This is a genomic window from Halomonas dongshanensis (genome assembly GCF_024790395.1).
GTDB lineage: Bacteria > Pseudomonadota > Gammaproteobacteria > Pseudomonadales > Halomonadaceae > Vreelandella > Vreelandella dongshanensis.
Window position 1 is genome coordinate 57,672 of the sequence record NZ_JAJISC010000002.1, and the last position, 56,570, is coordinate 114,241.

52 protein-coding genes and 1 pseudogene (2 of these 53 cut by a window edge) are annotated in these 56,570 nt (G+C 57.2%); 27 read left to right on the top strand and 26 right to left on the bottom strand.

The features are described 5' to 3' along the window. The 6 genes in view from ccmE to smc are tightly spaced (at most 13 nt apart) and all read left to right on the top strand, a layout consistent with a single transcriptional unit that may run on beyond the window. Nucleotides 1-170, top strand: the final stretch of a protein-coding gene (gene ccmE, locus LLY24_RS03790; RefSeq protein ID WP_259034950.1) for a cytochrome c maturation protein CcmE. Its footprint begins 310 nt before the window's first position; the window shows 170 of its 480 coding nt (coding positions 311-480); its start codon lies off the left edge, out of view; its stop codon occupies nucleotides 168-170. Between the two features lie 13 nt (nucleotides 171-183). Continuing rightward, nucleotides 184-2,166 (top strand): heme lyase CcmF/NrfE family subunit, encoded by a 1,983-nt coding sequence (locus LLY24_RS03795; protein WP_259034951.1) that lies wholly within the window; start codon nucleotides 184-186, stop codon nucleotides 2,164-2,166. Next, a complete protein-coding gene (locus LLY24_RS03800) occupies nucleotides 2,163-2,690 on the top strand; it encodes a DsbE family thiol:disulfide interchange protein (protein WP_259034952.1) in 528 nt (175 codons plus the stop codon). The genes LLY24_RS03795 and LLY24_RS03800 overlap by 4 nt, the downstream gene beginning before the upstream one ends. Then, entirely contained in the window at nucleotides 2,681-3,160 is a 480-nt protein-coding gene (locus tag LLY24_RS03805; protein WP_259034953.1) for a cytochrome c-type biogenesis protein, read from the top strand. The genes LLY24_RS03800 and LLY24_RS03805 overlap by 10 nt, the downstream gene beginning before the upstream one ends. Continuing rightward, nucleotides 3,157-4,074, top strand: coding sequence for a c-type cytochrome biogenesis protein CcmI (gene ccmI / locus LLY24_RS03810; protein WP_259034954.1), 918 nt, complete (start codon nucleotides 3,157-3,159; stop codon nucleotides 4,072-4,074). Before LLY24_RS03805 ends, ccmI begins: the two co-directional genes overlap by 4 nt. A gap of 12 nt (nucleotides 4,075-4,086) precedes the next feature. Further along, entirely contained in the window at nucleotides 4,087-7,578 is a 3,492-nt protein-coding gene (smc, locus tag LLY24_RS03815) for a chromosome segregation protein SMC (RefSeq protein WP_259034955.1), read from the top strand. A gap of 96 nt (nucleotides 7,579-7,674) precedes the next feature. Here the strand turns inward: smc and LLY24_RS03820 are convergent, their stop codons facing one another. After that, nucleotides 7,675-8,841, bottom strand: a complete 1,167-nt coding sequence (locus tag LLY24_RS03820) for a mandelate racemase/muconate lactonizing enzyme family protein (protein ID WP_282563378.1) — start codon at nucleotides 8,839-8,841, stop codon at nucleotides 7,675-7,677. A 130-nt stretch (nucleotides 8,842-8,971) separates the two neighbouring features. Between LLY24_RS03820 and LLY24_RS03825 the strand changes: the two genes are divergently transcribed. From LLY24_RS03825 to LLY24_RS03840, 4 genes are all read left to right on the top strand, one after another. Further along, a complete protein-coding gene (locus LLY24_RS03825; RefSeq protein WP_259034957.1) occupies nucleotides 8,972-9,916 on the top strand; it encodes a LysR family transcriptional regulator in 945 nt (314 codons plus the stop codon). A 251-nt stretch (nucleotides 9,917-10,167) separates the two neighbouring features. After that, nucleotides 10,168-12,336: a cell division protein ZipA C-terminal FtsZ-binding domain-containing protein gene (locus LLY24_RS03830; protein WP_259034958.1), complete on the top strand. Its 2,169-nt coding sequence runs from the start codon at nucleotides 10,168-10,170 to the stop codon at nucleotides 12,334-12,336. A 145-nt stretch (nucleotides 12,337-12,481) separates the two neighbouring features. Beyond that, nucleotides 12,482-14,518, top strand: a complete 2,037-nt coding sequence (gene ligA / locus LLY24_RS03835; RefSeq protein WP_259034959.1) for an NAD-dependent DNA ligase LigA — start codon at nucleotides 12,482-12,484, stop codon at nucleotides 14,516-14,518. Further along, a complete protein-coding gene (locus LLY24_RS03840; protein WP_259034960.1) occupies nucleotides 14,515-14,787 on the top strand; it encodes a YheU family protein in 273 nt (90 codons plus the stop codon). The genes ligA and LLY24_RS03840 overlap by 4 nt, the downstream gene beginning before the upstream one ends. Here the strand turns inward: LLY24_RS03840 and mnmC are convergent. Together mnmC and LLY24_RS03850 are read right to left on the bottom strand one after the other, a co-directional pair. Next, on the bottom strand, nucleotides 14,781-16,745 hold the full coding sequence (gene mnmC / locus LLY24_RS03845) for a bifunctional tRNA (5-methylaminomethyl-2-thiouridine)(34)-methyltransferase MnmC2/FAD-dependent 5-carboxymethylaminomethyl-2-thiouridine(34) oxidoreductase MnmC1 (protein ID WP_259034961.1): 1,965 nt from the start codon (nucleotides 16,743-16,745) through the stop codon (nucleotides 14,781-14,783). The two genes, LLY24_RS03840 and mnmC, sit on opposite strands and share 7 nt — an antisense overlap. Before the next feature lie 160 nt (nucleotides 16,746-16,905). Then, a complete protein-coding gene (locus LLY24_RS03850) occupies nucleotides 16,906-17,205 on the bottom strand; it encodes a YciI family protein (protein ID WP_259034962.1) in 300 nt (99 codons plus the stop codon). A gap of 222 nt (nucleotides 17,206-17,427) precedes the next feature. Between LLY24_RS03850 and LLY24_RS03855 the strand changes: the two genes are divergently transcribed. After that, entirely contained in the window at nucleotides 17,428-18,342 is a 915-nt protein-coding gene (locus tag LLY24_RS03855; protein ID WP_259034963.1) for a PHP domain-containing protein, read from the top strand. Nucleotides 18,343-18,443: 101 nt separating this feature from the next. Beyond that, entirely contained in the window at nucleotides 18,444-19,067 is a 624-nt protein-coding gene (locus LLY24_RS03860) for an L-threonylcarbamoyladenylate synthase (protein WP_259034964.1), read from the top strand. A 24-nt stretch (nucleotides 19,068-19,091) separates the two neighbouring features. On the opposite strand, the gene LLY24_RS03865 is transcribed toward LLY24_RS03860, so the two are convergent. From LLY24_RS03865 to LLY24_RS03880, 4 genes are all read right to left on the bottom strand, one after another. Next, the gene (locus LLY24_RS03865) at nucleotides 19,092-20,111 is read right to left on the bottom strand and encodes an ion transporter (RefSeq protein WP_259034965.1); all 1,020 of its coding nucleotides are present in this window, start codon (nucleotides 20,109-20,111) and stop codon (nucleotides 19,092-19,094) included. A 167-nt stretch (nucleotides 20,112-20,278) separates the two neighbouring features. Then, nucleotides 20,279-20,797 carry an RES family NAD+ phosphorylase gene (locus tag LLY24_RS03870; RefSeq protein WP_259034966.1) on the bottom strand — a complete coding sequence of 173 codons (519 nt, stop codon included), beginning with the start codon at nucleotides 20,795-20,797 and terminating at the stop codon, nucleotides 20,279-20,281. Then, nucleotides 20,794-21,222, bottom strand: coding sequence for a DUF2384 domain-containing protein (locus LLY24_RS03875; protein WP_259034967.1), 429 nt, complete (start codon nucleotides 21,220-21,222; stop codon nucleotides 20,794-20,796). The genes LLY24_RS03870 and LLY24_RS03875 overlap by 4 nt, the downstream gene beginning before the upstream one ends. Nucleotides 21,223-21,303: 81 nt before the next feature. Beyond that, on the bottom strand, nucleotides 21,304-22,182 hold the full coding sequence (locus tag LLY24_RS03880) for a CYTH domain-containing protein (protein WP_259034968.1): 879 nt from the start codon (nucleotides 22,180-22,182) through the stop codon (nucleotides 21,304-21,306). A gap of 137 nt (nucleotides 22,183-22,319) precedes the next feature. Between LLY24_RS03880 and LLY24_RS03885 the strand changes: the two genes are divergently transcribed. From LLY24_RS03885 to argA, 3 genes are all read left to right on the top strand, one after another. Further along, nucleotides 22,320-23,000, top strand: a complete 681-nt coding sequence (locus LLY24_RS03885; protein WP_259034969.1) for a TIGR00153 family protein — start codon at nucleotides 22,320-22,322, stop codon at nucleotides 22,998-23,000. A 10-nt stretch (nucleotides 23,001-23,010) separates the two neighbouring features. Continuing rightward, entirely contained in the window at nucleotides 23,011-24,276 is a 1,266-nt protein-coding gene (locus LLY24_RS03890; protein ID WP_259034970.1) for an inorganic phosphate transporter, read from the top strand. Between the two features lie 182 nt (nucleotides 24,277-24,458). Continuing rightward, nucleotides 24,459-25,775 carry an amino-acid N-acetyltransferase gene (gene argA, locus LLY24_RS03895; protein WP_259034971.1) on the top strand — a complete coding sequence of 439 codons (1,317 nt, stop codon included), beginning with the start codon at nucleotides 24,459-24,461 and terminating at the stop codon, nucleotides 25,773-25,775. A 10-nt stretch (nucleotides 25,776-25,785) separates the two neighbouring features. Here the strand turns inward: argA and fabF are convergent, their stop codons facing one another. Beyond that, entirely contained in the window at nucleotides 25,786-27,054 is a 1,269-nt protein-coding gene (gene fabF / locus LLY24_RS03900; RefSeq protein WP_259035521.1) for a beta-ketoacyl-ACP synthase II, read from the bottom strand. A gap of 195 nt (nucleotides 27,055-27,249) precedes the next feature. Between fabF and LLY24_RS03905 the strand changes: the two genes are divergently transcribed. Continuing rightward, nucleotides 27,250-27,888, top strand: a complete 639-nt coding sequence (locus LLY24_RS03905) for a TetR/AcrR family transcriptional regulator (protein WP_259034972.1) — start codon at nucleotides 27,250-27,252, stop codon at nucleotides 27,886-27,888. Here LLY24_RS03905 and LLY24_RS03910 read toward each other — a convergent pair. Next, the gene (locus LLY24_RS03910) at nucleotides 27,878-28,732 is read right to left on the bottom strand and encodes an SDR family oxidoreductase (protein WP_259034973.1); all 855 of its coding nucleotides are present in this window, start codon (nucleotides 28,730-28,732) and stop codon (nucleotides 27,878-27,880) included. The two genes, LLY24_RS03905 and LLY24_RS03910, sit on opposite strands and share 11 nt — an antisense overlap. Nucleotides 28,733-29,411: 679 nt before the next feature. Here LLY24_RS03910 and LLY24_RS03915 point away from each other — a divergent pair. From LLY24_RS03915 to LLY24_RS03925, 3 genes are read left to right on the top strand one after another with little or no spacing between them, the layout of a single operon-like run. Next, nucleotides 29,412-29,975 (top strand): hypothetical protein, encoded by a 564-nt coding sequence (locus tag LLY24_RS03915; RefSeq protein WP_259034974.1) that lies wholly within the window; start codon nucleotides 29,412-29,414, stop codon nucleotides 29,973-29,975. Between the two features lie 46 nt (nucleotides 29,976-30,021). After that, on the top strand, nucleotides 30,022-30,459 hold the full coding sequence (locus tag LLY24_RS03920) for a phage holin family protein (protein ID WP_259034975.1): 438 nt from the start codon (nucleotides 30,022-30,024) through the stop codon (nucleotides 30,457-30,459). After that, a complete protein-coding gene (locus LLY24_RS03925) occupies nucleotides 30,456-31,661 on the top strand; it encodes a DUF3618 domain-containing protein (RefSeq protein ID WP_259034976.1) in 1,206 nt (401 codons plus the stop codon). The genes LLY24_RS03920 and LLY24_RS03925 overlap by 4 nt, the downstream gene beginning before the upstream one ends. 124 nt (nucleotides 31,662-31,785) lie before the next feature. Here the strand turns inward: LLY24_RS03925 and LLY24_RS03930 are convergent, their stop codons facing one another. Beyond that, on the bottom strand, nucleotides 31,786-32,673 hold the full coding sequence (locus LLY24_RS03930; RefSeq protein WP_259034977.1) for a MurR/RpiR family transcriptional regulator: 888 nt from the start codon (nucleotides 32,671-32,673) through the stop codon (nucleotides 31,786-31,788). A gap of 196 nt (nucleotides 32,674-32,869) precedes the next feature. Here LLY24_RS03930 and LLY24_RS03935 point away from each other — a divergent pair, with 196 nt between their 5' ends. Continuing rightward, complete coding sequence (locus LLY24_RS03935; RefSeq protein WP_259034978.1) at nucleotides 32,870-34,195, top strand: aspartate aminotransferase family protein; 1,326 nt, start codon at nucleotides 32,870-32,872, stop codon at nucleotides 34,193-34,195. Nucleotides 34,196-34,199: 4 nt separating this feature from the next. After that, a complete protein-coding gene (locus LLY24_RS03940; RefSeq protein WP_259034979.1) occupies nucleotides 34,200-34,763 on the top strand; it encodes a carboxymuconolactone decarboxylase family protein in 564 nt (187 codons plus the stop codon). Nucleotides 34,764-34,908: 145 nt separating this feature from the next. Here LLY24_RS03940 and xseA read toward each other — a convergent pair whose 3' ends face one another. The 6 genes from xseA to LLY24_RS03970 all read right to left on the bottom strand — a co-directional run bounded on the left by xseA (nucleotide 34,909) and on the right by LLY24_RS03970 (nucleotide 41,051). Further along, nucleotides 34,909-36,249 (bottom strand): exodeoxyribonuclease VII large subunit, encoded by a 1,341-nt coding sequence (gene xseA / locus LLY24_RS03945; RefSeq protein WP_259034980.1) that lies wholly within the window; start codon nucleotides 36,247-36,249, stop codon nucleotides 34,909-34,911. A gap of 53 nt (nucleotides 36,250-36,302) precedes the next feature. Further along, nucleotides 36,303-36,941, bottom strand: coding sequence for an aspartate/glutamate racemase family protein (locus LLY24_RS03950; protein WP_259034981.1), 639 nt, complete (start codon nucleotides 36,939-36,941; stop codon nucleotides 36,303-36,305). Next, nucleotides 36,938-37,666 (bottom strand): dipeptidase PepE, encoded by a 729-nt coding sequence (gene pepE / locus LLY24_RS03955; RefSeq protein WP_259034982.1) that lies wholly within the window; start codon nucleotides 37,664-37,666, stop codon nucleotides 36,938-36,940. The genes LLY24_RS03950 and pepE overlap by 4 nt, the downstream gene beginning before the upstream one ends. An 88-nt stretch (nucleotides 37,667-37,754) precedes the next feature. Continuing rightward, nucleotides 37,755-39,377, bottom strand: a complete 1,623-nt coding sequence (locus LLY24_RS03960; protein ID WP_259034983.1) for an OPT/YSL family transporter — start codon at nucleotides 39,375-39,377, stop codon at nucleotides 37,755-37,757. A gap of 46 nt (nucleotides 39,378-39,423) precedes the next feature. Then, entirely contained in the window at nucleotides 39,424-40,113 is a 690-nt protein-coding gene (locus LLY24_RS03965) for an AroM family protein (protein ID WP_259034984.1), read from the bottom strand. Further along, nucleotides 40,110-41,051 carry a DUF1177 domain-containing protein gene (locus tag LLY24_RS03970; RefSeq protein WP_259034985.1) on the bottom strand — a complete coding sequence of 314 codons (942 nt, stop codon included), beginning with the start codon at nucleotides 41,049-41,051 and terminating at the stop codon, nucleotides 40,110-40,112. The genes LLY24_RS03965 and LLY24_RS03970 overlap by 4 nt, the downstream gene beginning before the upstream one ends. A 94-nt stretch (nucleotides 41,052-41,145) precedes the next feature. Here LLY24_RS03970 and LLY24_RS03975 point away from each other — a divergent pair, with 94 nt between their 5' ends. The 5 genes from LLY24_RS03975 (at nucleotide 41,146) to LLY24_RS03995 (ending at nucleotide 48,567) form a co-directional block, all read left to right on the top strand. Beyond that, on the top strand, nucleotides 41,146-42,063 hold the full coding sequence (locus tag LLY24_RS03975) for a LysR family transcriptional regulator (protein ID WP_259034986.1): 918 nt from the start codon (nucleotides 41,146-41,148) through the stop codon (nucleotides 42,061-42,063). A 139-nt stretch (nucleotides 42,064-42,202) separates the two neighbouring features. Continuing rightward, nucleotides 42,203-43,672: an IMP dehydrogenase gene (guaB, locus tag LLY24_RS03980; RefSeq protein WP_259034987.1), complete on the top strand. Its 1,470-nt coding sequence runs from the start codon at nucleotides 42,203-42,205 to the stop codon at nucleotides 43,670-43,672. A gap of 91 nt (nucleotides 43,673-43,763) precedes the next feature. Then, on the top strand, nucleotides 43,764-45,341 hold the full coding sequence (gene guaA / locus LLY24_RS03985; RefSeq protein WP_259034988.1) for a glutamine-hydrolyzing GMP synthase: 1,578 nt from the start codon (nucleotides 43,764-43,766) through the stop codon (nucleotides 45,339-45,341). Nucleotides 45,342-45,521: 180 nt separating this feature from the next. Continuing rightward, entirely contained in the window at nucleotides 45,522-46,271 is a 750-nt protein-coding gene (locus tag LLY24_RS03990) for a hypothetical protein (protein WP_259034989.1), read from the top strand. Continuing rightward, entirely contained in the window at nucleotides 46,264-48,567 is a 2,304-nt protein-coding gene (locus tag LLY24_RS03995; protein WP_259034990.1) for a DEAD/DEAH box helicase, read from the top strand. Before LLY24_RS03990 ends, LLY24_RS03995 begins: the two co-directional genes overlap by 8 nt. Before the next feature lie 134 nt (nucleotides 48,568-48,701). Here LLY24_RS03995 and LLY24_RS04000 read toward each other — a convergent pair whose 3' ends face one another. The 5 genes from LLY24_RS04000 to LLY24_RS04020 form a co-directional block, all read right to left on the bottom strand. Further along, on the bottom strand, nucleotides 48,702-49,034 hold the full coding sequence (locus LLY24_RS04000) for a DUF952 domain-containing protein (RefSeq protein WP_259034991.1): 333 nt from the start codon (nucleotides 49,032-49,034) through the stop codon (nucleotides 48,702-48,704). A gap of 194 nt (nucleotides 49,035-49,228) precedes the next feature. Beyond that, nucleotides 49,229-50,824, bottom strand: a complete 1,596-nt coding sequence (gene tnpC / locus LLY24_RS04005) for an IS66 family transposase (protein WP_259034992.1) — start codon at nucleotides 50,822-50,824, stop codon at nucleotides 49,229-49,231. Between the two features lie 45 nt (nucleotides 50,825-50,869). Further along, nucleotides 50,870-51,067 (bottom strand): IS66 family insertion sequence element accessory protein TnpB, encoded by a 198-nt coding sequence (tnpB, locus tag LLY24_RS04010; RefSeq protein WP_259034993.1) that lies wholly within the window; start codon nucleotides 51,065-51,067, stop codon nucleotides 50,870-50,872. Further along, nucleotides 51,042-51,227: an IS66 family insertion sequence element accessory protein TnpB gene (tnpB, locus tag LLY24_RS04015; RefSeq protein WP_259034994.1), complete on the bottom strand. Its 186-nt coding sequence runs from the start codon at nucleotides 51,225-51,227 to the stop codon at nucleotides 51,042-51,044. The genes tnpB (LLY24_RS04010) and tnpB (LLY24_RS04015) overlap by 26 nt, the downstream gene beginning before the upstream one ends. Continuing rightward, complete coding sequence (locus tag LLY24_RS04020; RefSeq protein ID WP_259034995.1) at nucleotides 51,224-51,436, bottom strand: hypothetical protein; 213 nt, start codon at nucleotides 51,434-51,436, stop codon at nucleotides 51,224-51,226. The genes tnpB (LLY24_RS04015) and LLY24_RS04020 overlap by 4 nt, the downstream gene beginning before the upstream one ends. A gap of 83 nt (nucleotides 51,437-51,519) precedes the next feature. Between LLY24_RS04020 and LLY24_RS04025 the strand changes: the two are divergent. Continuing rightward, nucleotides 51,520-51,726: pseudogene (locus tag LLY24_RS04025) on the top strand (integrase core domain-containing protein); the annotation flags it as partial. 72 nt (nucleotides 51,727-51,798) lie between these two features. Here LLY24_RS04025 and LLY24_RS04030 read toward each other — a convergent pair. The 5 genes in view from LLY24_RS04030 to LLY24_RS04050 are tightly spaced (at most 14 nt apart) and all read right to left on the bottom strand, a layout consistent with a single transcriptional unit that may run on beyond the window. Further along, nucleotides 51,799-52,701, bottom strand: a complete 903-nt coding sequence (locus LLY24_RS04030; RefSeq protein ID WP_259034996.1) for an ROK family protein — start codon at nucleotides 52,699-52,701, stop codon at nucleotides 51,799-51,801. 8 nt (nucleotides 52,702-52,709) lie between these two features. Then, a complete protein-coding gene (locus LLY24_RS04035; RefSeq protein WP_259034997.1) occupies nucleotides 52,710-53,714 on the bottom strand; it encodes a carbohydrate kinase family protein in 1,005 nt (334 codons plus the stop codon). Continuing rightward, nucleotides 53,704-54,624, bottom strand: coding sequence for a DMT family transporter (locus LLY24_RS04040; protein WP_259034998.1), 921 nt, complete (start codon nucleotides 54,622-54,624; stop codon nucleotides 53,704-53,706). The genes LLY24_RS04035 and LLY24_RS04040 overlap by 11 nt, the downstream gene beginning before the upstream one ends. A 14-nt stretch (nucleotides 54,625-54,638) precedes the next feature. Next, on the bottom strand, nucleotides 54,639-55,391 hold the full coding sequence (locus LLY24_RS04045) for an SDR family NAD(P)-dependent oxidoreductase (RefSeq protein WP_259034999.1): 753 nt from the start codon (nucleotides 55,389-55,391) through the stop codon (nucleotides 54,639-54,641). Beyond that, a protein-coding gene (locus LLY24_RS04050; RefSeq protein ID WP_259035000.1) for a sedoheptulose 7-phosphate cyclase crosses the window boundary here: on the bottom strand, nucleotides 55,391-56,570 show its 3' portion. 8 nt of this gene lie beyond the right edge of the window; 1,180 of the gene's 1,188 nt are visible here — the last part of the coding sequence; its start codon lies beyond the right edge, outside the window; the stop codon is at nucleotides 55,391-55,393. Before LLY24_RS04050 ends, LLY24_RS04045 begins: the two co-directional genes overlap by 1 nt.

Below are 56,570 nucleotides of genomic sequence, written 5' to 3' on the forward strand. Positions count from 1 at the left end.
TGGTGGTGGGGGAGCTTCAGGCCGATGGCCGTTTTCGCGCCGATCAGGTACTCGCTCGCCACGACGAAAACTATATGCCGCCAGAAGTGGCGCAGGCATTAGAAGAGGCCGGTTACAGCCCTGCCGACTTCCAGACTCAACGCGGCCAAAGCGACGCGGCCGACGAGTGAACCCGGAGTTCCCATGTTGATCGAATTCATCCCCGAGGTCGGCCACTTTGCCCTGATCGTGGCGCTGTTCATGGCTCTCGTACAGGCTACGCTGCCGCTGGCCGGCGCCACCCTGCGAAAGCCACTGTGGATGGCCTTCGACCGCCCGATGGCGGCCGGGCAGTTTGGCTTTTTGCTCTTGGCGTATCTTGCCTTGACCCTGAGCTACCTGCTGGATGATTTCAGCGTGGCCAACGTCGCGCATAACTCCAACTCCATGCTGCCCTGGTACTACAAGCTCAGCGCCGTATGGGGGAATCACGAGGGCTCTGTGCTGCTATGGAGCCTGATGCTTTCCGGCTGGGGCTTTGCCACGGCAGTGCGCTCACGTTATTTGCCCCGCGACATGGCCGCACGGGTGATCGGCGTGCTCGGGCTCGTGGGCGTCGGCTTTTTGCTCTTCGTACTGCTGACCTCCAACCCCTTCGAGCGGCTGCTGCCCAACGTGCCCAGCGACGGTGCCGACCTGAACCCGCTGCTGCAGGATTTCGGTCTGATCGTGCACCCGCCCATGCTCTATATGGGCTACGTCGGCTTTTCGGTGGTCTTTGCCTTCGCCATCGCGGCGCTGTTGGGCGGACGTCTGGACGCTGCCTGGACGCGCTGGGCGCGCCCCTGGACCAACGTTGCCTGGGCGTTTCTCACCGTGGGGATTGCGCTGGGGAGCTGGTGGGCCTACTACGAGCTCGGCTGGGGCGGCTGGTGGTTTTGGGACCCGGTCGAAAACGCCTCGCTTCTGCCTTGGCTGACCGGCACGGCGCTGATCCACTCGCTGGCGGTGACCGAGAAGCGCGGCGCCTTCAAGAGCTGGACGGTGCTCTTGTCCATCGCGACCTTTTCGCTCTCGCTGATGGGCACCTTCTTGGTGCGCTCGGGTGTGCTCACCTCGGTACACGCCTTTGCCAACGACCCTTCGCGCGGCTTCTTCATCCTCGTGCTGCTGGCCATTACGGTGACCCTTTCGCTGGTGATCTTCGCCCTGCGAGCGCCCAAGGTGGGCTATTCCACCAGCTTTACGTGGTTTTCGCGCGATGCGCTGCTGCTGGTCAATAACGTCTTGCTGGTGATCATGACCGTCACCGTGCTGCTGGGCACCCTCTACCCGTTGATTCTCGACTCGCTGGGGCTGGGGAAAATCAGTGTGGGGCCGCCCTATTTCAATGCGCTGTTCGTGCCTTTGACGGTGATCATGTGCCTGTTCATGGGCCTTGGCCCGGTAGCACGGTGGAAACATATGCCGCCTGGTGAACTCAGTCGACGCCTGTGGCTTGCAGGCGCGGCGGCGCTGGTGTTGGGAGCGCTTGCGCCCTTGCTCTATCGCGGCGAGTGGAACCTCTGGGTTTCGCTTGGCATCGTCATTGCACTTTGGATCGTGCTGCCGCTGGTGGTCGATCTCGTCACCAAGCTGCGTCAGGCCAAGAGCCTGAAGCGCGGGCTAAGCAAGCAGTCGCTGGCCTATTGGGGCATGTGGCTTGGGCACGTGGGGCTCGCGGTCACCATCGTCGGCGTCGCCGTGGTGTCTCACTACAACGTCGAGCGCAACGTGCGCATGTCGCCCGGCACCAGCGTCGAGGTGGCGGGGTATCGCTTTACCATGACCTCGCTTGGGGAGCGTCGTGGGGCCAACTTCATCGCCGATACCTCGCTGATCGAAGTGCAGCGCGAAGGCGCCTCACGCCACTTCACCATGCATCCCGAAAAGCGCCTCTATCTCGCCACCCGCATGCCGATGACCCAAGTCGCGCTGCGCCCGGGGCTCTTTCGCGATCTTTACGTCGCCATGGGGGAGGATCTGGGTGACGGCAGCTACGCCATGCGTATTCAGTACAAGCCTTTCGTGCGCTGGCTGTGGCTCGGCGGCTTGCTGATGGCGTTGGGGGGCATCATCGCCGTGCTCGATAAGCGCTACCGTCGGGCGAAGGCGGCGGAGAAATCGGTTCAGGGGGCTTGCGCATGAAACGTCGGCTGTTACTTTTGCTTCTGCCAATCGGGTTTCTGGGCGTGGCCCTGTTCTTCTACCATGGGCTGTCGCTGGATCCTTCCCAGCGCGATTCGGTGCTCTTGGCGCGCGCTTTCCCGAGCTTCGACGCCACCACCCTCGAAGATCCCGAACGCCGCGTCGATGCTTCGCTGATCACTGGCGAAGTGACGCTGGTCAACGTCTGGGGTGAGTGGTGCCCTGCGTGCAAGCAGGAGATGCCGCAGCTGTTGAGCCTCGCCGACGAGGGCATTCGTCTGGTGGGGGTCAACTACCGCGACACCCGCGAAAAAGGGCGCGAGTTTCTCGCCGAGTTCGGCAACCCCTTCGAGGTCAACATCTTCGACCCCGAGGGAGCGCTCGGCTTCGACCTGGGCGTCTACGGCGCGCCGGAAACCTTCGTGGTCGATGCCGAAGGCGTGATTCGCTACCACCACAAAGGCTATATTTCGCCCAGCGACGTGCAGTCGCGCATTCTGCCGGAGGTGGCCAAATGGCGTTGAGGCACACTCTGGCATATCTGCTTTTGCTCATGATGAGCGCATGGATGACGAGTGCGGCCATGGCCGCCATCGAAGTGCGCCACTTCGACGACCCGGTTTTGGAAAAGCGCTACCACGATCTGACCAGCTCCATGCGCTGCCCGCTGTGCGAGAACCAGGCGATCAGCGACTCCAACGCGCCGATTGCCGGCGACATGCGCGAGCGCATCGATACGCTGCTAAACGAAGGGCGCTCGGATAGCGAGATCATCGATCACATGGTTCAGCGCTTTGGAGAGTACATTCTCTACAACCCACGCCTGGAGAATCGCACCTACCTGCTGTGGGGGCTGCCGATCGCGCTGCTGGTGCTGGGCTTCGTGGTCATCGTCTTGATCGTACGCGCCCGGCGCCACGCCACTACGCGTGCGTTGAACGCAGAGGAGCGCGCCCGGCTGGCGCAGCTAATGAAGCGAGGAGACGACGCATGAGCCCACTTTGGATCGCCTTGGCGCTGCTCTTGGTGCCCGCGCTTTGGCTTATGAGCGTACCGCTGCGTAGCGCCCAGCGCGTCCACGACGACCAGCAGGCCTTCGAAGCCAACGATCTCGGCGCGCAGCAGAACGTAGCCATCTTTCGCCGCCGCCTGGCGTCGCTCGAAGCCGCGAAGGCGCGCGGCGAAGTGAGTGACGAAGCCTTTGCCCAAGACAAGCTGACGCTCGAGCGTAGCCTGCTCGAAGACACTGCCTTGATGCGCCGCCGAGCGCTTGCTTCGCCGGGTTCCGGTCGCTTGGTCGTGCCGCTGGTGATGGTCATCATGGTCATGGCGAGCCTGACCTGGTATTACGTCGAAGGCGCCGAAGGCGACCTGGCCCTGCTCGCCGTGCAGCGTGAGCTACAAGCCGACCCCGAGGCGACGCTGCCGGAATACCTAGCGCGCCTGGAGCAGGAGGCGGCGCGCCAGCCGAATAACCCCAACGTTTGGGCCGCGCTCTTTCCGCTTTACCGCGATAGCGGGCGCAGTACCAAAGCGCTCGATGCCCTTAACCAGCTGATCGCTCTCGAAGGGCGTGCGCCGTCGCTCCTGGCGCAGCTGGCCCAGCTGCGTTTTTTCATGGCCGGGCGTGAGCTTACCCCCGAGGTACAGGCGCTGATCGATGAAACCCAGGCGCTCGACCCACGCGAGCCGACCATTCTCGGTCTACTCGGCCTTCACGCCTTCGATAGCGGCGATTACGAACTCGCCATCGACCGTTGGCGTCGCGCCGTTGCCAGCGTCAACGATCCCGACGCCGTTGCCTCCTTTCGCGAAGGCATTCGTGTGGCCCAGGAACAGTTGGACGAGGCCAACGCTAATGCCGATGGCGACGCGAATACGGCCGCTAACCCAGACGCCCAAGAGTAGAGGCCCAAACCGATGCGCCTGACCTCGATTCGCCTGGTGGGTTTCAAGTCCTTCGTCGACCCGGTCACGGTGCCTTTCGATGGCAATATGACCGCCATCGTCGGGCCCAACGGCTGTGGCAAATCGAACATCATCGATGCGGTGCGCTGGGTGATGGGCGAATCTTCGGCCAAGACGTTGCGTGGTGAGTCCATGGCCGACGTCATCTTCAACGGCTCTACCGGGCGTAAGCCCGTAGGCCAGGCGTCGATCGAGCTCAAGTTCGACAACCGCGATGGCGGCATGGGCGGCGCCTACGCTCAGTACGCCGAGATCGCGGTCAAGCGCCTGGTGACCCGCGACGGCCAGTCGAATTACTTCTTCAACGGTCAGAAATGCCGCCGCCGCGACATCGCCGACCTGTTCATGGGCACAGGCCTAGGCCCGCGCTCCTACGCCATCATCGGCCAGGGCATGATTTCGCGGCTGATCGAAGCGCGCCCGGACGACCTACGTGCCACGCTGGAAGAGGCCGCGGGCATCTCCAAGTACAAGGAGCGCCGCCGCGAGACCGAAAACCGCATGCGCCGCACCCAGGAGAACCTGGAGCGCCTGGATGACATTCGCGAGGAGCTCGATAAGCAGCTCGAACGCTTGAAGCGCCAGGCCGAAGCGGCCAAGCGCTACCAGGAACTCAAGCAGCAGGAGTACCGCTTGAAAGGCGAGCTTGCTCTGCTGCGCGGACAGGCGCTGCGCGCCGAGCAGACCCACCAAGAGAGTCGCGTGCGCGAGCTGGAGATCGCCGTCGAGAAGGACGTCTTTGGCGTTCGCCAGTGTGAAACGCGTCTGGAACAGGCCCGCGAGCAGCACGATGGCCTCGCCGAAACGCTGGAAAAGCAGCAGCAGCAGTTCTTCGAGACCACCACGCGCATCGCCCGCTTAGAGCAGGATCAAGCCCACCGCAAGAGCCGTCAGGCGCAGCTGGCCAACGACATCGAGACCGCCCGGCGCGATCTAGCCGAGCAGCGCCAGGTCAGCGAGGGCGACAGCGAACGCTTCGAGCAGATCGCTGCGCGTCTCGAGGAGCTCGTTCCCGAACACGAGGCGTTGGAAGAGCAACTCGATGAACTCGAACACGCGCTGGCCGACGCTGCACCTGCGTTGGAAGCCGCCGAGCAGGCCTGGAGCGATGCCGAGAACCGCTGGCGCGATGCCAGCCGCGACGCCGATCGCAGCCAGGATCAGTTGCGCGACATCGAGCAGCGCATCACGCGCCTGCAGGGCGAGGTAACGCGGCGACGCCAGCAGCGCGGCGATCTCGCCGATTTGACCGCGCTGCGCGCCGAACACGCCGAAAGCCAAGCGAACTGGGAGGCGGCCAACGAACGCGCCGAAGGCTTCGCTGACGCTCGCCAGCAGTGGCAGCAGGCGTACGCCGAGGCGCGCACTGCCCAGCAGCAAGCACTACAGCGCCGTGATGCCCGCCGCGCCGAGATCAGCCAGCGCCAGGGCGAACTCGCCTCGCTTCAGGCGCTGATCGACGCCGCGCTGGCCGATCACGACCCTGCCACTAGTGATGCGCTGCGTGCGCAGGGTATCGCGCAGGCGCCGCGCCTTGGCGAGGCGCTGACGGTTGCGCCGGGATGGGAGAGCGTCGCTTCCTGGCTGCTCGCGCCCTGGCTAAACGCGCGGTTGGTCGCCCCGCAGGCGCTCGCAGCGCTGCCCGAGGCATTGGCGACCGACTGGCGCCTGATCGAAGCGCGCAGCGACGTTGAGGCCGATGACAAGCGCCTGAGCTCAAAGATCCATGGCGCCGGGGCGTTAAGCGCCTGGCTTGCCACCGTTCACGTGGCCGCAAACGATTCTGAAGCCGAGGCCTTGGTCGCATCACTCGCTCCCGGCGAGAGCGTGATCAGCCGCGAGGGAATCTGGCGCGGGCAGGGCTGGCTGAGCCAGCAGGCCAGCGGCGAAGGCCTCGATGCGCTGCTGGTGACGCGCCAGCGCTTTGCCGCACTCGAGGCCGAGCTTGCGACCGATGACGCCGCTCTGGAAGAGTGCGAACTTGCCTGCGCGGCAGCCGCCGAGCAGCTCGAGGCCTTGGAGAGTCAGCGTGAACGCCAGGATCAAGAGGAGCGCGACCACGCCCAGACCCTGCAGCAGTTGGCGCTCAAAGAGCGCAGCCTGGCCCAGCGTCTTGAGCACCTGGCGGGGCGGGCCGATGAGCTAGACGAAGAGCTTGCGAATCTCGCCGAAGAGGAGGCAACGCTCGCGCTCACCCTGGAGGAGCAGCGCGCCCGCTGGCACACCGCCATGGAGCGTCTGGAAACCGGTGCCGAGGAGCGCGAGCGGGCGAGTGAAGCGCGCGCCCAGCAGCGCGAAAAGCGCGAGGCCCTGACCCGCCAACACGCGCCGCTAAAAGCTCAGCAGCAGGCGCTGGCGCTGGAGCGCGAACGCCTCAACGCCGAGCATACGAGCCTGCACGCCCAGCAGGCGCGCAGCCGCGATAGCGAAGAGCGTTTGACCCTACGCATAGCCGAGCTCGAAGAGGCCCGCGAAACCCTGCTCGAACCCGACGAACTGGCCGGTGAGGAGCTCGAAGAGCTGCTCGACGTACGCGAGCGCCAAGAGCAGCGCCTGAACGAAACGCGCCAGCAGGCGCAGGCCCTGGCCGAGCAGTTGCGCAACGACGAGCTCGCGCGTCAGAGTCACGAGCGCAACCTCGAACAGAGCCGCGAGCAGCTGCAACAGCGACGCATGGAGGTACAAGCGCTGTCGCTCAAGGCCCAAACCCAGGACGAACAGCTGGCGGAGCTTGGCCACGATGTGGCCTCGCTTACCCAGCAGCTCGCCGAGGACGCCGAGGAGAGCGCCTGGCAGCAGCGCCTCGAAAGCACCACGGAAAAAATTCGCCGCTTAGGGGCGATCAACCTCGCCGCCATCGAGGAGTACGACCAGCAGGCCGAGCGGCGTAACTATTTGGAAGCGCAGCACGCCGAGTTGAGCGAGGCGCTGGATACCCTAGAACGGGCGATTCGGCGCATCGATCAGGAGACGCGGGTGCGCTTTCGCGAAACCTTCGATCAGGTCAACGCGGGGTTGCAGGCGCTCTTCCCGCGCGTGTTCGGCGGCGGGGCGGCTTGGCTGACGCTCACCGGCGACGATCTGCTCGAAACCGGGGTGGCCATCATGGCGCGCCCGCCAGGCAAGAAGAACAGCACCATCCACCTGCTCTCGGGGGGCGAAAAGGCCCTTACGGCGCTATCGCTGGTGTTCTCCATCTTCCAGCTCAACCCAGCGCCTTTTTGCATGCTGGATGAGGTCGATGCGCCCTTGGACGATGCCAACGTCGGGCGCTACGCCAAGCTGGTCAAGGAGATGTCGGAAAACGTTCAGTTCATCTACATCACCCACAACAAGATCGCCATGGAGGCGGCCGACCGCTTGATGGGGGTGACCATGCAGGAGCCGGGCGTCTCGCGCTTGGTGTCGGTCGGGGTCGACGAGGCCGCTGCTCTCGCTGAGTAGGGATAGGCTATAAAAAGAGCTATTAGAGAAAAAGCGAAGGGCGGCCCTTTAAGAGCTGCCCTTCGCTATGTTGGCGTTTGCGTTTTCAGACTAACGTTACTCTGCCAGTTCGCGCATCACCTTATAAAGCGCGGCCTTGGCTTCGAAGCCCACGCCCGGCACGTCCGGGAGACCCACGTAGCCGTTTTCGACCTGGATGCCGTCGGCAAAGCCGCCAAAGGGTTGGAACACGTCCGGGTAGGATTCGTTACCGCCGAGGTGTAGGCCCGCGGCAATGTTCAGCGACATCTGGTGGCCGCCGTGGGGCACCACGCGACGGCTCGACCAGCCAAGCTCCTTCATCACCTCGAGCGTACGCATGTACTCGACCAGTCCATAGGAGAGCGCGCAGTCGAATTGCAGGTAGTCGCGGTCGGCCCGCATACCGCCGTGGCGCAGCAGGTTGCGCGCATCCTGGTGAGAGAACAGGTTCTCGCCCGTGGCCATGGGCAGATCGTAATGGTTGGCAAGCTCTGCCTGCAGGGCGTAGTCCAGCGGATCGCCTGCTTCTTCGTACCAGAAAAGGCCGTAGGGCTTGAGCGCTTCGGCATAGGCAATGGCCGTCTGCTGGTCGAAGCGGCCGTTAGCGTCCACGGCCAGGCGTTTACCGCTACCCACTACCTCGAGCACGGCCTCGATGCGGCGGAGGTCTTCGTCAAGCGGCGCGGCGCCGATCTTCATCTTGACCACGTCGTAGCCGCGGTCCAGGTAGCCGCGCATCTCGTCTTGAAGTTTGGCGTGGTCCTTGCCGGGGTAGTAATAGCCACCGGCGGCATAGACCCAGATCTTGTCATCAGCCTGACCATCGCGATAGCGCTCGGCCAACAGGCGATAGAGCGGTTTGCCTTCGATCTTGGCGACCGCGTCCCATACCGCCATGTCGATGGTGCCTACGGCCACCGAACGCTCGCCGTGACCACCGGGTTTTTCGTTGGTCATCAACGTTTTCCAGATGGCGAAAGGATCGAGATTGTCGTGCTCGGCATCGATCAGGGTATCGGGCTTGGCTTCCAGCACCCGGTCGATGAAGCGGTCGCGCATTAGCGCGCCCTGGCCGTAGCGGCCATTGGAGTTGAAGCCGTAGCCGATGACCGGCTTGCCGTCACGAATGACGTCGGTCACTACGGCGACTACCGAGCAGGTCATCTTGGAGAAATCGATGTAGGCGTTGGCAATGGGCGAGGCGATGGAAACGGTTTTTTCGCGGATATCGACGATACGCATGGACATGCTCCTGAGCGTGAAGAGGATGATGTCACCTTACGACTCGCCAGCGCCCCCCTACCAATGCTATTAACTGGGCAGGATATGCCGAAACGGCATTGCTGTATTTTGTACGTAAGGGAGCCCTGCGATGGAGTTAGTCTGGTTGGAAGATTTTCTCGCCCTGGCCGAACACGGCAGCTTCGTGCGCGCCGCTGAGGCGCGGCACATCACCCAACCCGCTTTTAGCCGTCGCATTCGCGCCCTGGAGCGCTGGATGGACGTCGAACTGTTCTGTCGCACGCCTTTAGGCACGCGGCTAACGCCTGCCGGTGAACAGATGCGCCTGCACGCGGCGGAGGCCGTCAATCGCCTATATCGTTTACGCCAGGACGCTCGAGCGGTGGCGGGAAAGGCGGCTCGCACGCTGCCTTTTGCTGCCACCCATTCGCTCTCTTTCACCTTCTTCCCGCGCTGGATACGCCAACAGGAGCAGGGAGCCCCCATCGAAGCCATCCAGCTTCACTCGGACAGCATGACGGTTTGCGAGCGGATGCTAGAAGAGGGGCAGGTAGCGTTCATGCTTAGCCATGTCGATCCCATGCAGACGCAAGGGCGATACCCAGCGATGCAAACGAGCACCAATGACGGTGCGCGCTTCGTCAGTCAGAAAATTGGTCAAGACGTGCTGCTGCCCTTGATCGGTGCAGGGCTCGAAAATACCCCGATAACGGCCTATTTGGCCTACACCGAGGCGTCGGGGCTGGGAAGAATCATCAATACGCATCTACTGGCTAAAAACGCCGCAGCGGCACTGCCGCCAGTGCGCTTCGAGAGCCATTTGGCCGCCGTTTTGATGTCGATGGTGCTAGAGAACAAGGGCTTAGCGTGGCTGCCAAAAAGTCTTGCCGAACAAGAGCTTGCCGATGGGCGTTTGGTGGTCGCAGAGGCTGGCCTTGCGCCCATAGAGGTAGAGGTCCATCTCACCCGATCCCAGGAAGCGTTGAGCCCTTTTGCCGAAGCGTTTTGGACAAGGCTTGGAGAGGAAAACGATAAAAAGTGTGCCAATGTCAAAAAAATCGTTGAAGAACCGTAGGCCTTCGCTATTTTTACATTTGTAGCGACAATTTTTGAATTTTTTATGTTGAGTGGGGCACTTTTACTCTAGTTAGCGGTCAGCCCAAGCTGGTCAAGTAGAAAAAAAGCGCGTTAATGCGCGAAAATAAGCAAAATGTGGCTCTTTTCCTAGCAATCGCGTTATGCTAAGAGTCAGGCAATCTAAATTTGCAGGCTTTGTACCCCTGCGAGGCTCACGTAATCGGCAAGACGACCCATGGAACGTACGACATGGAATTGAGAGAGTGGCTAATTATTCTGGGTTTGGCGCTAGTATCGCTCATCGTGATCGACGGTGTACGCCGTCTTCAGCGCCAACGTCGTGTCCCTCGGCTTGATCAAGCAGAGAAAGATAAGCTTACGGTCAAACCAAGCGAGCTAGATGACCAAGCGCGTGAAGCCGAGGTCAACTGGGAGTTGCCCAACGGTGGTGCTCGCGTGGTCAAGCCTGCCGATTACAGCGCTCTGGGTAAAAAGCCCAAGCTCGAACGTCAGGAGCACCCCGGTGCGAGCAAGGTGCTCTCAGAGTTCCGCCGCTCGGTGAGTTCGCGCTGGAGTCGCAGCGAGCAAAGCGCTCCCGCTTACGCCAAATCTACCCCTTCCGCGAAACCGGCAGCCGCCACCGCTGCCGGTTCGACGCGCAAGACGCCTAGCCGCGTCGAGCCTGGGCTGGCCGCTGAGTCGTCGTTAGCTGCTGACTCGTTAACCTCCAAGCCCTCAATAGCTAAGACCTTGGAGCCCAAGGCATCAGAAACTGAGTCTTCAGCACTTAAGTCCCCAGAACTTAAGTCCCCAGAAGCTAAGTCTTCAGAAGCTAAGTCCTCAGAGTCTGGGCTTGAGCGCGCCGAAGTGCCCACGGCTGTAGCGGCTGCAGATACGAAAGCAACTGCGATTGAGGCCGTGCAACAACCGACAGAGCAAGCGTCTGTTGAGCCTGCGCAAGATGCCTTGGCGCAGCGCCAAGACAGTCCTTCTGAGAAAACGGCCACCTCCGAGGCACAAGCCTCGTCGGCCGTTAACTCATCGGCCGTTAACTCATCGGCCGTTAAAGAGTCGTCGGCCAAAGCCGAAGTGGCCGAAGAGAAGCGCGAACCGACGCTGTCCAGCGCCGTTACCGAACCCACCGTTAGTGCAAGCGCGACGGCTGAGGAGACTGCGCCCACGCTAGCGGCTACGGAAAAAGCCAGCGCCGAGAAAGCCGAAGACGATGGTCTTGCCGTGCTGCGCGCCGAACCAGAAGACGCCGTGTTCGTCACTGGCGATGCACCCAAGCGGCGTAAGCTGCGCGATGCGACCGTCGGTGAGTACAGCGACGACGAGTATCGTCTGGTCGACTTCGAAGGTATCGGTCGCTCCTTTAAGCAGCGCATGGCCGATCGTCGTGAAGAGCGCAAACGCAAGAAAAAGGAGAAAGCCGAGCGCGCCGCTGTATTGGCCAAGCAGAAGGCCGAACGCAAGGCGCTTGAAGCCGAGCAGCGCCGCGAGGCCAAAGAGGCCGCCGCTGCCGAGCGCGCCCGCATCGCCCAAGAGCAGGCCGAAGCCCGCGAAGCTGCCGCGGCGGTAGCCAACGCCGAGCGTCTCGCTACCTCGCGCTCTTCTACCCGAGGCGCCCCGGATCTGGGATACATCGACGACGAACTGCCCACACGCGGCTACTCCGAGTCGGCAAGCTATTATGATGACGGTATCGAGGCGCCGCGCTACGCTCAAAGCGGGGCTCAAAACGGGTACGGCGCGAGCGATGACGTGGCTGCTGGCTACGCCGATGACGCTTACGCCGATGACGCTTACGCCGATGACGCTTACGGCGATGATTATGCTGATGCAGGCATCGATGAAGCACCTGCTTATGCCGCCGAACCGCCGCGTGCGAACGTCAGCACGCATCCGACGCTTGCCAAAGCGCTGCGTCACGACGTTTGCGGTGAGCATGCCAAAGAGGTCCTGAGCAGCGCCGACGAAGTCATCGTCATTAGCGTATTGGCCCGTGATGAAGAAGGCTTTGATGGCAGTAAGCTACTTGAACTCATCATGGCTTGTGGACTGCGCTACAGCAGCGCCATGGGGATCTTCCACCGGTTCGAGACCGAAAGCGCCGAGAGCGAACTGCAGTTCTCCATGCTCAACGTGGTCAAGCCGGGTACTTTCCCCATCGAGGAGATGGGCGAGTTCACTACCCCAGGGATTACGTTCCTGATGCCGCTGCCGGGCGCTATCGACAGCTCCGCCGCTTTCGAAGCCATGGTCGAGACGGCCATGGTGGTGGTGCGCCACATGGGCGGCGAGCTCAAGGACGAACACCGCAGCGTGATGACCGCTCAAACCATCGAGTTTGCCCGCCAGCGCGTGCACGAGTTCGAACGGCGCAACCGGTTGCAGCGCCATATGCACGCGCACTAGGCGTTTAGCCGCTCCCCAAGACCCGCCTTCTTCCCCGAAGGCGGGTTTTTTTGTTCAATAGCGCTATCTTGATCACTATCGTATGGCTTAGCCTTCGCCTACTTTTAGCGCTTACTTTTGCCTCTGTTTCAGGAAATCCGTTTCGATGAGCCAGCATGACCCCCGACTGGTGGAAGAGATCACCACGCTTCGCGCCGAGCTCGAGGATGCCAACTACCGCTACTACGTGCTTGACGACCCGGCGCTCACCGACGCCGATTACGATCGTCGCCTGCAGCGCCTCAAAGCGTTGGAAGCCGAAGCCCCCGAGCTGATCACGCCGGATTCTCCCACCCAGCGCGTAGGTGCTGCGCCTGACGATGGCTTTCCCGCCGTCGAGCATGCCATCCCCATGCTGTCGCTCGATAACGCCTTTAGCCGCGACGATCTGATCGCTTTCGTCGCGCGCATTGCCGAACGCCTGGAGTGCGCGGCAGACGAGATCGAATTCACCTGCGAGCCCAAACTCGACGGTGCGGCGGTGTCGCTGGTCTACGAACAGGGCGTATTGGTCAGCGGCGCCACGCGCGGCGATGGCCGCACCGGCGAGGGCATTACCTCCAACCTGCGCACGCTGCGTTCGGTGCCGTTGAAGCTTCGCGGCAGCCAAGCGCCTGCGCTTCTCGAAGTGCGCGGCGAAGTGATCATGCGCCATTCAGGCTTCGAAGCGCTCAACGAGCGTGCCCGCGAAGAGGGCAGTAAGGTATTTGCCAACCCGCGCAACGCCGCCGCAGGCAGCCTGCGCCAGCTCGATCCCAAGGTGACGGCCAAGCGTCCGCTGGAGTTTCACGCCTATCAAGCGGCAAGGCTCGAGCCGGATCTGGGCGATACCACTCACAGCGCGTTGATGCAGCGCATGGCCGCGCTCGGCTTCAAGGTAGGCGCCGAGCTCAAAGTAGTCACCGGCGCCGAGGCGCTGGCCGACTACTGCGAAGCGCTGGGCGAGAAGCGCCTTGGGTTGGGATTCGATATCGATGGCGTGGTGATCAAGGTCAACGATCTGCGCCTACAGCGTGAACTCGGCTTCGTTGCCCGGGCGCCGCGTTGGGCGGTGGCGTACAAGTTCCCCGCCCAGGAGGAGGTCACGACGCTAGATGACGTCGAGTTCCAGGTGGGCCGCACGGGCGCCATTACGCCGGTTGCGCGGCTGGCGCCAGTTAGCGTTGCGGGAGTCACCGTATCCAACGCGACGTTGCACAACGCCGATGAAATCGAGCGCTTGGGCGTGATGATCGGCGACACCGTGGCGATTCGCCGCGCAGGTGACGTCATTCCCCAGGTGGTGCGCGTCGATGAAACGAAACGACCCAAGAGCGCCAAGCCTATCGTCTTTCCTACCGCCTGCCCGGCCTGCGGCTCGGAGATCGAACGCCTTGAGGGCGAAGCGGTGGCGCGCTGCTCCGGCGGGCTCTTCTGCCCGGCGCAGCGCAAAGAGGCGCTCAAGCACTTCGCCAGCCGCAAGGCGATGGACATTGATGGCTTGGGGCAAAAACTGATCGACCAATTGGTCGAGCGTGACTGGGTGAAAACCCCAGCGGACCTCTTTCACCTTGAGGCCGAAACGCTCCAAACCCTGCCGCGTATGGGCGAAAAATCGGCGGCTAACCTGGTTGCGGCACTAAACCAGGCCAAATCGACGACGCTTGCGCGCTTCGTCTACGCGCTGGGTATCCGCGAGGTAGGCGAGGCGACGGCTGCCAACTTGGCTGCCCATTTCGGTACGCTCGAAGCGCTACAGGCGGCCGATCAAGCCGCACTCGAAGCGGTCAACGATGTGGGCCCCGTGGTCGCGGCACACGTGCATACGTTCTTTCGCCAGGCGCACAATCAGGCAACGATCCAGGCGCTCATCGAGGCGGGCGTCAAGTGGCAGGAGACCCAGGTCGTACAGGGCCCAACGCCGCTTGCGGGGCAAACCTGGGTGCTTACCGGCACCCTCGAGGGTATGACCCGCGACGAGGGCAAGGCGCGCTTGCAGGCGCTGGGGGCCAAGGTCTCGGGCAGCGTCTCTAAGAAGACGGCCTGCGTGGTAGCGGGCGAAGCCGCCGGTAGTAAACTCACCAAGGCCGAGGCGCTCGGCGTCGAAGTGATCGACGAGGCCACGTTCGTTGCGCGTCTGGCCGAGTGGGAGGGAGACGCATGAGCCGTTTCATCGAAGTGCCCGCGCGCATGCTGCCGCCAGAGACGTTGGATGCGCTGCTCGAAACTTTCGTTACCCGCCAGGGCTACGACACTACCGACACCGGCGATGGCATGCGTGGCTGGGTGAGCGAGCTCAAGCGACAGCTCGAGCGCGGCGAACTGCTCATCGCTCACGACCTCGAGCTCGAAATGACCGAAGTGATGACGCTTCAGCAGTGGCGCGCTTTCGGTCGCGACCTCGCCGATGACGAGGAGGAGGGCGACTACTGAGCGCGTTTGAGCGCGCTGATCAGTCGTCGCCCGGGGTGAAGGTGATCGATGAGCGCACCCTCCAGCGGCATGGGCTCGTCGCACAGGCGTGAGGCGATCACCTCAGCGCAGAGCGGTGCGCTGGCAAGCCCTCTGGAGCCGTGCGCGGCGGTTATCCACAACCCCGCATGGTGTGCGCCCGCCTGCGTCGGAATACGCGTGGCGTCTTTACTCAGCACGGCATACGCCTTCTTCCACGCCTCGGCATCGGGTACTGGGCCCGCGTAGGGCGTCTTGTCGGGGCTGGCGGCGCGAATCGCGACGCGCCCCCCAAGCTGCGCCAATGCTTCCTTGGCGTCGAGCTCGGCGACGAGTTCGGGCAGCATCTGCTTTAGCTCCTCGATATTACCCTGGTGCTCGTTTTGGCTAACGGCGAGGTCGGTCACGTTGGGGATAAAGCTGGCGCCGAAGGTCAGCACGCCTTCGAGCGCCGGGGCCACGTAGCCTCCCGCGCAGATCACTGCGTCTGGGCCTTTCACGCCGCTTGGTAACCCCACCTCGCTGATTTGGCCGCGCACCGGCTGAAGCGGCAACGTCTGCGTCTGGGCAAAACCGTTGGCCAGATGCGCGCTTGCGATGATGACGTGATCGGCTTCATGCACGCGACCCCCTTCGAGCATTACCCGCCAGCCATCGTTTGCCCGGTCTAGCGCGACCGCCGTGCCGTGAATCAAGCGGATACCCGGCGTATCCAGCAGGTGGTCGCAGAGCGCTTTCGGGCGCACCCAGCCTGCCTGTGGATAATGGAGCTCGCCGTTACCCGGTGCAACGACTGCCGTGGGCAACGGGTGATGCTCGATGAAGCGCTGCTGGCGGCGCTGTTCTTTGGCATCGAGGGCGCGCTGATGCACGCCGCAGGGCGACCAGAGGCCTTTTTCAGGCGCGAGGTCGTTCAGCCAGCGCTGGCTGTAGAGCAAGCCCGCCAGATAGACCCGACTCTGGTCGTTGGTCTCAGCGGCGAGCTTGACGTAAAGCGCGCCCTGACGGTTACCCGAGCCGCCTGCACCTGGAGCATCACGTTCGATTACCTCGACCTCGATGCCGCGACGGGCCAGCGCCTGGGCGACGCTTGCACCGGCAATGCCCGCGCCGATGACTAGCGCGCGCTTGGCCGTGCGCGCTGGCGGGGGAGTGAACCAAGGCGTGGCAGCGCGGCGGTCGTCCTCCGGTGGAATGAGTATCTCGCCGGCGAGCATTTCTCGCTTGCGCCCAAACCCCGGTACCTTGCGCCAGGCGAACCCGGCGGCCTTGAGCCCGCGCTTGACGATGCCAGCGCAGGTGAAGGTAGCGAAGGTCGCCCCTGGGCGCGAGCGTGCCGCCATGGCGGCAAAAAGCTCAGGGCTCCACATTTGCGGATTCTTGGAGGGGGCGAAACCATCGAGAAACCAGGCGTCCACCTGCCCATCGAGCGCGCCTAGCCGCTCGGTGGTATCGCCAAAATGCAGATCGAGCGTGACGCGATCCGTCAGCTGCAGGCGGTGGATACCACTCACCGCCTCGGGCCAAAGCGCCAGCAGCCGTGTGGCCTCCCGGGAAAGCGATGGCCAGGCGCCAAGCGCGCGTGCCAGCGCTTCGCGCGGCAGTGGAAACTTCTCCGTCGAGACCAGATGCAGCCGCGCACCGGGAGCTGCGTGCGCCTCGAAGCAAGTCCAGGCGCAGAGCATGTTGAGCCCGGTACCAAAGCCGGTCTCACCGACCACGAACGGCCGCCCCGTGGGCCAGGCGGTGAAGCGCTCGGGGAGGCGGTTGGCGTTCAAGAACACGTGTTCGGTCTCGGCGCGACCATCTTCGCGAGAGAAATACACGTCGCCAAAGGCGTCCGAGTGGGGGGCGGCCTCGTTCCACGAAAGTGTGGGGGCGGAGAGGGCGGTTAACGGCGGCAGTGGGGCAAAACGCGACAGGGCGCGGGAGTGAGTCACGCGGGCATTCCGATGAGTGAAACGAGGTGATCAAAAAATGAACGATTCAACGACAGGGGCGCTGCTTCTCGCTTAGCGCAAAGCGTCCGCCGGGTTTTCACAGAGTTTTCCACAGGCTCTGTGAAAAACACAGCGGGCGCTACATATCGGGGCAAAACGGTCAAGGCAATACTTTCTTGAACGGCTTTACCGTGACCTGGGCGTAGACCCCGGCGATGACGTAAGGGTCGGCATCGGCCCAGCGCTGTGCCTCCTCCAAGCCATCGAATTCGGCCACTACGAGGCTACCGCTAAACCCGGCATCGCCTGGGTTTTCGCTGTCGATGGCGGGGTGAGGGCCCGCCAGTACCAAGCGCCCTTCGTCGCGCAGCGCTTCCAGACGTACCAGGTGATCGGGGCGAGCGGCCAGGCGGCGCTCGAGGCTATCGGCGACGTCTTCGCTGATGATGGCGTACAGCATGGGCAAGACTCCTGAGCAGGCAAGACGTTGAGTAAGCGGCACGCGCTAATGCGCGTTCGATTGACCGCACCGGCGTAAGCGCGCACCATGGCGCGCTATCCGTGCAGGCCTATCCAAGAGACCTCGTTGGCGCAAGCGGCCATCGCTTTGTTATTCGCGTCCGTGCTCTTGGATCAGCCCTGCGGCTATTCTGACAAACTCGCCCGATGGCGTCATGTGCCCATGCCCCTACTGCCACCAACGTTCTACGAAGATCGCCGCTACAGCGTCGATCTGCATATGCACTCCACGGCTTCGGATGGAGCGCTCTCGCCTACCGAACTGGTGGCGCTATCTGCCCAGCGGGGCCTTTCGCATATCGCCCTGACCGATCATGACACCATGGCGGGCATCGAGGAGGCAGGGGTGGCGGCGCAGGCCGAGGGGCTCTGCTTGGTGGCCGGGTGCGAACTCTCTACCCAGTGGCGCGGCGTGAGTATCCACATGGTGGCGCTGATGCCCGGTGGACTGCGCGGTGCACTCGTCGAAGGGCTGAATCACCAGCACGCCGCGCGGGTCAAGCGCGCCGAGGTGATTGCCGAACGGTTGGAGAAAGCCGGGCTCGTCGATGCCCTGGCCAAGGCCCGCGCCCAGGCGGGGAGCGATCGCCCGCTAGGCCGCCCCGACTTCGCTCGGGCCTTGGTCGCCGACGGCCTCGTGCCCGATTGGGCCACGGCCTTCAAGCGCTATCTGGGCAGCGGCAAGAAGGGCGACGTCAAGATGCACTGGCCAAGCTTGAGCGAGGCGACCGCGTGGGTAGTGGCCTCGGGCGGCGTTGCCGTGGTCGCGCATCCGCTGCGCCACGGCTTGACGCGGCGTAAGCGTGGCATGCTGCTGGACGATTTCATGGCCGCAGGTGGCCAGGGGGCTGAACTCGTCAGCGGGCAGCAAAATCCCGACGTCACCCGCGACTTGGCGCGCCAACTCGCCGAGCGCGAACTCTACGCCTCGGTAGGCAGCGACTTCCACTTCCCAGGCAGCCACGCCGCGCCCGGCAGCTTTAGCACGGTGCCGCGTACGGCCGCGCGCCCCATCTGGCAGCATCCACGCCTTGCCCATATGGTTGCGGCGCCACCGGGGCTTCTAGGCGTTGAATGAAGCGCTGCCACGCGGGCACCCGGCGCGCCATCGGCTACGCTTAAAGAGAGCATCGAGCCAGGCGCCGATTACATAAGGCGCCCATGAGTAAGGAGCCCTCCATGAGCCAGTACTTTCAGATTCACCCCGAAACCCCGCAAAAGCGCCTGATCGATCAGGCCGTCGCTCTGATTCGCAAGGGAGGCGTCATCGCCTATCCAACCGACTCGGGGTACGCCCTGGGGTGCCACCTGGGCGAGAAAAAGGCGATCGAGAAGATCAAATGGCTGCGCTCGCTGGATGACAAGCACAACTTTACCCTGGTGTGCTCCGATCTGTCCGAGATCGGTACCTACGCTAAGGTGGATAACGCCGTGTTTCGTCTGCTCAAGGCGCATACGCCGGGGGCCTACACCTTCATTCTCAACGCCACGACGGAAGTGCCGCGCCTGCTGCTGCACCCCAAGCGCCGCTCGATTGGCGTGCGCGTGCCCGATCACCGAATCACCTATGCGCTGCTTCAGGCGCTGGGCGAGCCCTTGATGAGCGTGACGCTAATCCCCGTTGGCGAGGCGCTACCGATGAGCGACCCCGAAGAGATTCGCGAGCGCTTCGGCGCCCATCTGGATCTGATCATCGACGGCGGCGCCTGCCATCTCGACCCCACCAGCGTGATCGATCTGCGTGAGCTGCCGCCGGTAGTAGTGCGCGAAGGGCGCGGCGATGTCGCCCCCTTTCGCGAGTGAGGTATAAACGGCAAGGCTGAGTGATTAGGGCGCTTTCTCATCCTTATCGCCCTGGTCGCTATCAGCCGAATCCGAGGCGTCCTGGCGGGGCGCCTCGCTTGCTTCCTCCTTACCGGCTTGAGCGTCTCTTTCTCGCTCTTTTTCCCGTTCTTTTTCCAGCTCTTTCTCTATCTCTTTGGCTTCTTCTTCCTTACGCGGGTCTTCGCTGTCCTCATCCAGCCAGGTACCGCAAATCAAGCAGTAGCGGGCGCGACGCTCGTGGCGGTCGTGCCCGCAGCCGGGGCAGGCCTCTTCGGAGTAGCGGTCCTCGCGCAGCGAGCGAATCACCTGGGCTGAGAAGATTCCCGTAGGCACGGCGATAATCGAGTAGCCGACCAGCATCAGAATCACGGTGACGCCCTTGCCCAGCGGGGTGGCGGGAACGATATCGCCATAGCCCACCGTGGTCATGCTGACGATGGCCCAGTAGATCGAGATGGGAATGCTGGTAAAGCCGGACTCATCCGATTCGATGGTGTACATCAGGGAGGCGAATAGCGTCACCACCATCAAGATGCTGCAGAAGAACAGCAATATTTGGCGCACGCTGCGGCGCAGCGCTTCGAGCAGCAAGCGCCCCTCACCGACGAACTCCATGAGCCGTAGAATCCGAAATATTCGCAGCACCCGCAGAATACGGATGATGATAAGCCCATGGGCGCCGGGGAAGAGCAGCATCAGCCAAGCGGGCAGAATTGCCAGCAAATCGACCACCCCGTAGAAACTTCTCAGATAGAGCGTCGGGCGCTCTAAGCAGTAGATACGCACGCCGAGCTCGATGGTGAAGAGCACGGTGAAGGTCCACTCGATGATCGTGAAAATCTCACCAAAGCGCTGGGCGTAGGACTCCACGCTGCCCAAGAGAATGATCGCCACACTCGCGAGGATCATCACGATCAAGGCGATATCGAAGCCCTTGGCCGCCGGCGTATCCGACTCGAAGATGATATGAAAAAGCCGCGTACGCAGCCCCTCGGGCGTGGCCGGGGTAAGGTGAAAACTCATACTGCTTCCTGTTGGTGACGAAATAGTGCGAATGACCGAGAACTAGGAGTGGTGCCTACGGGCAGTACATAAGGCAAAGACTGCCGCGCTAAGGCGTATCCTGCCTACGAAACCTATATCGAGCTAGAAACGTATATCGAGATATTGCATCGCGCCAGCCGGGCGCCTCAGCGCCACGAGTGGCCATCTCTAGGAAGCTGGTGGTAAGGGTCGAAAACCGAGAGTTCGTCTTGCGCGTCCAGCGTGTCGGTATAGAGCACGAGATTGGTACCTTTAGGACTCTCCATTGAGCGAAACAAGATACCTTTTGCCCCGGCGCCTATGACCAGATCACCAAGGTGCCAAGTGGGCGGTTCAATGCGCTCATTGAACCAGATTTTGCGCCCGTCGCAGTAAAACTCCTGCCAAAGGGAATCCCAGCCAGCCCCATAACCTTGTCGAAAATCGATGATGCGATGCACGTTCAGTGAGTAGCTGACGATCAGTCCCGGAGGCATAAGGGCAGAAAGCTGCTTGTACTCTACCATTGCAGTGGCTTCTTCCAGCGATAGATAAAGTGCTGATACCCCTATGCGGTTGAGACGTCCGCCGTGCTCACCTGCGCCCGCGCCGCTAATCGGCATGAAAGCCCATTTGGGATCATGCACGCGATAGGCCGGTGCTGTAACGCTGGAAAGCTCGATCATCCGACGGCCCCGGCCTGGAGAGCACATACGTAGCGCAATATGTCCTCACTACGGCCATCGCTCACTAGCTGCTCGGGCGTTTTGTAATCGAAGGCGCTAATCGGCTCGTTACGAAACCAAAATAGGGCATCGTGGAAGTTGCCATTTATATCTGTGGCCGCGGCCAAGACCCTCATGGCGTCGCGTAAGAAACTCTGCAGTTTTTCGCTGCCTGCGGCTCTTGCGATGGTAGTGCGATGCACATGGGCACGTTTAGCCAGGATTTGCAGATCCATACTTAGCGCACTGGCAAATAACCGAGGGCTAATGATGGGCTGGCCATCGGGGCGCGCCGCTGTTTTAAGATCTTGAACGAAGTGGTCAAAGCTCTCCGGCGCGCGGTAACTGCTGAGCTCAAGAGATTCATGCAGGGCTTCGGTCGTCATGAGTAAGCTCCTTGATGCACGACGGCATCTAAAATGCTGCATAAATGCAGCATAGCATGCTTTCGTTTTATGCTCACTGCATTAGTCGATGAGCCTCTGAGCGAGCGCCAAGGCCGCCTGGCCGTAGGCGCGGGCGGGGTGGCCGTGGGCGTCGAGGGTGGTGCAGAGCGTGGCGGCCTGGGGAGCGAGGGCTTTGGGCAGGGCAGGGTGGGCGGCTAGCTGCATCAAGGCGGCGGTAGCGGCGTTTAGGTGCTCGGCGCGGCCGCTGTCGTGAAAGGCGTCTAGCGCCAGGGTGGCGCGGTTTAGCCACTGGCTGGGCGTTTGGGCATCGGGCAACGGCCACGCTTGCGCTGCCAAGGCGTTACCACGGGCGGCTTTGCTGCTATCCGAGGGGCGCAGGGCGACGTGCTCTGCGAGCGCGCGGGCCAAGGACCAAAGCGCGCTTGCGTCGCCCTGCTTGAGTTCGAGTTCGAGCTCACGGATCGGTGCGCGGTGGCTGCCGCTTTTGATCTCGCCTTGGTCCAGCACTACTTCGATGCGCGCGCCTTGCCAGTCGAGCTCCCAGCGCGTGCGCTGAAAATCGGTGCTTAGCTGCGGTGCCAAGTGGGCAATGACGGGGCGTAAGTCGTGTTCGCTCTCGGCTTGAAACGGTGGCAGGGTGGCGAGACTCGCGGTATCGAGCGTGGCGGCGTCGCGCGGCCACTCCCACTCCTGGCGCTCGGAAAGCCCGCCGCCGCCCTGACCTGCGGTTTTTACCGTTTGCAGCCAGGCGCCATCGAGCTGACGCAGGCGCACGGCAATGCGAGCACGCGCCAAGTCCGATTGTGGCGTATCGTAGTAAGTGTTGGTGAGCGTATGAAGGGCGCCTTTGCCTAGCAGGGGCAGATCCGTAAGGGCGCGTGGGCCATCAGGAGTGAGCGCCAGCTTGAGTTCGATCTCCGTGGGATGACTATTTTTCATGATCGGCGCTACCTCACTTTGGCGGCATTTGCATTAAATTTTAATGACATTGTGAACTTTTCATGACGGCGGCGGGCGCACTCTTTATACTGGCGCCCGCCATTTCCAGGCTTCCCGAAAATAGGCTTATAGGCTTTATGGCTACTAGCAACCCTTTTTCAGCGATGTTCGGACGCTCGCCATTCCACCCGCTGCTGGCGCACATCGTCAAGGCCAATGAATGCGCCGACCAGCTGTTGCCGTTCTTCGAGGCAACGCTTGCCGGTGATTGGGAGAAGGCGGCTGAGCTTCGCGAGAACGTCACCCGGCTTGAGCACGAAGCCGACGTCCTCAAGACCGAGCTTCGCCTGAACCTGCCCAACACGCTTTTCCTGCCCGTCTCGCGTAGCGACCTGCTCGACTTGATCAGCGTTCAAGACAAGATCGCCAACAAGGTGCGCGATATCACCGGCATCATGATGGGACGCAAGATGCGCGTGCCCGACGAGTTGGCGGACCTGATGCGCGACTATATCGTCACCAGCGTTGCCTGCGTAAGCCATGCGCGTCAGGCGCTGGAGGAACTCAAGGAGCTGCTCGAATCAGGCTTTGGCCGCACGGTGTCTGACGTGATGCGCAATATGATTCGCGAACTTCACAACTTCGAACACCAAGCAGACGATCAGCAGGTCGCCATTCGTCGGCGCCTGTTCCAACTCGAAAGCCAACTGCCGCCCGTCGACGTGATCTTTCTCTACAAGATCATCGAGTGGGTGGGCGAGCTATCCGACCGCGCCGAGCGCGTGGGTAGCCGACTCCAGATTTTGACTGCGCGCTAAAGGGGGCGTCATGCAGATTATTGCCCAGCATGGTGAGGTGTTCATCATCCTTGCCTGTTTGTTTGGCTTCTTCATGGCCTGGGGAGTAGGGGCCAACGACGTCGCCAACGCCATGGGAACCTCGGTAGGCTCGAAGGCGATCACCATCAAGCAGGCGATCATCATCGCGGTGATCTTCGAATTCCTCGGCGCCTGGCTTGCCGGTGGCGAGGTTACCGCCACCATTCGCGGCGGTATTCTCGATCCCATCCTGCTGGAAGCCCACCCTGAGCTGCTGGTCTACGGCATGCTTTCGGCGCTGCTGGCGGCAGGGCTTTGGCTGATGATCGCCTCCTCGCGTGGCTGGCCGGTCTCGACCACCCATTCGGTGGTGGGCGCCATCGTCGGTTTCGGCGCCGTGGGCCTGGGAATGGAAGCGGTGGCGTGGGGTAGCGTGGGCACCATTGCGTCCAGCTGGCTCATTTCACCGCTGCTGGCTGGCACCATCTCCTTCGTGCTGTTCAAGTCGGTGCATCACCTGATCTTCGAAAACAGCGACCCTTTCGCCGCCGCTAAGCGTTATGTGCCAGGCTACGTCTTCCTGGTCGGCTTCATCGTTTCCATGGTCACCTTGATCAAGGGGCTCTCCCATGTCGGCCTCGATTTGAGCTTTGGCCAGAGCTTCGTGCTTTCATTGGTGTTGGGGTTGGTCATTACCGGTCTTGGTATCGTCATGCTACGGCGGATCAAGTACGAAAAAGCCGCCAGTGACCACTTCGGCTACGCCAACGTCGAGCGCGTGTTCGGCGTGCTAATGGTCTTCACGGCCTGCGCCATGGCCTTCGCTCACGGCTCCAACGACGTGGCCAACGCCGTGGGCCCGCTGGCGGCGGTCATTAGCGTGGTGCAGAGCGAGGGTATGATCGATAGCGCCTCGATGATCCCCTGGTGGGTACTGATTCTTGGCGGCGGCGGTATCGTCTTTGGCTTGGTTACCTACGGCCACAAAGTCATTGCCACTGTAGGTACCGGCATTACCGAACTCACCCCAAGCCGCGGTTTTGCCGCGACCCTGGCCGCTGCCACGACAGTCGTGCTGGCCTCGGGCACGGGCCTGCCGATCTCGACCACGCACACACTGGTCGGTGCGGTGCTTGGCGTGGGGTTGGCGCGGGGTATGGCAGCGCTCAACCTGCGCGTCATTGGCACCATCGTGATGTCGTGGCTAATCACGCTGCCCGCAGGGGCGGGGCTCGCCATCGTGTTCTTCTTCATGTTCAAGGGCATGTTCGGCTAGCACGACGCTTTGCACGATGGTCAGCGGCGGCGCCTTGATGGGCGCCGCCGTTTTTTCTGGATCGAGTTTTTCTGGATCGAGTTTTTGTGTATCGAGTTTTTCTGGGTAGTAGAAAGAGCGCTCTGGTAAAGTGGCCGCTCAATCGATGCTCTTTTCATTCACCCGCTGCCGGAGAGCAGTCCTTGGACACTCGTTTTCCCTTCGTCGACTGGTTTCGTAATGCCTCCCCCTACATCAATGCCCACCGGGGACGAACCTTCGTCATTCTGATCGAAGGGGAAGCCATGGCCTCGGGGCGCGGCGAGCAGCTGATTCAGGATTTGGCGCTGTTGCACACCCTTGGGGTGCGCCTAGTGGTGGCCTTTGGTATTCGCCCCCAGGTACGCGAAGCGCTGACCGCCGCCGAGATAACGCCGAACGCGCTACATGGCCGCTGGGTAGCCGATCGCCAGGTGATGACCTGCATCGAGCAGGTGGCAGCGCAGCAGCGACTATGGCTCGAAGCGCGGCTGTCGTTGGGCCTACCCAGCACGCCGCTGCACGGCGTCGAGCTCAGCGTGATTTCAGGCAATCTGGTCACCGCCAAGCCGCTGGGCGTGCGCGACGGTATCGACTTCGACCACAGCGGCGAGGTGCGCCGGGTGCGCGCAGCCGCCATCGAAGGGCTGTTGGACAAGGGCTCGCTGGTACTGCTGCCGCCGCTGGGCTTTTCCAGCACCGGCGAGGTGTTCGATCTCGACGCCGCCGAAGTGGCTCAGCACGCCGCCGTGGCGCTCAAGGCGGACAAGCTGATACTGCTGGGCGAATCGGCCGGGCTTGCCGATGAAACGGGCGCGCTGCTGCGCCAGTTGACGCCTGCCGATGCCGAGCCGCGTCTCGACCAGGCCGACCCCGGCAGCGAGCTTTACCGCCACCTGCAGGCCGCCTGCACGGCGGCGCGCGAAGGCGTGCTGCGCACCCACCTGCTCTCCTGGCGCGATCACGATGCGCTCTTGGGGGAGCTTTTCACTCGCGACGGTATCGGCACCATGATCACGCTGCACCGCTACGAGCAGCTGCGTGGGGCTACCCTCAACGACATCACCGGCCTGCTTGAGCTACTAGAGCCGCTTGAGCGGCGCGGCATGCTGGTGGCGCGCTCGCGCGAGCGCTTGGAACACGAGATCGACGACTATTTGGTCATCGAACGCGATGGCATGGTGATCGGCTGTGCGGCGCTGCACCTTTTTGCCGATGCGCGCATGGCCGAGCTCGCCTGCGTAGCGGTGCATTCGAACTACCGCGGCGGCGAGCGCGGCGAGCGCTTGGTGGAAGCCATGGAGCGCCGTGCGCGCCAACAGGGCATGCAGTCGCTCTTCGTGCTCACCACCCACACGGCTCACTGGTTCGTCGAGCGCGGTTTTCGCACCGCAAGCCTCGATGATCTTCCCCCGCTCAAGCGCGAGGCCTACAACCACGCGCGTAAGTCCAAGGTGTTGATCAAGTCATTGAGCGCCTGAGCTCAGGCGATCAAGCGCGGTAGTCGCTGACGATCAGCGCCGCGTTGACCCCGCCAAAGCCAAAGCCGTTGCACAGCACGCGGTCCACGGCGTGTTCGCGTGCCGTCATGACGATATCCACCGTGCCAAGATCCTCATCGCCGTGGGCGAAGTTGAGCGTTGGCGGCAGCGTTTGGTGGCGCGCCGCGAGAATCGAATAGATGCTCTCGATCCCGCCTGCCGCACCCAAAAGATGGCCGGTAGAGGCTTTGGTCGCCGACACGGGCAGATGCGCCAAGCGCTCGCCAAAGACGCGCCGCAACGAGGCCATTTCCGCGCGGTCGCCCACTGGGGTCGAGGTCGCGTGGGCATTGATGTGGCTGATGGCATCAGGCGTAAGACCCGCCATATCCAGCGCGGACTCAATGGCCGCTGCCGCACCTGCGCCATCTTCTGGGCCAGCGGTGATGTGATAGGCATCGGCGCTGGTGCCGTAGCCGTCGAGCAAGGCAAGCGGTGTAGCGCCGCGCGCCAGCGCGTGGTCGAGCGTCTCGATCACCAAGAGCCCCGCCCCCTCTCCCATGACGAAGCCGTTACGCTCCCGGTCGAAAGGGCGCGAGGCGCGCTCGGGCGCTTCAACTTCGGGCGAGAGCGCTTTGAGCGCGTTGAAACTCGCCAGCGATAGCGGGTCGACGCAGGCTTCGGCGCCGCCTACCAACGCCACATCGGCTTCGCCGCTGCGAATCAGGCGCATGCCGTCGCCAATCGCTTGGATACCCGCCGCGCAAGCGGTGACCGGGCAGCCAAGCGGCCCCTGAAAACCGTAGCGAATAGAGAGATTGCCCGCAGCCAGGTTGGCTAGAAAGGCGGGTACGGTGAACGGTGAGACGCGCCGATGCCCGCGTTCGGTCAGGGTTTTCTGTGCGTGAGTGATGGTAGGAAAGCCGCCTATCCCGGAGCCCACGATGGTGGCCGTGCGGCGCTTTTGGGCGAGGGTTGCCGGGCGCCAATCGGCTTGGGCCAGCGCTTCCTCGGCGGCGGCGAGGGCATAGAGGCTGAACAGGTCTAGCTTGCGCTGCTCCTTCGGGTCGGCCACGGCATCGAGATCGAGCCCGCCTTCGGCGTCATCCGCCAAGCGCGGAACGAGGCCTGCGATCTTGATTGGAATGTCGGCGGTGTCGATACGCGTCAAGGTAGCGATACCCGAACGCCCGGCCAGCAATCGCTGCCAGTTGGTCTTGACGCCATGGCCCAACGGGCTGACCATTCCCATGCCGGTGACGACGATCGGGGAGTTCAACGCAGCGTATCTTGCAGAGTGCATGATGATGGGTTCCTGTAGGCAAGCAATATGCGCCGACCCTAGCACCGGGCACTATATGATCAAGATAATATTCAGCTACTCCTGGCGTTGGATCAGGGGGCTTCGAATTAAGCACGAGTGTGCTGTGTAGAATGGATGGCGTCGTTAAAGACACCAAGCGAGGAGGTGCGCATGCCTTATCCCAAGAACCACAAGTCCAAGACCAAGGAGCGCATCCTGGCATCCGCCACCGAGCTATTCGGGCGCAACGGCTTTCAAAAGGTGTCGATTGGCCAGATCATGAAGCTCGCCAAAATGACCCATGGCGCTTTCTATGCCCACTTTGCTTCAAAAGAGGACCTTTACCACGCCTCGGTGCGCCAAACGCTGGATAAAAGTCGCACCGCCCGGCTGGTGAAAGGGCCGCTGTCGCTTCAGCACCTGACCGAACTCGTCGCCAACTACTGTAACCTGCAGGAGCTAGAGGCACGCCATCGCCCTGGGCCGGAAGCGGTGCTGTTCAACGAAATCGGCAGCGAGAAAGCCGAGATTCGCACCCTCTTCGAAGCCTCCTATCTGCGTATGAAGCGCATGCTCGAAACCCGCCTGCGTGCTCTTAGCCGCTTGAAGAAATTGCCGTTTTCTCACGACCGCCAAATGATCGCCGACCGTGCGCGAGTGATTCTCGCCTCGCTGATCGGCGCGGTCGCCATCGCCAAAAGCCTGCCGGGGGAGGAGGAGCGCCGCCAGGTGCTCCTCGCCACCCAGCGCCAAATCCTCCTCATGCTAGGCGTTAATGAAGAAGAAGCCGAAGCCATGCTCAAGTATTGAGAATGACGCCGCCGTTGAGGTGGATCGTCTGCCCCGACATGTAGGAGGAGTCCTCGCTTGCCAAGTAGACGTAGGCAGGTCCGATTTCGCTCGGTTGCCCTGCGCGCTTCATGGGCACCTGGCCGCCAAAGGACGCCACCTTCTCGTCATCGAAGCTTGCTGGAATCAGCGGCGTCCAGATCGGCCCCGGTGCCACGGCGTTGACTCGAATGCCGCGCTCAACCAACGACATCGAAAGCGAACGCACGAGCCCTTGAATGGCTCCTTTGGTGGCCGAGTAATCGATCAAGGTATCGTTGCCTTTGAAGGCGTTGATCGATGAGGTGGCGATGATGGTATCACCGCTGCTCAAGTGGGGAAGCGCAGCCTTGACCATATAGAAGTGGCTGAACAAATTGGTCTGAAAAGTGCGGATAAGCTGCTCATCGGGAATCTCGGTAACGTCGTCCCAGTCATACTGCTCGGCGGCGTTGTTGACCACGATGTTGAGCTTGCCGAAGTGATCCACCGCCTGCTTGACGACATCGCGGCAGAACGCGGGCTCGCCTACGTCGCCCTTGAGCACCAGACAATGTCGGCCCTCTGCTTCTATAAGACGCTGGGTTTCGGCGGCATCTTTATCTTCCTGCAGATGCACGATGACGCTGTCGGCGCCTTCACGAGCGTAGTGCACCGCTACCGCGCGGCCAATCCCGCTATCGCCGCCGGTGATGATGGCGACCTTGCCCTCGAGCTTGCCGGTGCCCTTATAACTTTGGCGAATGTACTCGGGCTCAGGGCGCATCTTGTACTCGTCGCCCGGCTGCTGGTCTTGATGTTGGGGTGGTTGGTGTTGATCGCTCATTTGATTCTCCTCCTTGTATCAAACGATGGTCTGTATCAAACGATAGATAGAAAGCGGCGAGTTCCACATCGCTCGTTCACCTTAGTAGAAAGTAAGAAGCGCAGCCAAACGCTCCTGCAATGAAGGGAAGCGCATAGCGGATGGCCATAAGTGGCGTGAATATACATGGTGCGAAAAAGTGAATTTAATCGACCAATAATGGCTTTTATAGCTAACTTTTAAGGCGTTACTTATATCTTTCTACTTCATGCTTCAAGTTATTATAAAAAGTTAATAATAATTGATGGGAAGAGTGTCTTGTGCTTGTTTTTGTTAACTATTGATTGTCAAATGTAGCTATTTTATTTGAATTTTTTTCAAAATGTTTTTAACTAGAATTAGGTTTTTAGTGATTTGATAAATCGGTGTTTTTATATAATTGACAGGCATTGGGCGCTCACTATATTTCAATCATGATGCCCTAGGATGTTTTCTCATTGCTTAGAGCATTTAGCGGCTAGTTAAGGCTGTTTAGCTTATATGAAAAAACGTAACAAATACAAATAGTAAGAGAGTGGAGTGAAAGCGAAGAATAGGGTTGTTAGGAGAATAAGGCGGAAATATTAAGCGTTGATTAAAACGCTACTCGTTTATTTGCCTCGCTAATAAATGAGCCAATGACGCATGGAGGAGTCACCCAATGAATAACTCAGGAATGAACGACCAAGAAAAATCGTTCGCGTCTCATGCCGCCCCCGGCCCAGGCGCTGCTTCGCCCCATAACGATCCCCATCAAGACCCCCACCGTCTCGACACAGAGCGATTGAAAGCACAGGGCCGCGAAGCGGCACACGACATTCACGAGGCTGCTTCGCAGCAGGCCGAACACGTTTACGATCATCAGCGTCAGGTCTTTGCTCAGCAAGCTACGACCTTTACCAAGGTGATGAACAAAACCGCCGATGAATTCGAGAGCCAACACCAGCCTTTCTTTTCCCAGCAGGCACGCCGGATGGCGAAGTATGCCGACAGCGTCTCGCATCAGCTGCGCGACAAGGACTTGAAGCGTATTTGCCACGATGCCCAGGACTATAGCCGCCGGGAGCCTGCCCTCTTCATCGGCGGGATGATGGCAGCAGGCTTTTTGGTGGCGCGCTTTTTGAGAAGTTCGCAGCACCATCACCACGCCGACACCTCGGCATCGCAAGGCGATCCAACGATACGGCCTCCCTCGACGCCCCCTTCGAGCGATACATACAGCTAAGCGCTCGTAACCAATGCCGAGACTATCACCTTAGTAGGAGGCTCATATGGACACACAACACGACAGCACATCGACAGGCACATCCGTTGGCGCGCTTCTCTCCACGCTCACTCGCGAGGTGACGGGGCTCGTACGCAACGAGGCCGAGCTGGCCAAGGCCGAGGTGTCGGAAAAGACCCATCAGGCCCTTACTGCCATTGCCGCCATCGCCATAGCGGGCGCGGTCATCTTCGCCGGATTCTTGGTGCTTTTGGCAGCGGCGGTATTTTTACTGAACGAACTTCTCCCACCGGAGATGACCCCTTGGCTCTCTGCGGTCATCGTGGGGGTTGTGGTGGCCCTGATCGGCATGATCATGTTGAACGTGGGGGTCAAGCGCATCAAGGCGCAGCGTCTGGCCCCACGGCGCACCCTTAACAGCTTGCAACGGGACAAGGAACTGGCCCGAGAACATCGGCATAACGTCAAGGAGGAGTTGAAATGAGTACGCATCACGATCAGCGAAGCGCAGAAGAGATCGAGAAGGACGTCGACCGCTCTCGTGAGCGACTAGACGCTACCTTGAGCGAGCTGGAAACGCGTTTTTCGCCTCAGCATCTTCTCAATGCTTCTTACGACTACCTGCGTCATGGCGGCGCGAACGAGTTCTTTTCCAATCTAGGCGCCACCATCAAGGAAAATCCGGTACCGTTTTTAGTCACCGGTGCGGGGCTCGGCTGGTTATTGACTGCTCAGCGAAGCGGTCAGCACGCCCAAGGGCGTTCTCGTCCTTCACAGGGTGATGGCAACCCCTACCCGTATGCTCACGCTAATGGCAGCGTTCACCCTCATGATGGCTCGCACGCCCCGGCGGGCAGTGACTTACACCGCTCGAGCCCGATGGGGAGTCATGCTGCAACGTACGCAACGCCTGCGCCATCGATGGCGTCTGAGCGACCAGGCCCCAGTGCGTTCTCTCATCCTCCGGCTTACGACGATAGAGCGCCTTACGACACGGCGAGTCACGACACGGCGAGTCACGACGCGGACCAAGGAATGAAAGAGCGCCTGGCCGAGAAAGCGCATCACCTAAGCGATAGGGCACACCATTGGGGAGCCGATATGCGCGATAGCACGTCACACCTTTATCACTCATCGCAGCACGGTATCAGCGATGCCTCGCGATGGGCCAAGGACGTGGGCCGCCAAGGCTCTCATTTCATCCAAGAGCATCCGCTGGTGGCAGGCGCGCTGGGCTTTGCCTTGGGCGCGGCGCTGGGTGGCATTTTGCCTTCGACCCGTAAGGAAGACGCCTATATGGGCGAATACCGCGACCGCCTGATGAGCGAAGCCGCCGAGCGCGGCCACGAGCAGGCTGACAAGCTGCAGCACTCACTTCACGAAAGGACCGAGAAGATGAAACACGAAAAGGATGAGACACAGAATAACACCCGCCCCCAAGACGCCGAGCGCCAGGAGCATGATACGCATCGCACGCCCAGCAATACCGAAGGTCAGCCCATGCGCTACTCCGAGGAGACGATGCCCGGCCATAACGCTGCATCGGGTGTTAGCGGTCATCCTGGCAAGGCGCCTGCACCCCACGACAAGGACAGCAAGCATGACGAGCATGGGCTGACGGATTCCGACACACCCTCCGGCAATACCCAGGGTGATGACACCCTGAGACCGCCACCCAAGCGCTAGCCAATCGTTAGTTAATAGATAGCATCCACATCTGCGCCTGGCTTTTGCCGGGCGCAGATACTTTTAGCCAACAAGTGCTTTTAGTTAGCAAATGCTTTTAGCCGAGACGATATGCGGGCTTGGTTTAACAATGGCGCCAAGGGGGCAACGTTGCGTAGGTGTTGAGTGCTGCGTGGTGCTCGTCGGCGCGTTGAAGCGCGTCGAGTGTGGCAGCGCGGTCGGTATCGGCCAATAGCGCACAGAGTGCTTCCGATAAGGCCAGGGCGGGTACCAGGGTATGGAAGAAGCTATCGCTTTCGGTGGGGCAGAGCACGGCATGCCGAGAAATGCCTGCCAGAGGCGAGACGGCGCTGTCGGTAATCGACACGATGGTCACTCCCTGATCGGCGGCTCGTTTGGCAAGCACTAAGGAGTCCGCCGTATAGGGTTGAATGGAAACCACCAGCAGCACGTCATTCTTCGTGGCGCGCATGAGGGCATCACCGCCGGTCCCTGCGGGGCCATCCAAGTGTATCGAACGCTCGCCGAGTAGCGACATTACGTAGTGAAAATGCCAAGCCACTACATGACTCGAACGTAAGCCCACCACATATACTTTTCTCGCCTTGGCTAGCCGCTTGGCCATAGCGTTCAACTGCATTAGCGGCTCGGGATCGCACAGCGATAGCAACTGCGCACTCGTTTTGCGCAGCAAGTTCGCGGCACGCTCATCGCCATCCGCTATTTTACTGCTGCCTGCCCGACGTGCCTTGTCGGCAAAGCCATCGCGCTCATGGCGTAGCGCTTCGGCGTAGCGGGCGCGCAGCGCATTGTAACCTTCGAATCCGAGCGCTTTCGCCAGCCGCGTCATGGTCGCAGGCTGCACACCGGCGTGGCGCGCCAGTTCGCGCATGGACACCAGCGCTACTTCGTTGGGGTGTTCGAGCAGGTAGCGCGCAGCTTGCTGTAGCTGGCCCGACAGGCCATCGAACTGCGCGATGAGCTGCTCGCGCAGCGGGTCGCCTGGCGGCATGGCATCTTCCTCGAAAACGTTGCATGGGAAAAAAATAATCGCACGAGTGTAAGTGTAGGGTGTGGTCGTCTCAATGATCCATTTGTTTAAAATAAAAATAAAATGATTCATGTGTTGCTTTCGCGCTCGGTTCCCGGCACGCTGGCACTTGAAAAGCTCGCACTTGAAAAGCGGTCACTTGAAAGGGGAAGCTCCCATGTCTCGCATTCTTCACCGCAGCATTGGCCCGGTGCTGCCGCACGCGGCCTCGGCGCAGGGCGTTTACATCACGGATAGCAACGGTAAGCGGTATCTCGATGGCTCCGGAGGGGCGGCGGTGACGAGCGTGGGGCACGGCCACCCCGAAGTGCTGACGGCAATGCGCGAGCAGATGGACACGCTCTGCTACGCGCATACGGCGTTTTTTACTACCGACGCCGCCGAAGCGCTTGCCGAGCGTCTCGTAGATTTGGCGCCCGAAGGCCTGGATTACGTCTATTTGGTGTCGGGGGGCTCAGAAGCCGTCGAAGCGGCGCTGAAGTTGGCGCGGCAGTATTTTTGTGAGGCAGGCGAGCCCCAACGGCGGCACATCATCGCTCGGCGCCAGAGCTATCACGGCAACACCCTGGGAGCGCTTGCCACCGGCGGTAACGCCATGCGCCGGGCGCAGTTCCAGCCGCTTTTACCCGAAACCCACCACGTATCGCCCTGTTACGCCTATCGAGAACAAGCGCCAACGGAGACGAGTGAGGCCTACGCCGCCCGGCTTGCCGACGAGCTAGAAGCCAAAATTCTCGCTCTGGGGCCGGAGAACGTCATGGCCTTCGTCGCCGAGCCGGTGGTGGGCGCAACGCTTGGGGCCGTCGCCTCGGTCGGCGACTACTTCAAGCGCGTGCGCCATATCTGCGACCGCTACGGCGTGCTGCTGATTCTCGATGAAGTGATGTGCGGCATGGGCCGCACCGGCTCACTCTTTGCCTGCACGCAAGACGGCGTTACGCCGGACATTCTGACCATTGCGAAAGGTTTGGGCGGCGGCTACCAGCCGATCGGCGCGGTAATGCTCTCGGAAAAGATCTACACGCGGTTTGCCGAAGGCTCGAAGCTGTTCCAGCACGGCCATACCTATCTTGGCCACCCGCTGGCGGCGGCCGCAGCCAACAAGGTGGTGGAGATCATTGCCCGCCCGGAGACGCTGGCCAACGTCAACGCCATGGGCGAGCGCTTACAGCGCGGCCTCGAAGCTGCCCTCATGGATTCTCCATACGTCGGCGATATTCGCGGGCGCGGACTTTTTCGCGGGATCGAACTGGTGGCAGACAAACACACCCGCGAACCCTTCGACCCGGCGCGCAAGCTCTACGCGCGCATCAAACGCCAAGCGATGGCTCGCGGGCTGATCAGCTACCCCATGGGCGGCACCCTCGATGGCACTCGCGGCGATCACGTGTTGCTGGCGCCGCCCTACATCATTACCGCCGATGAGATCGACGTCATGGTCGAGCGCATCAAAGCGGCCATCGATGCCGCCATCAAGGAGTAACCCCATGCCGACCTCTCCTTGCCCACCCATCAGCGATGCCGACTGGCCCGACGCCATAGGCGAGCTTCGCGAAGGTTTTGCCGGGGCGCTCAACGTCTACCGCACCATGGCACATCATCCCGCGCTACTGGCGGCCTGGGCGCCGCTGCGCCAGCACGTGGTCAAAGAGAACGCTCTGGGTCCGGCGCTCACCGAAGTGGTCATCCTGCGCGCCAGCCGCCACCTTGGTTCGGCCTACGAATGGGCGCATCACGTTAGCCGAGCGCTGGCGCTGGGGTTTTCTCCAGAGCGTATCGAGGCCATACGCCAGATGCCCGGCGGGCTAGACGGTATGATCGTGCGCGCCGTAGACGCGCTGATCGAAACGCATGGCCTCGCCCCCGCGCAAGAAGCGGCCCTGGCCGACGCCATCGGCCGCGACGCGGTGATCGATATGATGGCAATGGTGGGGTTCTATTCGGTGCTGGGTTACCTGCTCAACACCTACGCCACCCCGCTGGATGAGGGCATTGCGGAGGAAGCGAAAATGCATCCGGCGCTGTTTGCCTTTACGGAGTGGAGTAGTTAGTGCCGTGGCTTAGTACGAAAAGTCGCTGAGCGAAGGCCAGACAAGGCAAAAATCAGCGAAAAAAAGGAGTTTGCTCATGTAAATGAGTATTTTGAGCTGATTTTTAACGCCGTATGGCCGAGCGCAAGCAGTTTTCGTGCTAAGCCTAGCGGAAGCGGCGCTTTACTTCGACGCTCAGCCGCCCTTCGCCCAAGCGAAGCGATAGCTTCTGGCCTGGCGTGGTCTCGTCGGCGCGGCGTATCACCTGCCCCTTGTCGTCCTGAGCGATGGCGTAGCCGCGCCCCAGTACCGCCAGGGGGCTGATCGCGTTCAGCTCGCGGGCGGCGGCGCTAAGGCGCGTTCGCTGGCGCTCTAGAGTGTGATGCATGGCGCTGGTCAGGCGGCGTTCGAGCTGGGCGGTGCGCGTTTTTTCGGCCTGATGAAGCCGCGCCATGTCCTGGCCCGCCAAACGGCGGGTTAGCTGTGTGGCTTGGGCACGGGAGTGGGTGAGCGTTTGGTGCATGGCGCGCTCGAGGCGTTTTGCGAGGCTATCGAGGTGCAGGCGCTGGCGGGCGAGCTGCTCGCCGGGGTGGCGCAGGCGGGCGCGGAGATGATCCAACCGCTGGCTATCGCGCTGAAGCCTGGCCTGCAGCGCGCGGCGTAGGCGGGCATCGTGCTCTTGTAGCTCGCGCAGCAGGCTGCGGCGGTCCGGCACCAAGCGCTCGGCGGCGGCGGAGGGCGTGGGAGCGCGAACGTCGGCGGCGAAGTCGGCCAGCGTTACGTCCACCTCGTGGCCCACCGCCGACATCACCGGCAGGCGCGAATGGAAGATCGCCCGTGCCAAATGCTCGTTGTTGAACGCCCACAGGTCTTCGAGGCTGCCGCCGCCGCGAGTGATCAGCACTACGTCGCGCTCGGGATCGAGACGCGATTGGCGGTTGAGCAGGCCCAGCGCCGAAATCATCGCGGGCGCAGCCTCGCTGCCCTGTACCGGCACTGGAATCAACGTGACGTCCGCCATCGGCCAGCGCGCGGCGAGCACCGCCAGCACGTCGCGAATCGCCGCGCCGCTGGCCGAGCTCAAGATCAACAGCTTGCGCGGTGGAAAGGGCAGCGGGCGCGCATTGGCGAACACGCCTTCCTCGTCGAGCTGTGCTTTCAAACGCTCGAAGGCCGCCAAGAGCTCGCCAAGCCCCGCTGCCTGCACCGCTTCGGCGATCAGTTGGTAGTCGCCACGCGGCTCGAACAGCGAGACTTTGCCGCGCAGCTTCACCTGGTCGCCATCGCGCATGGGTGCCGAGACGAACCGCGCCCGCTGGCGAAACAGCGCGCAGCGCACCTGGGCGCGATCATCCTTCAGAGTGAAGTAGATATGCCCCGAGGCGGGCCGGGAAACGTTGGAAAGCTCCCCCTCCACCCACACCTCGCCCAAATCACGCTCCAGCGCCTGGCGCGAGCGCTTGTTCAATTCGCTGACGGAGAGGGCGTTCGACGCTAGTGAAGGCATACGCTGATATCATGAAGTGGAGTAGCGCAGCCTAGCATTAAATATTCGCGTATTTAACCAATCTTCTGCGCCATGAGGTTTCCAGCCGCCAATACCGGGTTGACGATGGGGAGTGACGTATAGGGGGCTGCGAGCGCAGCTACGTCTGTCGTCGCCATACCGGTACAGGCAAGGGCAATGACCTCGGCGCCCTGTACTTCTAGTTCCTGAATGGCATCGATGATGGCACGTTTGCCCGCCTCTGAGTGAATATCGTGCGTACAGCTAACACCTTTGGGTTGGCGGTAGCCGAGCAGCCTTTGGCCCAGATGGTGATGAAACACGGGTGGAGCGTCGGCCTCGATGCCAATGACGCCAACGTGCCTGCCTAGCGCCATTGCTTGCAGGCAACATGCCTCACCCGCCCCAACGACGGGGATTGATAGCAGCGCCTTTAGCGTCTCAACGCCTGGATCGGCTGCGCAGCTAACGATCAACCCCGCCAATGTATGTGACCAGGGGGCAGCCAGCGCTTCGATTTGCGGTAGTGCTGCGGCGAGCGTTGCAGCATCATGAATACCATTGGGCTGATGCGGCAGGCAGCGCGTTTCGAAAGCAATCGATGGGTGAGAGCGCTGCAAAAGACGCTGATGATGTTCGAGAAAGGAACGGTCTTCAGAGGTGACGACGCGTAAAATGCCGACGCGTTTCATGGCAGTTGCCTTTCTAATAAGTGATCCAGAGGGCAATCACGTTGCAATGTTTGCTCTTGGCTAGCCGTAAACGTCAAACCGTCGAACTCCCCCACCAGCCGTAGCGTATCGCCTTCGCGCCAAAGCGCCGTGCCTTCGCGAAGTGCTACGACCAGGGCGTCTGGGTTGAGAGCCAGATACTCGTTCAAGCGTTCTTCACGGCTTTCGCCGTTATGCCCTGCGGGTTTTCCCGATAGAAAGTGCGGATTGATCTGGAAGGGCACCAAGCCCAAGGTCTGGAAGCTGGGCGGCTCGACGATGGGCATGTCGTTGGTGGTGCACAGCGTGGGCCCTGCAATATTGGAGCCCGCGCTCCAACCGATGTAGGGCGTGCCTTCGCTCACGCGTTGACGGATGGCCGTCAGCAGATGAGCATCGTATAGGCGTTTGACTAGGGCAAACGTGTTGCCGCCGCCCACCGCGATGGCTTCGGCTTGGTGTACTGCCTGTAGAGGATCGGCGGATTCATGGATACCTTCGACAGTGAGCCCGATGGCGTTAAAGGCCGGGCGTACCTGTTCGAGATACGCATCGAAGCTTTTACCCACACCGGCAAACGGAATGAACAGCACGCGCTTTACGGGCGTGGCGTTAGCCTTTAGAAAGTCATCGATCAACGGTTTGGCATGGTCAAGATAGCCGGTATCACCCGCTTTCGAACTGCTCAACAATAGTAAACGTGACATGGTGCGACTCCTTAAAATGGTACGGCGCCTTAAAAAAAGGGCACTGCCGAAGACGTGCCCTAGTGCTATTCCAGCGAATTCAGAGGTGCTATCGAGACCCTAGCTTGAGTGTCGAAGAGAAGAAACTGTAAAGCGCCGAGCCCGTGATGAAGCCTGCACCCAGAATATAGAGCTTATGTCCACCCTGAGGCCCAAAGCGTTTTACCACCAGCCAACGGATCAGCAGCGCAATGTAGATCACGATGCCAGCAACGGGAGAGGTGATCAAAAGCCCAGTGGCTAGAAGTACGCCTATCTGGCGCGACATGCCGCCCACTGCTTGAATGAGTGCGCCTACCACGGACCAGATGAGCAGTTGCCGGGCGACGTCCATGCTGGCGCCTGCATCGATGGTAGCGACGTAGACCCGCGCTACCGGGGGCACCAGATCCGCGTCGAAATAGGCTCTAAAGGCCAACGCTACGATCACGATGGCCACGCCGAAACTGAAAAGCTCGGCGAAATATTGCTGGCGGCGGCCATCGAGCTCGTACGCGCGGTCCTGGCCTTCGCCGCGAATCGTCCAGCCTGCTTTTAGGTCGTAGGCCATATCGGCAAAGGCGGGGCCGGTGGCGACGGTGAACGCCACCAGCACACCAAGCGCGGTGCTGGGGAAGCCAATCAGCATGCCGATGACCAGTGCAATTAGTGCTGTCGCAAAGGAGGGGAACCAGCCCGAATGCATCGCCGCGATACCCACGATGAGCTCGGACGCCATGGCAGCCAGGGCGGCGAACACCAGCCAGCCGATGAGCATGCCCAATGACATCCCGGTATAAATGCCGGTACCCAGCGCCAACACCAGGGCCACGATCAAATAAACGCTGAAGCCGCTCAATAGCGCCACGCGCATCTGCAGGGCCGAGCGCGTTGGGCGCTGGGTGGACTCATGGTTGGCTTCCTTTTCCTGACGGTCGCGACGCATCAGCAGGATGATTTGTACCAAGGCCACCAGCCCCGCACCGATCATGATGCCGTGAGGAATGTAAGCGGTGCTGATATCGAAGCCGAAGATCTGCTCGGAGTAGCCGCGCAGTATCAAGCCAAGCCCCAAGGCACACATGGCAAAGACGTTGGCGATCCAGGCAATACCGAACATTTCGGCGGGAATACCGAACGCCTTGCCTGTCGCACCACCCACGATCCCCGCCAACAAGAGCAGCGCATTGCGGCCTTTGTTGGCAGCGGCCTTGAGCGCCTCGGCGGTAGCAAGCCCTGGAGGCCAGGCCGCTCGGGCGGTAAATACCTTGCTATCGAAAGAGAAGTACAGAATCGAGGCGTCGGTGATGACTGCCAAAGCAGCGCCAATGAGCATGGGAATGAGCATTTGCGTCTCGCCCATCAGAAACGGAATCGCCAGTGGCAGCAGCAAACCGTTGGCGGCCGAGAAGGTGGCCCCGGAGATGGTGGTTTGCACCAGCGTCTGGCGCTCGAGCGAGTCGTAGCTGCGAAAGAGTTTAAGCGGAATGTAGGAAAGCAGAATCGCGATCAAGGCGCCGATGATCGAGGTGTTGGGCGTAATGCCCACTCGCGTGATCAACTCAAGGCCGATGATGGCGCCTAGAACGCAAACGACGACGTTGGTCAGCATCTGCCCGGGGGAGAAGAAGCGCGGGTGTCGGCGCGGCGCAGACGCCTCGCTGTCGGCAGCCGCCGAAGCTTGGTCATTCATGGTGGTTTTCCTGTATGACGGTAGGTTGTTATAAGTAGCTGCTCGCTCAGCCGAGCAGCAGGTTCGCCGCGCTGAACACCAACTGGCGCGGCGTCAGCGTTTGATGACCGGATAACGCGGCGATGCGCCCGCGCTGTGCCAGGGTGTAACCCATGCAGTCCAGGTAGAGCAGGTCGCCTTGAAGCGCTGCTGCCTCGCTAGCGGCGCGTTCCAGCTCCGTGTCTTCGCCATAAGGCGAGGCGCAAAGGGTGTCGACATGAAAGCCCGCCTCTTCCCAACGCGCCTTGGCAGCGTTCATCTGACGCGCTTCTGGGCTCATGACCAGAAGCCGTCCTTCGGGGAAAAGCGCCTGCAGGCCGTGGCGAACCAGGCGCTTGGGTGACAGCACGGGAATGCCCAGGTCGCGGTAGTCGGGCAAATCGCCAGTGCACAGCACCAACAACGCGTCGACGCTGCCGCTTGCGGCCATCGAGCGAATGGCGCCATCCAGGAGTGGCTCAAGGTCCGGCTCGGCGATGGTGACTTGGCGGCCATCGCGCATGCGTGACACCAGTACGTGCGATTGCTCCCCTACCGGATAGCGGAGCTCGATCTCTTCGAGTGTCAGTCCGTCGAGCGCACCACGCTCGACGACATCGATAGAGGGTGCCAGCAACTCGCCAAGATCCTCGTGCAGATCCGTACGCGGCGCCTGGCCGATGGTCACGATCCCCAAGCGTGAGCGTTGTGTGCTCATTGGCGGGCACCGCCGCTCTGGAAGTGGGTATGCTCACCGTAGAGCGCGATGATCCGCTCGAACTCTTCGGCATCGTAGAACTGGCAAATACCCGCCGTGAAATCCTTTGCCACTTCGACGGCAAAGCGCGCAGCCTGCTCGATATCCACCTCGTGGCTTGCTCCCGTCGCGCAGCCTGCTACGGCCGTCTCGGCCGCCAGCGCCACGCCGACCACCGGCGCCGAGGTGGCAACGGCAGGCTGAAGAATACTGTTCAAGTGATGTAGGCCGTTGCCGTAGGGGGTGATGTCCTGTTGGGTCAGCGCAAATACGTGCGGCAAACGCCCCGTAACGCGGCTCATGACATCCATCAGGTCTTCGCTGGTGCGTAGGATGTAGCCTTGCTTGACCGTGGGGGACATCGAAACGCCGCGCAGGTTGATCACACGATTGCCCTTGGTAGTGTCGATCGACACGATAGCGTCCATGGCCTTATCGATCTCGTGCTCCCAGGTATCCTCGAAGCTGATCGGTGAATCCATGAAGGGAACCGGGTGATGCTCGCGGGTCGGTGCATCGGGGCAGATATGCGTGGTGATGATGACGTCACCGGCCAAACGGTCACCTTGGGTAGCCATACCGATCAATTTGGCGGCAGCGGCCAGGGCGGCCAGGGCACCATCGCCGTCAGAGACGAAGCCAGTGATGTCGGGCCTGGCACCAATGCCGCCCAAACGGCCGATGACCCCAAGGGTGGGGGCCTGCTTGCCCGCCTGTTTGCCGCTGTGACCCGCAACGGTGATATGCATGAAATCACTCGCGCCCTTGTCAGAGGAGACGCGCTTGATGCGAATGCTTTCCGGCGCTGCGCCGCACGCCACCAGGTACGCTTTTACCGCTTCGCCCGATGCGGAAGGGGTATCCAGGATTTCATGAAGATCGATTACTTGCTTGAGCATGCCACCACCTCGGTAGGATATAGGACCTAAGTAGAGTACGCTTGAGGATTGATTGAATAAATTTGAATAAGAGATGGATTGATTTGGATATCCAATGAATAACGTGACCGCTCGTCAGTTGGAGGCCATCATTGCCGTGGCCGATATGGGCAGCTTTACCGAAGCAGCTGAAAAGCTTCATCTTTCCCAGCCATCGCTGAGCCAACTGGTGCGCCAGCTCGAACAAACGCTAGGGGTAAGGCTCTTCGAGCGCACCACGCGCCGAGTGAGCCTTTCCGTGGCAGGGCGTGAGTTCTTGCCAGTGGCAGAGCGTGTGCTGTCGCGGTTGGAAAGAGGCATGCAGAACATGCGCGCCTTTGCCAAGGGTCAGCAGGGGCAAATCAGTTTCGCCGCGCTTTTGACCGTAGGCGGTAGCCTAATTCCCGCTGCCATGGCGGCTTTTCAAGCACGCTATCCCAACATCGGGCTCGAATATCTGGAGGAGAGCGATGAGCCGATCTACCAGCAGGTGATGGCAGGCGACGTCGATTTTGGTGTCAGCGTCGCGCCATCCAACCTGGACGACGTCAACTTTCACCCTATCTATAAAGATTATCTCTATTTCGTATGCGCACCTGATCACCCGTTGGCCGGGGAGGAGGAGGTGAGCTGGCACCAGATCGTGGAGTGGCCGTTCATCGCCATGAAGCCACGTACCAGCATGCGCGGGCTCACCGAGCAGGGCTTTGCGATCACCGGAAAGCCCATGGAACCGGTCCAGGTGGCGGGATATCAATCGACCATTTTGGGTATGGTGGCGAACAACATCGGTGTCAGCGCCTTGCCTTCGTCGCTAAAGCTGATGTTTCGCCGCGACGATGTGTGCCTGATTCCCATCAGAGAAAGGCTCTACCGCGATATCGGGGTACTCACGTCGCGCCGTCGAGAGCTTACGCCAGCGGCGCGCGGCTTCATCGATGTCCTAATGGAGCTGGTCGAGGCGAACCGCTCATTACTGCCAAGCTCGGAGTAACGCGCCGGAGGCCATCATGCCCCCATACTCCACCAAGGTGTCATCGCCCACATTGCTGCCATGCCCCCCAAAACGGTACAATAGGCGATTACCTTTTCACGCCCCATCCTCGCCAATCTTCAACCTGGGTGTTGCCGCTATGCTACGTATGGCCCAAGAAGCGCTTACGTTCGATGACGTATTACTCGTTCCCGGCTTCTCCGATGTCCTGCCTAAGGACGTCAGCCTGAAAACCCGCCTGACCCGTGACCTCTCCCTCAACATCCCGCTCGTCTCTGCCGCCATGGATACCGTTACCGAAGCCCGCCTGGCCATTGCTATGGCGCAGGAAGGCGGTATCGGCATCATTCATAAGAACATGACCATGGCGCAGCAGGCCGCCGAGGTGCGCAAGGTCAAAAAGCACGAGAGCGTGATCGTCAAAGACCCGGTCACCGTCGGGCCCAAGGCCAAGCTCGCCGACCTGCTCGCCATGGCGCGTGAGAACGGCTTCTCTGGCTTCCCGGTGGTGGAAGGTGAAAAGCTCGTGGGCATCGTCACCGAGCGTGACATGCGCTTCCAGCCCAGCGCCAGCGATAGCGTCGAAGCCATCATGACCCCGCGTGAGCGCCTGGTCACCGTGGCCGAAGGCACCAAACTCGACGAGATCAAGGCCAAGATGCAGGAGCACCGCGTCGAGAAGATGTTGATCGTCGACGACGCCTTCCACCTGCGCGGCCTGGTCACCTTCCAAGACATCGAAAAAGCTCGCACCTACCCCAACGCCGCCAAAGATAGCGACGGCCGCCTGCTGGTAGGCGCCGCCGTAGGCACCGGCCCGGAAACCCCGGACCGCGTTGCCGCGCTGGTCGAGGCAGGCGTAGATGTGATCATCGTCGATACCGCCCACGGCCACTCGCATGGCGTCATCGAGCGCGTGCGCTGGGTCAAGGAGCGCTACCCCGAGGTGCAGGTCATCGGCGGTAACATCGCCACTGCCGCCGCCGCCAAGGCGCTGGCCGAAGCGGGCGCCGACGCCGTGAAAGTAGGCATCGGCCCCGGCTCCATCTGCACCACGCGTATCGTCGCCGGTGTGGGCGTGCCGCAAATCACTGCCGTTTCCAACGTGGCCGCCGCGCTCAAGGAGTACGATATTCCCTTGATCGCCGATGGCGGCGTGCGCTTCTCTGGCGACCTGGCCAAGGCGATTGCCGCCGGTGCCAGTGCGGTGATGGTAGGCGGCTTGCTGGCCGGTACCGAAGAAGCGCCGGGTGAGGTCGAACTCTTCCAAGGCCGTACCTACAAGGCCTACCGCGGCATGGGCTCCATGGGCGCCATGGCGCAGAGCCAGGGCAGCGCTGACCGCTACTTCCAAGACAAGGACGCCGGTGCCGAGAAGCTGGTGCCTGAAGGCATCGAAGGCCGCGTGCCCTACAAGGGGCTAATGAGCGCCATCGTTCACCAGATGATGGGCGGCCTGCGCGCCTCCATGGGCTACACCGGCTGCCGCGACATTCAAGAGATGCGCACCAAGCCCGAGTTCGTCCAGATCACCGGCGCCGGGTTCAATGAGTCGCACGTACACGACGTGCAGATCACCAAGGAAGCGCCCAACTATCGGGTGAGCTGATCCGGCTCGGTAACACGATCAAGGCGGCGGGCATGGCCCCGCCGCTTGCTTTTTAGCCAATGCGGCGATTCCGCGTTATAGAGGCTTCACGATGAGTGACATTCACGCCCACAAGATCCTGATTCTCGACTTCGGCTCCCAGTACACCCAGCTGATCGCCCGCCGGGTGCGCGAGATCGGCGTGTTCTCCGAGATTCGCGCCTTCGACATCACCGAAGAAGAGATTCGCGAGTACAACCCCAACGGCATCATCCTGGCCGGTGGGCCGGAGTCCGTCACCGAGCTCGACTCCCCCCGCGCGCCTGCGTGCGTGTTCGAGATGGGCTTGCCCGTGTTCGGCATCTGCTACGGCATGCAGACCATGGCCGAGCAGCTCGGCGGCAAGGTGGAAGGCTCCAACAAGCGCGAGTTCGGCTACGCCCAGATTCAGATCGACGCCGACAACGCCCTGTTCAACGGCATCAAGGATCACGTAGACGCGCAAAGCGGCAAGGCGTTGCTGGACGTGTGGATGAGCCACGGCGATAAAGTCGCCCAGGCACCCGCCACCTTCACCGTGACCGCCTCTACCCCGAGCTGCCCCATCGCCGCCATGGCGTGGGAAGAGAAGCAGTTCTATGGCGTTCAGTTCCACCCGGAAGTGACCCACACCCTGCAAGGCCAACGTATCCTCGAGCACTTCGTGCTGGATATCTGTAAAGCCGAAAAGCGGTGGACGCCTGCCCAAATCATCGAAGACCAAGTCGCCCGCGTGCGCGAGCAGGTAGGCGACCGCCACGTACTGCTCGGCCTCTCCGGCGGCGTGGACTCTTCCGTTGTGGCCGCGCTTTTGCACAAGGCGATAGGCGACCAGCTCACCTGCGTGTTCGTCGATAACGGCCTGCTGCGTAAGGACGAAGGCGACCAGGTCATGGAAACCTTCGCCAAGCACATGGGCGTAAAGGTAATCCGCGCCGACGCCGAAGAGCTGTTCTTGAACAAGCTGAAAGGCGAAAACGACCCCGAAGCCAAGCGTAAGATCATCGGCAACACCTTCATCGACGTATTCGATGAAGAGGCCAGCAAGATCGACGGCGTCGAGTTCCTCGCCCAAGGCACCATCTACCCGGACGTGATCGAATCCGCCGCCGCCAAGACCGGCAAGGCGCACGTGATCAAATCCCACCACAACGTGGGCGGGCTTCCGGAAACCATGAAGCTCAAGCTGGTCGAGCCGCTGCGCGAGCTGTTCAAGGACGAAGTGCGTAAACTCGGCCTGGAGCTTGGTCTGCCCTACGATATGGTCTACCGCCACCCCTTCCCGGGGCCGGGTTTGGGCGTGCGTATCCTCGGCGAAGTAAAGAAAGAGTACGCCGACATCCTCCGCGACGCCGACGCCATCTTCATCGAAGAGCTGCGCGCCTCCGGCTGGTACGAAAAAACCAGCCAAGCCTTCGCCGTCTTCCTGCCGGTGAAATCAGTAGGCGTCGTCGGCGACGGCCGCCGCTACGAATGGGTCATCGCCCTGCGTGCGGTAGAAACCATCGACTTCATGACCGCCCGCTGGGCGCACCTGCCCTATGAGCTGCTGGAGAAGGTGTCTAACCGCATCATCAATGAGTTAGCGGGGGTTTCGCGGGTGACTTATGATGTTTCCAGTAAGCCGCCGGCTACGATTGAGTGGGAGTGACTTTTAAATTTCGCTTAATATGAACTTTAAAACCCTCCTTGTGAGGGTTTTTTAATTTCTATTGAAAACAAACACAATAAAAGTTAGTTTATTTATATATCTACTAATTCTTAGGTTTTAGGGTTGGTTGGCGTTATATATATAGATCTAGCTGTTATAATTAATTTGATGGATATAAGTATGTCAGGAAACGTTTTTATTGATGAAAGAGTTGTCCTGCTAGATAAGTGGGGTATAAGTTGTAGAGAAGTTGTGTTTGAAAATTATAAAGATAAAATCTTAGGATGTTTTGTTAGTGTGTCTGACTTAAATTTAGTAGCTGAAAAGCTAGCAGAGTCAGTTATTGATTTTTCATGGATATCTAATCTCGATAAAGGAACTAAAAGAGCATATGAGAGGACTTCCAAAGAAACTGCTGCTGCGTTAGTTGAAATATTTAAATCCACAGGAATAAATAATGGAATAATAAATGAAGAGTTTGGTGAAGTGCTAGTCTCTATAGGAGCATCACAAACCTTAGCATCTCTTTTTGAGCATATTTCCTTACCAATTGCTGAATTGTGGAAACCTCAATTAAAACAAAATGAAGGTTTTGATTTTCATACAGTATGTAAATTAAATTTTATTAATTACGGTGAGGCAAAGTACTCACTTTCAAGCAATCCTCACGGGAAATCTCTATCCCAAACAAAACGTTTTTTTCATGAGGAAAAGCATTTTAGAGATAGAGTGCATTTAATAAGTTTGGTAGATGAAGTTGCCATTAATAATTTAGATAATGATCAATATGGCGCTATTATAGCCTTTTCAATAAATTCAGAAAATGCTTCAAAAATATTTGAAAACGCTATCGATTTAATTGAGGAAAAAATAGAAGTTGATAGTTTAGAAAAGATATATATGGTTGGTGTAGGTGTAGAATATGAATAAAATAAAGAAAATAAAAGAATCCGTGAATCCAAAGGATGATATTTCAGAATTAGTTCTAGAAATTCATGAAAAAGGGCCAGAAGATCCTTCGCTATTAGAAAGTTTGGCTTATTTTAAAATATTTCATCCAAGAGAGTTTCTTTTCTTCGAAGAACAATTGTTAGTTACTTTAGGACTTTTTTATAAAGTTGATACTCCGTCGTCATTGTTTTCATTTTTAATGTCTGGTTTAGGTAATACGGGTAAAGAAAAATTTGGTAAAAAATTAACGCCGGTTCAAGCTAGTATTAGAATGGCGGTTAGTGAAAATAAATACACTTCAATATCGGCGCCAACTAGTTCTGGAAAGTCATATTCCATACGAGAGTATATTTTTGATACGCATGATGATGCTGTAATCGTTGTGCCCTCACGTGCGTTGATAGCAGAATATATAAAGTCTGTTAAGGATATTTTTAAAGAAAATAAAAACATAATGGTAATGCCATTTGCTGACTTTGTCTTTTCATCAAGGAAGATGCGACGCATATATATTCTAACTCCTGAGCGATTAAGTGATCTTTTTAAACTAAAAGATAAGCTCAGCGTTTCTATTTTCTTTTTTGATGAAGCACAAATATCTGAAGAAAAGAGTCGTGGTGTAATATTTGATTTAGCAGTCAGAAAGGTTGCTAGTGAGTTTTTTAACTCAAAAATAGTATTTGCACATCCATTCGTGGATAATCCAGAAGCTCAGTTTGAAAAGCATCAATTAAAATCGCACGAAAACTTTCATCGATCTTATAAACAGCATGCTGTAGGAAAAGTTTTCATACATAAACATGCTACAAATGGTAAAGATTACTTTTTTTCTCCTTATGTTGATGACGGACATAAGATAAAAAATTGCTTGGAGTTTGAAAATGGATTTGAAGAGTTTGCGTTCTCTAATACCTTGACAGTTTTAGTTTATGTTTCGAAGGCTTCTATTTATAGTGGGAAGTTTGTGAAAGGCTTCTCTAATCACATTGTGAAGCTGCCATCAATTACTGACTCTGAAGCTTTAGAAATAATAAGTTTAATAGCAGATAAAATTGGCTCGAATGATAGCAATCATTTTTCCAAAATGGTGTTCTTACTAACTAAAGGTGTTGTGATACATCATGGATCGATACCGCTAGAGGTGAGATTGTTATTAGAAGAGTTCATTAGAAAGGGTTTTTCTTCACTTTGTTTTGCAACTAGCACCTTAGCACAAGGTGTAAATATGCCTTTCGATATACTTTGGCTTGATAATAATAGATTTTTTGGTGATGAGAAATCACAAACCTTGGCTTTTAAGAATTTAATCGGCAGGTCAGGCAGGCTAACAGTAGGGGGTGAATACGATTTTGGCTATGTTTATACTAAAAATGCAAAATGGTTTTCAAATAAAATTAAAAAAGATTATCAGTTAGATAATGAATCGATTATAAATAGTGTTGATTTTGATGACGATAGCTACATAGGAACAATGCTTCAGGATGAGAAGGAGTTAATTGAGTCAGTTAGAGATGGAAGTTTTTTGACTGAATATGATATGCCCGCAGTAAAATTAGAGCGCTTGAGTTCTCCAGAGGCTTTTAACGACATAAGAAAAATAATTGACCTACTTTTCGAAAAGGAAAACTTTAAAGAGTCTTTGGAGGGTGAGCTTAATTCGAAAAAGAGGGGTTTGCTAAAAAAGCTATTTCTTAATGTATATGAGTTGTATCTCAATAGAAATTTATTTGAAGGTGAAGTAGTAGTATTCAGGACGGCTTTCTCAATTTTGTTTCTTTTCATGGCTGGCAAGTCATTTAAAGAAGTTGTTTCTATTAGGTATAAAAATGTACTTAATTCTTCAGGAAGCAAGTATACGTTTGGTTTTTTGCAGCCTGCTAATAAATTGCCAAATATAAATCTTAAAAGAGCTTATACGCTTTTTTCTAGTAATTTGGATTTAAGGTCAGCTAGCTATGATTTGGTTGTATTCGATACATATGATTATGTTGACCAAGTAATTTCATTTTCTTTATCTAATGTTTTTGTAACTGCATTTGAGAACTATTATATGTTAACTAAAGATGATAGGGCAGAAGATGTTGTGAATTATTTTAAATATAGTACTGATGATAAAAAAACTATAATGCTATTAAGATATGGTTTTTCTGCCGATGAAATTAATGAGATATATGACCATATTGAATATGTTAGCGAAAGTGATATTAGGTTTAAAAAAGATATAAGTTCATTGTCGCCTGAAATAAGAAAGCGTGTAGAGTGGTATTCTACTTAACCCAAATGTTTAGGTCATCTTCTATTTTCGGTTAGAAAAATCAGCTCATGTATATCTGGGAGTTGAAGGACTAGGTGTATGGTCCGAGAGATTCAATCAAGACTCTGTCCACTACTTCTCGGGGCCATACCTAGTTACCAGACAAAAGCTTCCCCTCGGTACTCAAGGGCATGCATCGATATAACTGCTGATAGCGGAATATGGTCAATATGTGCTCTAGGCTTCTGCCAAGGCTGATCTTCCGTAGGCTTTAGCCATTCGATCTTATCTTTGAAGCTTGTGATATCCACTTCGATGACAACGGGTGCTTCTTCGGGTGTGAAGTATCGGTTGGCAGAGAAGACGACGGCTTTATGGACGTTCAGATGAACGCAATCCGCATTATGATCATTTCCGCAGCGTGGCACGTAACCTTGGGATTGAGCCTTCTGCCAGTTTTCCATGGTAATTACGCGATAGAGATGCATGGTTTTCTCCTTGAGTAAGTCAGGCCCCCTAAGCTTAGAACCTTAAGCTAACTTGAGGTAAAGCTGTATTTGACCCAAGCGGAGTAACGCCGCGCTAGTTAATCATCAGGCCGCCATCGTATTCAATGCATCGATGCTCATTCGTCACGGGATCAGTGTAAACGATCCATTAACCCCATCTATTTCGGCTTCGCTTAGATCGGTAATGTCTCTTTCCACTGCCAGGGCAGTAGCGTGCCGAGGTCATCATGATGGAGGGTAGGCAGCGTCACAAAGACATGCTGTAAGTAGTCGTAGGGCGACAGGCCATTGGCTTTGGCGGTTTCGATCAGGCTGTAGATCGCCGCGCTGGCCTGAGCACCGCTTGGGGTGTGGCTGAACAGCCAGTTTTTTCGTCCCACCACGAACGGGCGGATGGCATTCTCTGCCGGGTTATTGTCCAGCGGGATCAGGCCATCGTCGAGGAACCGGATCAGACGGGGCCACTGGTGATCCAGGTAGTGCAGCGCTTTACCCAGCGCGCTTTTGGGCAGCACCTGGGGCAGTGACTTGTCGAGCCAGGTGCGCAGTTGCGCGATGAGAGGCTGACTCTTCTCTTCACGCAGCGTGCGACGCGCCTTGGGCTCAAGCGCCTTCGCCTGTTTTTCCACGCCATACAGCTTACGGATCTGGTTGAGCGCCCAGTCCGCCTTGCCGGTCTTACCTTTGGGCTGCACCTTTTGGGCCTCGACGAACTTGCGCCGCGCATGGGCCCAGCAGCCCGCATGGGTGATCCCGTTACGGCGTACCACCTCGGCGTAGCCTTCATAGCCATCGGTGACCAGGCGACCCGCATAGCCGCCCAGTAATTGCATGGGTACACGTCCGGCACGGCTGGCGTCATAATCGAACAAGACCACCTGTTGGCCCGGCGGGCCACCGCGCTGCACCCACATGTTCGAAGGGGCGCTGGCCGGACGGTCGGTTTCTTGATTGACCTGAAGCGGCGTCTCATCCATGTGGATCAGCGGAGCCTTCAAGAGGTGTTGGCGCAACGTGTTGATCAGTGAAGTGACCTGTTCTCCTGCCTGCACCATCCAGCGTGCCAGGGTGTTGCGGGGGATCTCGGCGCCATGGCGGGCAAAGATCTGGTGTTGCCGATACAGCGGTAGCGCGTCCTGGTACTTGGCGGTCGCGATATAGGCGAGAAGCGTAGCGCTGGCATTGCTCTTGGGTAGCAGCTTGGCCGGTGCCGGGGCGACCGTGACGCCCTCTTCGCACTGCGGGCAGGCATATTTGTGTCGCACATGACGGATGACCTCGACGCGTGCGGGCACCACATGCAACCCCTCGCTGACCTCTTCGCCGATGACCTTTAGCGGGGTGCCGTCATCACAGCAGTGGCGCGCATTGTCGGGCAGTTCATGGAGGACCTCGACACGCGGGAGTTCTGGCGGTAGCGCCACACGCCCACCGCGCGTGCGACGCTTGGCAGGTGTGGCGGTCTCGCTCGTCGCGTCATCGGCGACGGCGTCGCACTCCGATCCATCGCTGTTGTCTTCCTCGTCAACCGCCACTTCTGCTTCATTGATCAGCAGATCGCGCTGTTCAACACGGTACTTTTCGGTAGAGGGGCCGAACTGCCGCTCCAGAGCCAACCGGAACTGTTCGAATAGCGATTGTTTGGTGGCTTCCCACTGGGCTTCCTTTTTCTCCATCAACGCCAATAGCCGCGCATTTTCAGCGTCAGCAGCAGCCAACTTGCGCTCAAGCTGGGTAACGGTCGGAGAGGAAGGCGCGGCGTTTTTCATACCGTGTAGTGTACCAAAAATGTCGCTAAAACAGGAGCGAGAGGGTTAACCAACGCACTGAAAATTCAACGCTTTGTGAGGCTGCATAGCCTTTAGGTTATAGCCATCCAGCAACCAGTTAAGCTCTTGCCCGGTTAACGTCACGGTCTCATCCGTCAGATGCGTTGGCCATTTGAAACGCTCACGCTCTAGGCGCTTGTACCACACCACAAAGCCATTACGTTCCCAGAACAGCAGCTTCACTTTCATCGCGTTGACGATTACCGAACACGAACAGCGCGTGATCAAATGGGTTCAGGGCCATGGCTTCCTGAACCAGCAGCGCCAAGCCATCGATTTGCTTACGCATATCCACGGGCTCTCGGCACAGATATACCTGTAGATCAGTGTCTGGCCGAATCATGCGATGACCTCCACCGCGACAAACCGGGCGGGACGACAACGCGGTGGCACGGGGAAGCCTTGCACGCTTAACCGTTTTTCCCACGCCATCAGATCGACTAACGTGACGGTTTGCGTGTTGGCATACGCGCTTAACGGCATCTGCAACGCGGCGGCATAAGACAAGTGGCCTAACCAAAACGCTTGAGTGGGATTGAGTTCGCGGCTCATGATGATCTCCAAAATCAAAGAGACCGTCAGTGTGATCAGCCCATGTGAGTATGGGTAGATGGGGTTTATGGCGCGTTTACATCTATATCCAGCCCGGCAAACCCACTCATAATGCCTACATCGAGCGCTTCAATCGGACCGCATGGCATGAATGGCTGCACTTGCATCAGTTGGAAAGCATTGGTCATGCTCAGTTGCTGGCGACTCAGTGGCTGTGGCAGTACAACAACGAACGACCGAATACGGCGATTGGAGGGATTCCCCCGGCTAGGCTGCGAAAATCAGCTTGACTCTCTACTCAAGCGAGCGATTAAAAATGGGGGGATTACACTTAAACTAGTGTCCACTATTGCTGGGTAAGATCACTCCTCAATTTCAGTGGTAGCTCCGCGAATGGCTGCTCCTATAGACCCAGCGCTATCACCTAGAAGTGCCGTTTGAATATTGAACATATTTTGAGGCCTATTAATCATTAAACTAACTCTTTCGGGAAGTTGCTGTAATACGATATCAATTGATGAAAGACCACCTCCAACTATGATCAAATGCGGATCAATTATGGATATAATGTTAGCTAGAGAAAAGCTAACATCGTCAAGAAAATCCTCCACTACCTGTTTTTCATATTCCTTTCCTTGGCGGTACCCTTCAATTATCATTTCCATACTTATGCGTTTTCCTGTCATGCTTTCATAAATATCCTCGACACCTCTACCGCTAATGTATCGTTCTGCACATCCATTCCTTCCACAGTAACACTTTAATCCATTTTGATGGATAGACATATGTCCCCATTCTCCGGAAAGCTGGTTTCTTCCCTCAATCAATTTTCCATTAACAACAATTCCTGCGCCGCATCCAGTACCAAGAACTGCGCCAAAAATAGTCGTTGTTTTCCATTGTTCTGAGTGAATTGCTTCAGCTAAAACGAAACAATTGGCATCATTTTCAATAACAACTTCACGATTCAGAGTAGATTCAATATCCATCTTTATTTTCTTATTATTCATTACGCTAACATTGCAATTTTTCAACGCACCTGTATCTTTCATTAAAGAACCAGGTGTTCCAATACCTAGGGTGTGATCGGATGCCTCAATATATTCAATAAGCATAAAGTACATTTTTGAAATATTCGACAAAACTTTATTATATCCAAGATTAGCTTGAGTTTTTATTCTTTTCTTATAAACAATAACATCATTAAAAAGAATGATTCCTTCAATTTTCGTGCCGCCAACATCAATACCAATATTATGCTTCATCCTAATGCCTATGATTTCTTCTGCATGGATAATAACTGATCTAAATATAGCAGACCAGACTGAGTATCAAACTTAGAAACTACAGATGCAGCATTTAAAGATGCAAGTAATAATGATTGACGAACACTATATCCTTGCACAATGCCGTAAGCTAGTGTTGATCCAAAAGCATCACCTGCTCCAAGCCCATTTTTATATATTGTCTCTATTGCCTTAAAATTGACAACTTCTTTAGGAGAGTAAAGAACTGAACCGTCACTGGCTTTTGTCACACATAAATATTTGACACCTAAATTTAAGATTGGGCTGACTATTGCCGATTTTTCGTCTAATACACCTAGCTTGCAGTTGCGTATGTAATAGCTAGTTCGCTGTAAATTCTCACTTAAAATAATTGATTCTTTTTTATTTACGATCATCATATCCGTCATTGATAAGCAGTTATATAAAGCATCTAAATTATTTTCTTTTAGCTGTGTGCTACCTGGATTAATTGCGATGAATAAATCAGGATTAGCTTTTTTAACATTTTTAATAAATATAGATAAATCATTGATTGCCGCACCTGACAACGAAGATATATATAGTAAATTGACATTGTTTAAGTTTGATGGATCAATAAGATTAATGTTTATTTCATTGTTTGCAGCTCTGTGAGCCATGATTAACGGATCGCCATTACTTTGAGCTATAAATGCATTTCCCGTTGCATTTACATTATCTATTTGTAAGTTATTAAGATTGATTTTTTCTTTTTTAAGAATTTTTTGAACTTCACTCCCCTGTAAATCTTTTCCAATTCTCGAGCATAAGGAAACGTCTACACCTAGACGAGAAAAAGACGTTGATACGTTACCTCCGCCACCACCTATGCTAACTATCGAATTTTCAAAATCAATTTTATTGCCATATTCGATTGCTTCTGTAAATTCTGCGGATGCATTATTATTAAAAAATATGTGGTCGATTGTAACACCACCTATTACAAATGCTTGTAGATATTTATGTGACATTAAAAACCCCTAATGTAGGCAATGAAACTATTATTATTCCAAAAACAACGCCCGTTATACATAGGAATTTTCTTCCCCTGTTTTTTTCTTTGAATATTAAGGCGCCAACGAAATAAACAACAACTAAGTTTGTACGCCTCAATATAGAAATAACGGCTATCATTGCTCCCTCAATATTTACAGATGAAAGATATACAAACTCAGCAACAACCATAGTTATGCCTACTAAAATAACAGCAATGTTGAAATTTTTAATACCATTATTCTTAATGCTAGACATGCAAAATGGTATAAGAAAAATAACTAAAAAAGCACGTTGAATAGCTGAGATAGCTTGTACGCCGATTAAATCCAAACCAACATTGCTAAGTAAAAATTTATCATATATTTGAGCAGTAGATGATAAGAGCGTAGCAAGCAACATGAATAGCGCCCATTTGTCGCGACTCAGCTTAAAGCCTTCGTTTTTACCAATTGTTGCGAACTTGTAATAAGCAAAAGAGGCAACTGAAAACCCTAGCCAATGGATCAATGTAAGGTTTTCTCCTAGAAACAATATAGCTGCAAATGCTGTCCATAATGGCCCAGTTGCTCTGACACCTGCTGATATTGAAAGGGGAAGATTCTTAACAGAAAAATACGCAAAAATCCAAGATGATAACATCATTATTGATTTCGGAAGTATTAAAAATTGTTCTTTTAAATAAAATCCACCTGTTTCAAGAAGAATCCCTGTGCTAGCGTAAAGAATATTTGGAGAAATAAAAAAAGGTAACCATAGAGCACTTCCAAATAATGTGGAAAGAAAAACTAGTGATATGACATCAACCTTAGAGGTGGCCATTTTAGTCAAAACATCATAAATTCCTAGCACTATTCCGGCTAGTAAACCAAGAGCGATCCAAGACACAGAAATTGCCTCTATTATTTTGCGGAAAATCCACCGCTAATATTAATGACTTCACCGTTTACGAATGACGCTGCATCAGAGCAAAGCCACATTACTACATCAGAGACTTCGCGCGTACTACCGACTCGACCAGAAGGTATCAACTGCGGCCATGTATCTTCGTTTCCAATTTTCTTAATAGAATTTCGATACATAGCTGTATCTATTGGGCCGGGTGACACAGCGTTAATCCGAATCCCTTTATCTGCAGCTTCTATAGCCGCCGCTTTCGTTAAAGCCAAACCTGCATGCTTACTAGCTGCGTAGGCGGCTACACCAGGAAAAATAATTTTCTGCGCATGCACTGAAAGGTTATTAACAATCGATCCTTTTATATTTTTTTTAATCATTAACCTCAGTTGATGTTTCAAACACAACCATAACCCTTTAGTGTTGGTGTCAAAAATATCTAAAAACTCTTCTTCATTCTGCTCCCATATTAAACTACCACCGCCAATTCCCGCGTTGTTAAAAGCATAATCTAAACTACCATAATTTTTTTCAATTTTATTAATTAATTCTTTTACTTGCTCTTCACTGCGAATATCTGTTTTAAAAAAGCTGCATTTGAAACCTAGCTGTAATAATTTTTCCGCCTCGAGCAATCCGTCCTCTTCATTTCTACCAGATATTATTACAGTTGCTCCAGCTTTAGCGAAGTTTGAAGATACCTCAAGGCCGATTCCTGTATATCCCCCGGTTACCAGAACTGTCTTGTTAATCGGCATTAGTATATTTCCATATGGTGAGAAGAAAGTTTTTCAAGAATTTGAGTGGCTTTTTTTATTTGTTTTTTATCTACATTGTTTACAAATTTTGAGTTGCCAATAGTAACTGGGAGTGGTAAGTTCTGACTGCCGTTTCGATGTAATACAGTGTCACTAAGTGCTTCGTAAATTAGTTCTTCATCTCTAAATAGCGGGTGTGTCCAGGGCAGTGAGAGGTCACTTGCCACTTTTATAACACGTAATAAATCTTCATCGCTTAGGCATCCTCGTACATTTGATATTGCACAAGACAAGACAACATCAAGGGCTACTGCTTCGCCATGTAAAAAAATAGGTAAAGATTTCATTTCGATTAAAGGGCTAAAGCTATGACCAAAATCTACTAGTCTTTGCAGTTCTAATTCCCACATATTATATATCAGTTCATCTAACATCCCTTTAATTGAGAGGTTGATGACATTGCTTACTATTTCTTCGTTTTTTTGAAACTTATTATCCAGTAATTTTTTTCCATGTTTATCAAGCAAGTCAAACAACTCAGCATCCTTGACAACTGCCAGCTTAAATATTTCACCTGCTCCATTTGATATTTCTCTTTTGTCAACAGTTTTAAGAAATGAAGTGTCAATTATTGCGCTATGAGGAGCATAGTAGGCGCCAAGGCGGTTTCTCCTTTCAAGATAGTTTATTCCTGTCTTAATGCCTAAAGTAGCATCAATCATTGCCATAAGAGTTGTCGGGACTCTAATGTATGGGATTCCTCTTCGATACATACTTGATGCAAACCCCACAACATCAAGTAAAACTCCACCGCCTATTGCAATAACAGGTTCACTTCGACGTAGCACCCCAAAACTTTCCATGCGATTTAATATATCTAATGTTGCATCAAGTGATTTATTTTTTTCTCCACATTCCATTATAACGAAGTCAATTAAGATGTCATGCGATGCAAAGTACTGTAGAATTTCGTCTTTATATATATCCCATACGCTTTTATCAATCACTATTAATGCCCTCTTTGAAGGACATAGATTTGCAAGTTTATCATTACCCGGTTTAAATACCTCCTTCTCAATAGTTAAGCTATAGCTTATTGATAAAGTGCTGTTGATCGTGTAGCAGTTATCACTGCAAATGAGTGACCCGTAATTTGAAAGAGATTGACTTTCTTTTTTT

Excerpts from the sequence above, each read along its gene's own strand:
- LLY24_RS03915 (WP_259034974.1), top strand. The coding sequence starts at position 29,412 with ATGAATAACTCAGGAATGAACGACCAAGAAAAATCGTTCGCGTCTCAT.
- LLY24_RS03825 (WP_259034957.1), top strand. The coding sequence starts at position 8,972 with ATGGAGTTAGTCTGGTTGGAAGATTTTCTCGCCCTGGCCGAACACGGC.
- guaA (WP_259034988.1), top strand. The coding sequence starts at position 43,764 with ATGAGTGACATTCACGCCCACAAGATCCTGATTCTCGACTTCGGCTCC.
- pepE (WP_259034982.1), bottom strand. The coding sequence starts at position 37,666 with ATGTCACGTTTACTATTGTTGAGCAGTTCGAAAGCGGGTGATACCGGC.
- LLY24_RS03830 (WP_259034958.1), top strand. The coding sequence starts at position 10,168 with ATGGAATTGAGAGAGTGGCTAATTATTCTGGGTTTGGCGCTAGTATCG.
- LLY24_RS03995 (WP_259034990.1), top strand. The coding sequence starts at position 46,264 with ATGAATAAAATAAAGAAAATAAAAGAATCCGTGAATCCAAAGGATGAT.
- LLY24_RS03920 (WP_259034975.1), top strand. The coding sequence starts at position 30,022 with ATGGACACACAACACGACAGCACATCGACAGGCACATCCGTTGGCGCG.
- LLY24_RS03840 (WP_259034960.1), top strand. The coding sequence starts at position 14,515 with ATGAGCCGTTTCATCGAAGTGCCCGCGCGCATGCTGCCGCCAGAGACG.
- LLY24_RS03940 (WP_259034979.1), top strand. The coding sequence starts at position 34,200 with ATGCCGACCTCTCCTTGCCCACCCATCAGCGATGCCGACTGGCCCGAC.
- xseA (WP_259034980.1), bottom strand. The coding sequence starts at position 36,249 with ATGCCTTCACTAGCGTCGAACGCCCTCTCCGTCAGCGAATTGAACAAG.
- LLY24_RS03795 (WP_259034951.1), top strand. The coding sequence starts at position 184 with ATGTTGATCGAATTCATCCCCGAGGTCGGCCACTTTGCCCTGATCGTG.
- LLY24_RS03965 (WP_259034984.1), bottom strand. The coding sequence starts at position 40,113 with ATGAGCACACAACGCTCACGCTTGGGGATCGTGACCATCGGCCAGGCG.
- smc (WP_259034955.1), top strand. The coding sequence starts at position 4,087 with ATGCGCCTGACCTCGATTCGCCTGGTGGGTTTCAAGTCCTTCGTCGAC.
- LLY24_RS03930 (WP_259034977.1), bottom strand. The coding sequence starts at position 32,673 with ATGCCGCCAGGCGACCCGCTGCGCGAGCAGCTCATCGCGCAGTTCGAT.
- LLY24_RS03975 (WP_259034986.1), top strand. The coding sequence starts at position 41,146 with ATGAATAACGTGACCGCTCGTCAGTTGGAGGCCATCATTGCCGTGGCC.
- LLY24_RS03850 (WP_259034962.1), bottom strand. The coding sequence starts at position 17,205 with ATGCTGTACGCCATCATCAGCGAAGACGTCGCCGATAGCCTCGAGCGC.
- LLY24_RS03890 (WP_259034970.1), top strand. The coding sequence starts at position 23,011 with ATGCAGATTATTGCCCAGCATGGTGAGGTGTTCATCATCCTTGCCTGT.
- ligA (WP_259034959.1), top strand. The coding sequence starts at position 12,482 with ATGAGCCAGCATGACCCCCGACTGGTGGAAGAGATCACCACGCTTCGC.
- LLY24_RS03905 (WP_259034972.1), top strand. The coding sequence starts at position 27,250 with ATGCCTTATCCCAAGAACCACAAGTCCAAGACCAAGGAGCGCATCCTG.
- LLY24_RS03960 (WP_259034983.1), bottom strand. The coding sequence starts at position 39,377 with ATGAATGACCAAGCTTCGGCGGCTGCCGACAGCGAGGCGTCTGCGCCG.
- LLY24_RS03805 (WP_259034953.1), top strand. The coding sequence starts at position 2,681 with ATGGCGTTGAGGCACACTCTGGCATATCTGCTTTTGCTCATGATGAGC.
- LLY24_RS04045 (WP_259034999.1), bottom strand. The coding sequence starts at position 55,391 with ATGCCGATTAACAAGACAGTTCTGGTAACCGGGGGATATACAGGAATC.
- tnpB (WP_259034994.1), bottom strand. The coding sequence starts at position 51,227 with ATGATTCGGCCAGACACTGATCTACAGGTATATCTGTGCCGAGAGCCC.
- LLY24_RS03820 (WP_282563378.1), bottom strand. The coding sequence starts at position 8,841 with ATGCGTATCGTCGATATCCGCGAAAAAACCGTTTCCATCGCCTCGCCC.
- LLY24_RS03855 (WP_259034963.1), top strand. The coding sequence starts at position 17,428 with ATGCCCCTACTGCCACCAACGTTCTACGAAGATCGCCGCTACAGCGTC.
- LLY24_RS03865 (WP_259034965.1), bottom strand. The coding sequence starts at position 20,111 with ATGAGTTTTCACCTTACCCCGGCCACGCCCGAGGGGCTGCGTACGCGG.
- LLY24_RS04020 (WP_259034995.1), bottom strand. The coding sequence starts at position 51,436 with ATGAGCCGCGAACTCAATCCCACTCAAGCGTTTTGGTTAGGCCACTTG.
- LLY24_RS03970 (WP_259034985.1), bottom strand. The coding sequence starts at position 41,051 with ATGCTCAAGCAAGTAATCGATCTTCATGAAATCCTGGATACCCCTTCC.
- LLY24_RS04035 (WP_259034997.1), bottom strand. The coding sequence starts at position 53,714 with ATGTCACATAAATATCTACAAGCATTTGTAATAGGTGGTGTTACAATC.
- LLY24_RS04030 (WP_259034996.1), bottom strand. The coding sequence starts at position 52,701 with ATGAAGCATAATATTGGTATTGATGTTGGCGGCACGAAAATTGAAGGA.
- LLY24_RS03870 (WP_259034966.1), bottom strand. The coding sequence starts at position 20,797 with ATGATCGAGCTTTCCAGCGTTACAGCACCGGCCTATCGCGTGCATGAT.
- LLY24_RS03885 (WP_259034969.1), top strand. The coding sequence starts at position 22,320 with ATGGCTACTAGCAACCCTTTTTCAGCGATGTTCGGACGCTCGCCATTC.
- ccmI (WP_259034954.1), top strand. The coding sequence starts at position 3,157 with ATGAGCCCACTTTGGATCGCCTTGGCGCTGCTCTTGGTGCCCGCGCTT.
- LLY24_RS04000 (WP_259034991.1), bottom strand. The coding sequence starts at position 49,034 with ATGCATCTCTATCGCGTAATTACCATGGAAAACTGGCAGAAGGCTCAA.
- guaB (WP_259034987.1), top strand. The coding sequence starts at position 42,203 with ATGCTACGTATGGCCCAAGAAGCGCTTACGTTCGATGACGTATTACTC.
- LLY24_RS03875 (WP_259034967.1), bottom strand. The coding sequence starts at position 21,222 with ATGACGACCGAAGCCCTGCATGAATCTCTTGAGCTCAGCAGTTACCGC.
- LLY24_RS03935 (WP_259034978.1), top strand. The coding sequence starts at position 32,870 with ATGTCTCGCATTCTTCACCGCAGCATTGGCCCGGTGCTGCCGCACGCG.
- LLY24_RS03990 (WP_259034989.1), top strand. The coding sequence starts at position 45,522 with ATGTCAGGAAACGTTTTTATTGATGAAAGAGTTGTCCTGCTAGATAAG.
- LLY24_RS03800 (WP_259034952.1), top strand. The coding sequence starts at position 2,163 with ATGAAACGTCGGCTGTTACTTTTGCTTCTGCCAATCGGGTTTCTGGGC.
- tnpC (WP_259034992.1), bottom strand. The coding sequence starts at position 50,824 with ATGAAAAACGCCGCGCCTTCCTCTCCGACCGTTACCCAGCTTGAGCGC.
- LLY24_RS03950 (WP_259034981.1), bottom strand. The coding sequence starts at position 36,941 with ATGAAACGCGTCGGCATTTTACGCGTCGTCACCTCTGAAGACCGTTCC.
- LLY24_RS03925 (WP_259034976.1), top strand. The coding sequence starts at position 30,456 with ATGAGTACGCATCACGATCAGCGAAGCGCAGAAGAGATCGAGAAGGAC.
- LLY24_RS03910 (WP_259034973.1), bottom strand. The coding sequence starts at position 28,732 with ATGAGCGATCAACACCAACCACCCCAACATCAAGACCAGCAGCCGGGC.
- LLY24_RS03860 (WP_259034964.1), top strand. The coding sequence starts at position 18,444 with ATGAGCCAGTACTTTCAGATTCACCCCGAAACCCCGCAAAAGCGCCTG.
- LLY24_RS03880 (WP_259034968.1), bottom strand. The coding sequence starts at position 22,182 with ATGAAAAATAGTCATCCCACGGAGATCGAACTCAAGCTGGCGCTCACT.